The 57671-nt window shown below is 60.6% G+C and carries 47 protein-coding genes and 1 pseudogene (2 of these 48 cut by a window edge); 27 read left to right on the forward strand and 21 right to left on the reverse strand.

Annotated elements, in window-relative coordinates; genetic code table 11:
• The 5 genes from VJ464_27685 to VJ464_27705 form a co-directional block, all read left to right on the forward strand.
• Window positions 1–124: the 3' portion of a replicative DNA helicase gene (locus VJ464_27685; protein ID HKQ08935.1), read on the forward strand. Its footprint begins 3545 nt before the window's first position; only the last 124 of its 3669 coding nucleotides appear in the window; its start codon lies beyond the left edge, outside the window; the stop codon is at window positions 122–124.
• Between the two features lie 28 nt (window positions 125–152).
• A complete protein-coding gene (alr, locus tag VJ464_27690; protein HKQ08936.1) occupies window positions 153–1388 on the forward strand; it encodes an alanine racemase in 1236 nt (411 codons plus the stop codon).
• 237 nt (window positions 1389–1625) lie between these two features.
• Window positions 1626–2858, forward strand: a complete 1233-nt coding sequence (locus VJ464_27695; GenBank protein ID HKQ08937.1) for an aminotransferase class I/II-fold pyridoxal phosphate-dependent enzyme — start codon at window positions 1626–1628, stop codon at window positions 2856–2858.
• A gap of 88 nt (window positions 2859–2946) precedes the next feature.
• A complete protein-coding gene (gene fabF, locus VJ464_27700; protein ID HKQ08938.1) occupies window positions 2947–4191 on the forward strand; it encodes a beta-ketoacyl-ACP synthase II in 1245 nt (414 codons plus the stop codon).
• 75 nt (window positions 4192–4266) lie between these two features.
• On the forward strand, window positions 4267–4524 hold the full coding sequence (locus VJ464_27705) for an acyl carrier protein (GenBank protein HKQ08939.1): 258 nt from the start codon (window positions 4267–4269) through the stop codon (window positions 4522–4524).
• Here the strand turns inward: VJ464_27705 and VJ464_27710 are convergent.
• On the reverse strand, window positions 4521–4727 hold the full coding sequence (locus VJ464_27710; protein ID HKQ08940.1) for a hypothetical protein: 207 nt from the start codon (window positions 4725–4727) through the stop codon (window positions 4521–4523). The genes VJ464_27705 and VJ464_27710 overlap by 4 nt on opposite strands.
• Before the next feature lie 34 nt (window positions 4728–4761).
• On the opposite strand from VJ464_27710, the gene VJ464_27715 reads away from it, so the two are divergent.
• On the forward strand, window positions 4762–6990 hold the full coding sequence (locus VJ464_27715) for an O-antigen ligase family protein (protein ID HKQ08941.1): 2229 nt from the start codon (window positions 4762–4764) through the stop codon (window positions 6988–6990).
• 7 nt (window positions 6991–6997) lie between these two features.
• Here the strand turns inward: VJ464_27715 and VJ464_27720 are convergent, their stop codons facing one another.
• The 3 genes from VJ464_27720 to VJ464_27730 all read right to left on the reverse strand — a co-directional run bounded on the left by VJ464_27720 (window position 6998) and on the right by VJ464_27730 (window position 10302).
• The gene (locus VJ464_27720; protein HKQ08942.1) at window positions 6998–8914 is read right to left on the reverse strand and encodes a DUF11 domain-containing protein; all 1917 of its coding nucleotides are present in this window, start codon (window positions 8912–8914) and stop codon (window positions 6998–7000) included.
• 221 nt (window positions 8915–9135) lie between these two features.
• Entirely contained in the window at window positions 9136–9729 is a 594-nt protein-coding gene (locus tag VJ464_27725; protein ID HKQ08943.1) for a GTPase domain-containing protein, read from the reverse strand.
• Window positions 9730–9810: 81 nt separating this feature from the next.
• On the reverse strand, window positions 9811–10302 hold the full coding sequence (locus VJ464_27730) for a roadblock/LC7 domain-containing protein (protein HKQ08944.1): 492 nt from the start codon (window positions 10300–10302) through the stop codon (window positions 9811–9813).
• Window positions 10303–10587: 285 nt separating this feature from the next.
• Here VJ464_27730 and VJ464_27735 point away from each other — a divergent pair, with 285 nt between their 5' ends.
• The 5 genes from VJ464_27735 to VJ464_27755 are packed head-to-tail and all read left to right on the forward strand — an operon-like array spanning window position 10588 to window position 17075.
• Window positions 10588–11754 (forward strand): M20 family metallopeptidase, encoded by a 1167-nt coding sequence (locus VJ464_27735; protein ID HKQ08945.1) that lies wholly within the window; start codon window positions 10588–10590, stop codon window positions 11752–11754.
• An 11-nt stretch (window positions 11755–11765) separates the two neighbouring features.
• Complete coding sequence (locus VJ464_27740; GenBank protein HKQ08946.1) at window positions 11766–14204, forward strand: transglycosylase SLT domain-containing protein; 2439 nt, start codon at window positions 11766–11768, stop codon at window positions 14202–14204.
• A gap of 12 nt (window positions 14205–14216) precedes the next feature.
• A complete protein-coding gene (locus VJ464_27745; GenBank protein ID HKQ08947.1) occupies window positions 14217–15200 on the forward strand; it encodes an ion channel in 984 nt (327 codons plus the stop codon).
• Between the two features lie 56 nt (window positions 15201–15256).
• Window positions 15257–16339: a glycosyl hydrolase gene (locus VJ464_27750; protein ID HKQ08948.1), complete on the forward strand. Its 1083-nt coding sequence runs from the start codon at window positions 15257–15259 to the stop codon at window positions 16337–16339.
• Window positions 16340–16382: 43 nt separating this feature from the next.
• Window positions 16383–17075: a lipid-binding SYLF domain-containing protein gene (locus VJ464_27755; GenBank protein HKQ08949.1), complete on the forward strand. Its 693-nt coding sequence runs from the start codon at window positions 16383–16385 to the stop codon at window positions 17073–17075.
• A 113-nt stretch (window positions 17076–17188) separates the two neighbouring features.
• Here VJ464_27755 and VJ464_27760 read toward each other — a convergent pair whose 3' ends face one another.
• Window positions 17189–17929 (reverse strand): cupin domain-containing protein, encoded by a 741-nt coding sequence (locus tag VJ464_27760; GenBank protein HKQ08950.1) that lies wholly within the window; start codon window positions 17927–17929, stop codon window positions 17189–17191.
• An 80-nt stretch (window positions 17930–18009) separates the two neighbouring features.
• The gene (gene solA / locus VJ464_27765) at window positions 18010–19173 is read right to left on the reverse strand and encodes an N-methyl-L-tryptophan oxidase (protein HKQ08951.1); all 1164 of its coding nucleotides are present in this window, start codon (window positions 19171–19173) and stop codon (window positions 18010–18012) included.
• Window positions 19174–19252: 79 nt separating this feature from the next.
• Here solA and VJ464_27770 point away from each other — a divergent pair, with 79 nt between their 5' ends.
• Together VJ464_27770 and VJ464_27775 are read left to right on the forward strand one after the other, a co-directional pair.
• A complete protein-coding gene (locus VJ464_27770; protein HKQ08952.1) occupies window positions 19253–20542 on the forward strand; it encodes a sigma-70 family RNA polymerase sigma factor in 1290 nt (429 codons plus the stop codon).
• A gap of 15 nt (window positions 20543–20557) precedes the next feature.
• On the forward strand, window positions 20558–21355 hold the full coding sequence (locus tag VJ464_27775; GenBank protein HKQ08953.1) for an ankyrin repeat domain-containing protein: 798 nt from the start codon (window positions 20558–20560) through the stop codon (window positions 21353–21355).
• A gap of 22 nt (window positions 21356–21377) precedes the next feature.
• On the opposite strand, the gene VJ464_27780 is transcribed toward VJ464_27775, so the two are convergent.
• From VJ464_27780 to VJ464_27790, 3 genes are read right to left on the reverse strand one after another with little or no spacing between them, the layout of a single operon-like run.
• Window positions 21378–23585, reverse strand: a complete 2208-nt coding sequence (locus tag VJ464_27780) for a S9 family peptidase (protein HKQ08954.1) — start codon at window positions 23583–23585, stop codon at window positions 21378–21380.
• A gap of 27 nt (window positions 23586–23612) precedes the next feature.
• Window positions 23613–24479, reverse strand: a complete 867-nt coding sequence (locus VJ464_27785) for an SDR family oxidoreductase (protein HKQ08955.1) — start codon at window positions 24477–24479, stop codon at window positions 23613–23615.
• 7 nt (window positions 24480–24486) lie between these two features.
• Entirely contained in the window at window positions 24487–25638 is a 1152-nt protein-coding gene (locus VJ464_27790) for an aminotransferase class I/II-fold pyridoxal phosphate-dependent enzyme (protein HKQ08956.1), read from the reverse strand.
• A 218-nt stretch (window positions 25639–25856) separates the two neighbouring features.
• Between VJ464_27790 and VJ464_27795 the strand changes: the two genes are divergently transcribed.
• From VJ464_27795 to xrtK, 4 genes are all read left to right on the forward strand, one after another.
• Entirely contained in the window at window positions 25857–26720 is an 864-nt protein-coding gene (locus VJ464_27795; GenBank protein ID HKQ08957.1) for a dienelactone hydrolase family protein, read from the forward strand.
• 151 nt (window positions 26721–26871) lie between these two features.
• Window positions 26872–27459, forward strand: coding sequence for a Uma2 family endonuclease (locus VJ464_27800; GenBank protein HKQ08958.1), 588 nt, complete (start codon window positions 26872–26874; stop codon window positions 27457–27459).
• A 317-nt stretch (window positions 27460–27776) separates the two neighbouring features.
• Window positions 27777–29759: a VIT domain-containing protein gene (locus VJ464_27805; GenBank protein HKQ08959.1), complete on the forward strand. Its 1983-nt coding sequence runs from the start codon at window positions 27777–27779 to the stop codon at window positions 29757–29759.
• Window positions 29756–30493: an exosortase K gene (xrtK, locus tag VJ464_27810; protein ID HKQ08960.1), complete on the forward strand. Its 738-nt coding sequence runs from the start codon at window positions 29756–29758 to the stop codon at window positions 30491–30493. Before VJ464_27805 ends, xrtK begins: the two co-directional genes overlap by 4 nt.
• On the opposite strand, the gene VJ464_27815 is transcribed toward xrtK, so the two are convergent.
• The 5 genes from VJ464_27815 to rsmI all read right to left on the reverse strand — a co-directional run bounded on the left by VJ464_27815 (window position 30459) and on the right by rsmI (window position 35401).
• Complete coding sequence (locus VJ464_27815) at window positions 30459–32408, reverse strand: S9 family peptidase (GenBank protein HKQ08961.1); 1950 nt, start codon at window positions 32406–32408, stop codon at window positions 30459–30461. The two genes, xrtK and VJ464_27815, sit on opposite strands and share 35 nt — an antisense overlap.
• 39 nt (window positions 32409–32447) lie before the next feature.
• Window positions 32448–32768, reverse strand: a complete 321-nt coding sequence (locus VJ464_27820) for a Dabb family protein (protein HKQ08962.1) — start codon at window positions 32766–32768, stop codon at window positions 32448–32450.
• The gene (locus VJ464_27825) at window positions 32768–33310 is read right to left on the reverse strand and encodes a hypothetical protein (GenBank protein HKQ08963.1); all 543 of its coding nucleotides are present in this window, start codon (window positions 33308–33310) and stop codon (window positions 32768–32770) included. Before VJ464_27825 ends, VJ464_27820 begins: the two co-directional genes overlap by 1 nt.
• A 175-nt stretch (window positions 33311–33485) precedes the next feature.
• Window positions 33486–34520 (reverse strand): energy transducer TonB, encoded by a 1035-nt coding sequence (locus tag VJ464_27830; GenBank protein ID HKQ08964.1) that lies wholly within the window; start codon window positions 34518–34520, stop codon window positions 33486–33488.
• 5 nt (window positions 34521–34525) lie between these two features.
• Complete coding sequence (rsmI, locus tag VJ464_27835) at window positions 34526–35401, reverse strand: 16S rRNA (cytidine(1402)-2'-O)-methyltransferase (protein ID HKQ08965.1); 876 nt, start codon at window positions 35399–35401, stop codon at window positions 34526–34528.
• Between the two features lie 271 nt (window positions 35402–35672).
• Here rsmI and VJ464_27840 point away from each other — a divergent pair, with 271 nt between their 5' ends.
• The 3 genes from VJ464_27840 (at window position 35673) to VJ464_27850 (ending at window position 40326) form a co-directional block, all read left to right on the forward strand.
• On the forward strand, window positions 35673–37076 hold the full coding sequence (locus VJ464_27840; GenBank protein ID HKQ08966.1) for a hypothetical protein: 1404 nt from the start codon (window positions 35673–35675) through the stop codon (window positions 37074–37076).
• 89 nt (window positions 37077–37165) lie between these two features.
• Window positions 37166–39175: a protein kinase gene (locus tag VJ464_27845; protein ID HKQ08967.1), complete on the forward strand. Its 2010-nt coding sequence runs from the start codon at window positions 37166–37168 to the stop codon at window positions 39173–39175.
• Window positions 39176–39330: 155 nt separating this feature from the next.
• Entirely contained in the window at window positions 39331–40326 is a 996-nt protein-coding gene (locus tag VJ464_27850) for an ROK family protein (protein HKQ08968.1), read from the forward strand.
• Window positions 40327–40343: 17 nt separating this feature from the next.
• On the opposite strand, the gene VJ464_27855 is transcribed toward VJ464_27850, so the two are convergent.
• The 7 genes and pseudogenes from VJ464_27855 to cas6 form a co-directional block, all read right to left on the reverse strand.
• Window positions 40344–41474, reverse strand: a complete 1131-nt coding sequence (locus VJ464_27855) for a DNA methyltransferase (protein HKQ08969.1) — start codon at window positions 41472–41474, stop codon at window positions 40344–40346.
• Window positions 41475–41494: 20 nt separating this feature from the next.
• Window positions 41495–41947, reverse strand: a complete 453-nt coding sequence (locus VJ464_27860; GenBank protein HKQ08970.1) for a GNAT family N-acetyltransferase — start codon at window positions 41945–41947, stop codon at window positions 41495–41497.
• Window positions 41944–42705: a creatininase family protein gene (locus tag VJ464_27865; protein HKQ08971.1), complete on the reverse strand. Its 762-nt coding sequence runs from the start codon at window positions 42703–42705 to the stop codon at window positions 41944–41946. The genes VJ464_27860 and VJ464_27865 overlap by 4 nt, the downstream gene beginning before the upstream one ends.
• Before the next feature lie 13 nt (window positions 42706–42718).
• Window positions 42719–43162 (reverse strand): hypothetical protein, encoded by a 444-nt coding sequence (locus VJ464_27870; GenBank protein HKQ08972.1) that lies wholly within the window; start codon window positions 43160–43162, stop codon window positions 42719–42721.
• 30 nt (window positions 43163–43192) lie between these two features.
• Window positions 43193–44767, reverse strand: a complete 1575-nt coding sequence (locus VJ464_27875) for a benzoate-CoA ligase family protein (GenBank protein HKQ08973.1) — start codon at window positions 44765–44767, stop codon at window positions 43193–43195.
• A 474-nt stretch (window positions 44768–45241) separates the two neighbouring features.
• Window positions 45242–45880 (reverse strand): annotated as a pseudogene (locus tag VJ464_27880) (DUF6602 domain-containing protein).
• Between the two features lie 404 nt (window positions 45881–46284).
• On the reverse strand, window positions 46285–46710 hold the full coding sequence (cas6, locus tag VJ464_27885) for a CRISPR system precrRNA processing endoribonuclease RAMP protein Cas6 (GenBank protein ID HKQ08974.1): 426 nt from the start codon (window positions 46708–46710) through the stop codon (window positions 46285–46287).
• Window positions 46711–47077: 367 nt separating this feature from the next.
• Between cas6 and VJ464_27890 the strand changes: the two genes are divergently transcribed.
• From VJ464_27890 to VJ464_27920, 7 genes are all read left to right on the forward strand, one after another.
• Entirely contained in the window at window positions 47078–48493 is a 1416-nt protein-coding gene (locus VJ464_27890) for an SAVED domain-containing protein (GenBank protein ID HKQ08975.1), read from the forward strand.
• A 269-nt stretch (window positions 48494–48762) separates the two neighbouring features.
• Entirely contained in the window at window positions 48763–48960 is a 198-nt protein-coding gene (locus VJ464_27895; GenBank protein ID HKQ08976.1) for a hypothetical protein, read from the forward strand.
• 758 nt (window positions 48961–49718) lie between these two features.
• Window positions 49719–53045, forward strand: coding sequence for a CHAT domain-containing protein (locus tag VJ464_27900; protein ID HKQ08977.1), 3327 nt, complete (start codon window positions 49719–49721; stop codon window positions 53043–53045).
• A 719-nt stretch (window positions 53046–53764) separates the two neighbouring features.
• Window positions 53765–54748, forward strand: a complete 984-nt coding sequence (locus VJ464_27905) for a hypothetical protein (protein HKQ08978.1) — start codon at window positions 53765–53767, stop codon at window positions 54746–54748.
• 117 nt (window positions 54749–54865) lie between these two features.
• On the forward strand, window positions 54866–56329 hold the full coding sequence (locus VJ464_27910) for a hypothetical protein (GenBank protein ID HKQ08979.1): 1464 nt from the start codon (window positions 54866–54868) through the stop codon (window positions 56327–56329).
• A 12-nt stretch (window positions 56330–56341) separates the two neighbouring features.
• Window positions 56342–57073: a hypothetical protein gene (locus VJ464_27915; GenBank protein HKQ08980.1), complete on the forward strand. Its 732-nt coding sequence runs from the start codon at window positions 56342–56344 to the stop codon at window positions 57071–57073.
• A gap of 47 nt (window positions 57074–57120) precedes the next feature.
• Window positions 57121–57671 carry the 5' portion of a DUF2252 family protein gene (locus VJ464_27920; protein ID HKQ08981.1) on the forward strand. Its footprint extends 529 nt past the window's final position, so only the first 551 of its 1080 coding nucleotides appear in the window; it begins with the start codon at window positions 57121–57123; the stop codon falls past the right edge of the window.

A 57671-nucleotide genomic window follows, 5' to 3' on the forward strand; every position in this document is an offset into this window, starting at 1 on the left:
GTCGGACGAGAATCGCGGCGTCGCCGAGTTGATCGTCGGCAAGCAGCGCAACGGCCCCACGGGCACTGTGCAGATGGCCTTCTTAAAAGAGTTCACGCGCTTCGAAAACATGTGGAAGGAGTAGCCGGGCCACAACGCCGAGGGATGCCGAGATGAAGGATGAGCAAGGGGCAGGGGATACGCCGCCGGGCGAGTTGGTGTCGCGGGCCGCTGCCGATTCATCTTCCGACGCGCAGGCTTCAGCTTTTCTGCCGCCGGGCCGCCCGACCTGGGCCGAGATCAACCTCGATCACCTGGCGCACAATCTTGGTCTCGTCAAACAGGCGGTCGGCGCCGAGGTCGCCGTGATGCCGGCGGTCAAAGCCGACGCTTACGGTCACGGCGCGGCGGCGTGTGCCGTGGCGCTCGAAGGCGCCGGCGCAGACTGGTTCGGGGTCGCCTTGCCCGAAGAAGGGGCCGCGCTCAGAGAGGCGGGCGTGACGCGGCCCGTGCTCTGTCTCGGCGGTTTCTGGGAAGGGCAGGAGGCCGGGCTGCTGGCCGCGCAATTGACCCCGGTGCTGTATCGTCTCGACCTGCTCGAACGCCTCGACGCCGAGGCGCGGCGCGCCAGCCGCCCGGCGGCTTATCATTTGAAAGTGGATACCGGCATGGGACGGCTCGGCGTGCCGTATATGGAGCTGGCGCGCTTTCTCGAACGAGCCGATGGCTTCACACACTTGCGGCTTGATGGCGTGATGACGCACTTCGCTTCTGCCGACCAGCCGGATAAAGATGAGTTTACCCGGCTACAGATGGCGCGCTTTGAAAGTGCCCTGGCTGAAATCCATGCCCGTGGCCATCAGCCGGCGTGGATTCACGAAGCCAACAGCGCGGCGTCGCTGGCTTATCCGCGGGCGCGCGGCAACCTGGTGCGGCCCGGCGGCGTGCTTTACGGCTTGTGGCGCGATGTCGTGAATCCGCAAACGCCTCGGCTCGACTGGCGGGCGGTGCTGGCGCTGCGGACGCGCATCATTCATATGAAAAGGGTGGCGCGGGGCGCGCCGCTCGGTTATGGCGGCACCTTCACGACCCTGCGCGAGAGCCTTATCGCGACGCTCGCCATCGGTTACGAAGATGGATTGCCGCGTGCCCTCTCAAACCGCGGGCGCGTGCTGGTGCGTGGCCAGTTTGCCCCCATCGTGGGCCGCATCAGCATGGATTTGACTTTGATTGATGTCACAGACATCAACGGTGCCGCGCTCAACGACGAGGTGACGGTCATCGGGCAGCAAGGCACGCAGGAAATCTCTGCCGAGGAGGTCGCCAAGCAGGCTGGCACGATCTCTTATGAGATCACCTGCCGCCTGAGCGAGCGCGTGCCCAGGAAAATAGTAGGCAGGGGGCCGTAAGCAGGAAGCCGTCAAAAAGAAAGCCGGCCGGGCGAGGCGACTCGCATGGGCCGCCTGTGAAGGCTGGCAGATGGTTTTTACTGCCGCCCGCTTCCTGCCTCCTGCCTCCTGTTTACCGCTTGCCCTGCCGGCGTTTTCAGCTATAATTCTCGGCATTGCAGGGAAACAAGTTTTCGCTCGGGTTCCTCGTGATAAGGTGTGTAGTTCAAAGATTCCGTTAGGTAAGGGGTGTTCAGCATGCAGCAGCCATCGCGGATCGCCGCGAAAGATGTGTTCGAGAAAGCACTGTCGTATACAAAGGCAGACGAGTTCCGCCGCGTCGGACTCTATCCCTACTTCACGGAATTTTCGGGGGCGATTGATACGGGCGAAGCCGAAGTGATGATGGGCGACCGCCGCGTCTTGATGTTCGGCTCGAACAACTACCTGGGACTGACGACGCGACCCGAAGTGAAGGCCGCCGCCATCGAAGCCGTTCAACAGTACGGCACCGGCTGTTCGGGCTCGCGCATGCTCAACGGCACCATGGACCTGCACGTTCGCCTGGAAGCGACGCTGGCGCGCTTTATGAAGCGCGAATCGGCGCTGGCCTTCGGCACAGGCTTTCAGACCAACTTCGGCGCGCTGGCGACGATTGCCCAGAAAGGCGATGTGATTATCGCTGACCGCAACATTCACGCTTCGCTGCTCGACGGCTGCCTGGCATCGTTTGCGCGCACGATGCGCTATCGCCACAACGACATGCGCGATCTCGAAAAAGTGCTCGAAAGCCTGCCGCCGGACGAAGGCCGCCTGATTGTCGTTGACGGCGTCTTTTCGATGGAAGGCGACACCGCCAACCTGCCGGAGATTGTCCGGCTGGCGCAAACCTACGGCGCGCGGGTTTACGTTGACGAAGCGCATGGCATCGGCGTGCTCGGCGCTCACGGGCGCGGCGCGGTCGAGCATTACGGGGTCGAAAGCAACGTTGATGTGGTGATGGGGACGTTTTCGAAATCCTTCGCCTCAATCGGCGGCTTCATCGCCGCGCGCCGCGAGGTCATCGAATTCATCAAGCACCACAGCCGCGCTTTCGTCTATTCGGCGTCGCTGTCGCCGGCGAATGCGGCCGCCGTCTTGAAAGCCATCGAGATCATCGAGCGCGAGCCGGAGCTGCGCACACGGCTGCTGGCGACGAGCGCGAAACTGAAGCGCGAGCTGAGAGCAATGGGCTACAAGCTGCTCGAACCGCATGAGAGCTTTAACGGCATGACGCCGATCATCCCGGTCATCGTGGATGACGAGGTGTTGGTCTGCCGCTTCTTCTGGGAGCTGATGGGCGAAGGCATCTACACCAACCCTGTGCTGGCGCCGGCAGTGGCGCACAGTCTGGTGCGTATCAGTTGCATGGCGACGCACACGGAAGAGCACCTCGAACGCCTGCTCGAAGCCATGTATCGCATCGGCAAAAAGATGGAGATCATTCAGTGACAAGTAAACAGTGACAGGTGATAAGAGGGAAACCCCGCTTGTCTTTACTTGTCACTTGTCACTTGTCACTTGTCACTTGTCACTCTTTATGAGGCGAGTCGTCGTAACAGGCATCGGATTGATTACCCCGCTGGGCTGCGGGCGCGAGGTCGTTTGGTCGGCGCTCACTGCCGGGCGCAGCGGCATTGTGCGCATTGAAGAGTTCGACACCTCGGGACTGCGAACGAACATCGCCGGCGTCTGTCGCGACTTTCGCCCGCTCGACTTTTTCGACGACCGCGAGATGGCGCGTCTCGACCGCGTCTCGCAGATGGCGATTGCGGCCACCGGCATGGCGACGGGCGAAGCCGGGCTGACCAATGGCCAGCTCGACAGCTATGACGTCGGCGTGATGCTGGGGACAGGCTTCGGCGGGCAGAGCTCGATTGAAGAGTACTGCGGCGCTTTCTTCTCGAATGGCCGTGGCCGGCGCTCGGCCATTGCGATTCCGAAGTCGATGTACAACGCGTCGTCTTCAAACATCGCCATCCGCTTCAAGACGCGCGGCCCGAACCTGACGGTGACGACCGCCTGCTCGTCGGGCGCGAACGCCATCGGTCAGGCGTTTCACTTGATTCGCTACGGTCACGCCGACCGCATGATTGCCGGCGGCGCCGATGCTCCGGTGACCCCTGTGGTGATGGATGCGTGGAAAGACATGCGCGTGCTGTCAACCAAGAACGATCCGCCCGAGCGCGCCTGCAAGCCCTTCAGCGCCAACCGCGACGGCTTTGTGCTGTCGGAAGGCGCGGGCATCGTCGTGCTGGAAGCGCTGGAGCTGGCCGTCGCGCGCGGCGCTCGGATCTATGGCGAGATTCTCGGTTACGGCTCGACGGCCGACGCCGCGCACATCACCTTTCCTGATCCCGACGGCGAGGCGAACGCCATCCTGCGCGCCCTCAAAGATGCGAATGTTGCGCCGGCAGAGATCGATCACATCAACGCGCATGGCACCGCCACCAAGCTCAACGACCAGTCCGAAACCGAGGCCATCAAGCGCGTCTTCGGCGACCGCGCTCGCGAGATTCCCATAAACTCGATCAAATCGATGATCGGCCATTCGATGGGCGCGGCGGGCGCAATTGAGTTGATCGCCGCGACGCTGGCGATTGATAATCAGATTCTCCCCCCGACGATCAACTACGAGGAAGCCGATCCGCAATGCGACCTCGATTACATCACCGAAGGGGCGCGGCGGGTGAGCGGCAGCAATCCACTGCGCACGGCGATGTCGAATTCGTTCGGTTTCGGCGGCAACAACGCCGTGCTTGTCGTGCGCGCCTTTCAAGGGTAAACTGTACGCCTTGAAATTCAAATCCAGGCCCCAAACTCGACAATACGGAGACGGCTGTATCGAAGGGAAAGTGCTATGACCAGACAAGCGGTTGAGACAATCGAGGACGCGGTAAAAGACATCATCGTCGCGGAGCTGCGCGTGGATCGCGACCAGCTAGAGCCGGCGACACATCTGATGAAAGACCTCGGCGCCGACTCGCTCGACGCGCTCAACATCGCCCTGCGGCTGGAAGAAGCCTTTAAGATCAAGATACCCGATGACGCGATTCCGAAGTTCTTGACCGTCGGCGACATTATCAAAGGCGTCAATGAACATCGGGCGATGCATTAGCGCGGCAGCCCGCCGCGACCCGCCGGCCTGCCCATCGCGGCGCGCGACCGGGCGGCGTGGCGGCGACACCAGGCATTGATAACCGCAGGCGGCGCCAGCTTCGTTTTGCTGGCGCCGCCTTTTGCCGCCCGCTGATCGGAAAGCGCGCCACCTGATCTCACAATCGTCATGAAGTCATCGCGCCAGCCTGCTTCTGTAACCAAGGCCACAACGCCTGTCCGCGCGCTGGCGTTTGCGGTGAGCCTGGCACTGCTGGCGCTGGTGCCGCTGGTCTTCAGCACGGCGGTACACCGCACGTTCACGCTGCCGAAGGTGGTCGTGTTGCTCGTTGGCTCGGCGGCGCTCGTCGGCCTGATGGGATGGACGGAGTTTGCGCCCGGCGGCGCGCGATTGCGATTGCTGCGTTCGCCGCATGTCTTGCTCATCCTGCTCTACGTCGCGACGCTCGCGACCTCGACCGCTTTCGGCGTCGCGCCGCGCCTCGCGTTGTTCGGCAGCTTTGAGAATCAAATGGGCTTGCTGACGCGCGTGTGCTTTCTGATCTGCTGCCTGAGCTTGGTCATCATCATCGGCGAGTCGCGGGCGCGGCTGCAACAGACGCTCTGGGCCGTCACAATCACAGGGCTGGTCGTCGCCACCTACGGCTTCGCGCAGTTCTTCGGACGCGACCCGTTCATGTCGGCGAACCTCTATACCTTCGCGTCCGCCGCCGGGCGCGTCGTCCGCGTCATCAGCACACTGGGGCACGCCGATTACCTCGGAAATTTTCTGCTCTACACGACGCCCGTGAGCGCCGCTCTCGCGCTGGCGCGGCAAGGGCGCGCCCGCTTGCTGGCGCTGGTGGCGACGCTGCTTTCGACGCTTGTCATCGTCTTTAGCGGTACGCGCGGAGCCATCGTCGGACTTGCGGTCGGAGCGCTGGCGCTGGCGCTGGCCGCAGGCAGACGCCGGGAAGGGCCTGCGATCTGGCGCGACCGCCGCGCCGTGCGCCGTGCAACGGTCGCGGCGCTTATCGTCATCGGCGCGCTGGGGTTGATCGCCGTCAACCCTGCGTCGCGGCAGATCATTGTGCGCGCCCGCGCTGCCATCGCCGAAGGCGCGAGCGGTGCGGGCCGCACGCTTTTGTGGCGCGACACGCTGGCGATGCTCCCGGCTTATGGCCTTACAGGCTGCGGCCCCGAAGGGTTTCGATTGGCTTTCCTGCCATACAAGTCGCTGGAGCTTGCCCAGCTCGCGCCGCAAACGAATAACGAAAGCCCGCACGACGCCTATCTCGACGTGGCGGTTTCGAACGGCGTGGCGGGCGCGATCTTTTATGTTGCCGTGCTAATCTCTGCTTTCTGGCGGCTGGCCATCGCCGCGCGCCGCGCCGCCGACAGGGAGATGAAAATTACATGCGCCGGCTTGATAGCGGCGCTCGCCGCCGTCGCCGCGCACAACATTTTCATCTTTGACCAGATTCCGACGGGGCTTTATTTTTTCGCCTTCGCGGGGCTGGCGCAGGCGGCCTTCAACGTCGTGATGGGTGTGCGTCGCGACGACAGCCGCTCTGCTGATGGCGGCGTAAGACCGGCGACGCGTCTACTGCATCGCGGGATCGCGGGGGCCGGTGTCACCATCTTCGTTATCGTGTCGTGGTACGCGCTCGTGCTGGTGCGCGCAGACGTAGAGATGCGCCGCTCGTTTGCTGCCGCGCTCGGCGGCGATTTCGATGGCGCGCTCGCGGCGGGCCGGGCCGCGGCTAACAGCGCAGAGGCGACCGGGGCATATCAGTTCGAGCTGGCGCGCTCGCTGGCGTTGTTTGCCGACGTGGCGCAGGCGCGGCTGAATGTAACCAACATCTCACAAGCCGAAGCGGCGCGCCTGACAGCGGCGCGCGAGGCGGCCATCCGCGAAGCGACGGCGGCGGCGCGCGCGTCGTTGTCACACACGTTGACGCCCGATGCCAGCCACCTGCTGCTTGCCTACCTTGCCTGGCTTTCAAAAGACGCCGCAGGGCTACGCGAAGAGGCCGGCGAAGCGATCCGACGCGACCCGTACTTTGCTAATGGTCACTGGTTGATGGGCGAGGCTTTGCTGATGGCCGGTGACGCGGCGCAGGCTATGCGCGAAGCCGAAACGGCGTTGACGATCAATCCTTACTCTGGCGAAGCGCGCGACCTGTTCAAGCGGGCGCGCGGCGACGAGCAAGAGACAATCGAAGGGCTGCTCGCACAGGCGCAGCGCTTCGTCAATCGCGGCAGGCTGCGCAAGGCGCGACGGCGCTTGCTGCATGCCTTGCGAGAGTCAGCCGGCAACTGCGCCGACTGTCATCGCGCCTTGGCGCTGGTCTACGAAGCCGACCAACAGCCGCAACAGGCCATCGTCGAATGGCAGGCCGTCGCCGCTCAGACTGCTGACGCGGCGGTGATCCGGCAAGCCCAATCGCACATCGAAGCGCTCAAGCAACAGGCCGCGGCTCGTTGATCCCCTCTCAAGGACAATTACAAGTATTATTTCTAACGTCGCGGTCAGTGATCGTGCAGCGGGTCACGCCAGGCGGCGTCTGCAATGCCGCCGAGCCTTTGAAGACACTCAGGTCAACCGTCGCCTGCACGCGCCGGTCTGTCGTGTTGTGCTGTAAGGTGATGGTCGAGCCTCTGATGGTTAATGTCCCCTTGCCGGCGAAGGCTGTGCCGTTACAGCAAAAGCGATAATCTCCTGTGTGCGAGTTAATCAACAGCACGGTCGAGGGGGTTGAGTCGTCCTGCAAGCAGATGTCGAAGGCGCTGGTGACCTGAACGCTGGCCGTCGCGACATTGTTTGTCGGGTTCGTATCGATCCCCTGGAACGCAACCGTCGCCGTGTTGGTCAGCGTCGGGGACGCGCTCGGCGTGATGTGCAAAGTCAACGCGAATTCGAGCGACGTAGGAATCCCTGTCCCCGGCACTGACGGCAGCGTCGGCGTCGTACAGGTCACCGTCCCCGTGCCGCCCACCGGCGGCGTGGTGCAGGTCGGCGGCGTGAAGCCCGTGCCGTAGCTGGTCAGCAACGTCAGCGATTGGAAGGTCGTACCCGGCGGCAGCGGGTCCGTAAACACGACGTTGTTAGCCGGCGCTGGCCCATTGTTGCTGACCGTGATGTCGTAGGTGATGTCGCTGTTGGCTGCGACCGGGCCTGCCGGGCCGACCTTTGTGACTCCCACATCGGTCTGCGTGCCGACGAAGCGGAGATCGTTGCCGTAGACCTGGTATGAATAGTTGGCGCACGGCTGGTTCAACGTGGTGTTGTAAACGACAATCGAGAATTGCGAGTTCGGACAGACGGTGAACTCCCAATTGATCGTCTGATAGCCACTGACTCCGCCGAGGTAGTTGGCACAAATGTTGTTCGGGTCGAACTGCGGGCTGTAAGCGGCCATGAAGATTCCCAACAATCCGCAACTGGTGGTGAAGCTGACATAAACCTTTTGACTGGCCGGCGAGTCATTCATAAAGAAGTATTCGTCATAGTGGCGCGTCCCGACCGGCCCGAAGGTGATGCAGTTGGGCGAGCCGATCACAGGGATGCCGCCGACAGTGTTTTCAAGGTGGCGCGGCCCGGTAAAGGTCGGCTCGGTGAGATCAATTGAGTCGGTGATTGAGGCGACCAGCGGGGTCCCCCCTTCTGGAAGTGCCGCCGTCAGGCGGGGCATTAAAGACCCATGTGGATGAGCCAGGGCCCGCAACTGCCGCTTTAACTGTTTGGGCGTCTGATCGGCCCGCGTAAACGGCCCGCCGTCAGTGTTAAAAGAGGCTGACGACAGCGAGTTCGTGAAAGGGTCATTGAAGGCGATGGCGCTCGTGCCGCCGACCGCCAGCTGATAGCTGCCGCACGTCACGCCGGGTTCGAGTCCATAGACAAGGATCGAAAACGTGCTGTTGCCGCAGACGGTGAATTCCCAGTTTGTACTCCCGGAGACGCCAGCCCCGGCCAGGTAGTTGTTGCAGATGTTTGTCGGGTCGAACTGCGGGCTATAGGCCGTCTCGTAGGTGTTACCCCCACAGCCCGAAATGAAAGCGACGCTAACACGCTGTGAGGTCGGCGAGGTGTTGGTGAAGAAATACTGGTCGTAGTGCCGCGCGCCGACCGCGCTGAACGTCTGGCAGATACGGTCGCCGGGAATGCCTGAGCGGAAATGGCGCGGGCCGGTGAAGGTCGGGTCGGTCGTGCTGATCGAGCCACTGATATTGGCGATGATGCTGGTGCCTTGCATCGGCATCACGTTGGCTGGAGCGCCGCCTGTCGCCGCACTCGACGCGCCGCCCGGCGGCAGCCAGACGATCAGGAACAATCCGAAAAGGAAGGCGCCGAGCAGCAGGTCGAACAACAGACGCAACCAGCGCGGCGAAGCTTTCGCTGATTTGGCCATGAGGGCTTTCTCCTTCCGCGGCATTGCCGATCAATGAGCAAAGGAAACAGGTTTATCGTCTGTGAACGGGTCGCGTCCAGTGAAAGTAACGAAGGATTGAGCGGTTCGGTGATTGGTTTTATGAACCTTGCACCGGGCGCGGCAACATCATATTGTCGGCCACGGTGCGCGTCAAGCAAAATTTGTCGGGGGCCTGCCGCGTGCCGGCACGCCCCGCTTCTTTACCCGCCGCTGCTCTTGCGCAGTTCCATCAACACCTGCTTGGCGACCGCCTTGAGCGTGTCGAAGACGCCGACGCCGCGGCTGGCGACGCCCTCGAAGACCGGCTCGTCGCGGCGCAGCAACTCGGCCTTCAGCTCTTCGACCGCGACGACGTTCGGCAGGTCGCGCTTGTTCAGTTGCAGCACGTATGGCAGCTTGGTCAACTCGTAGCCATGCTGTTTGAGGTTCAATTCGAGGTTGAAGAGCGACTCGACGTTGGCGTCCATGCGCTCGCGCTGCGAGTCGGCGACAAAGACGACGCCGTCAACGCCTTTAAGGATCAGCTTGCGGCTGGCGTCATAGAAAACCTGGCCGGGCACGGTGTAAAGGTGAAAGCGTGTCTTGAAGCCGCGCACGGTGCCAAGGTCGAGCGGCAGGAAGTCGAAGAAGAGCGTGCGGTCGGTTTCCGTCGCCAGGCTGATGAGCTTGCCCTTGGCTTGCTGGGCGGTCGAATCATAGATGAATTGCAGGTTGGTGGTCTTGCCGCCGAGGCCCGGCCCGTAATAAACAATCTTGCAATTGATCTCGCGCGAGGCGTAGTTGATGAACGTCAAGGCTTGTATCCCTTATAGCAGTGCCGGTCAGCGGGGTGCGGCTACCGGAGCGCTCATTACTTGAGGGGCAAGGCGCGCGGTCTAACTGAACAGGGCGTCGATGTCTTCCTCGGTAATCTCGGCAAACGGCGAATCGAGCGCAAAGCCCATCTCGCGCTCGCGGTCAACCTTGCGGTCAATGGCGTCAAAGATCATGTTCATCTCGGCGGTCACCCGTTTGACCCGCAAGCGCACCAGTCCGAGGCTGCTGCGCTCGTCGAAGATGACGACCAGGATGACGCGGTTGGCGACGATGGAAATATGAATGTTGTCGCGCTCGCCTTCGTGCGATAGAACCGGAAAGCCCTGCTCGCCGATCAGGTGTGCCAGGCCATCGGTCGCCGCCACGTTGCCGGCAGTGAGACTGGCAAGGCTGGTGGTGTCGAGGTTGAGCATCTCCCCGTGCGCGGCAATCTGCTGACCATTTTTATCAACCAGGAAGACGAACTTGGCGTTGGCGTCGGCGCACAGGCGCGTGATGGCGCCCTTGAGCTGCGCATATTCCTCTTCGTACATTACGACCGGAGCCGCCATTCCTTCTCCTTAAGCGAAAGACCGAAGCAAGCGAGAGCGTTGCCAGGATCAGCGCGACTGTCTTGCGCTTGGTTTTCAAAGCGAACGTTTGCGAGCGTGATGACAAAACGTTCGGCAGGGGATCGGGCGTCAGCAGGGGCATGCGTCGGGTGAGCCTGTTATAGCATGCACGGGTAATGGGTTCAAGAGTTTTCCGCGCTCTGCTTAAACGCGCATCGCGCTTCGCTTCCGTGACCGCGCCCGCCGGTCTATACTCAACAAAGGCGACAAGAAACAGGAGACATTATGGAGTCGAAATTTGCCAGCCACATTAACCGCGACGAGATCGTCGAGATCGTCTGCGAGCTGGTTCGGCAGGACACCGTCAACCCGCCGGGTAACGAGCACCTCTGCAAAGAGATCGTCACGCGCTCGCTTGAACAGCTCGGCATGGAGGTCGCCTACTACGAGAAAGAGCCGGGGCGCACCAACATCGTCGGGCGCAAAGGCCGCGGGACGAAATCCATCGGCTTCGTCTCGCACATGGACGTGGTGCCGCCGGGCGAGCTGGAGCAGTGGGAGACGCCGCCCTTCGAGCCGACGATTAAAGACGGGCGCATTTACGGGCGCGGCACGCTCGACGATAAAGGATCGTTCGCCTGCGCCTATGCCGCCTGCAAAGCCTTTCTGACCGAGCACGCAGACTTTGACGGCACGATCTACCTGATCGCCGCCGCCGATGAAGAGCTGGGCAGCGAGCTCGGCATCATCTATCTGGTCGAAGAGTGCGGCATCAAGTTCGACGTTGCCATTATCCCCGACGGCGGGCGCATGGACTTATCGATTTATGGCGAGAAGGGCATCCTCTGGGTCGAGGTCGAAAGCCGCGGCATCCAGGCGCACGGCTCGACGCCGGAGCTGGGCCGCAACGCCATCATCCCGCTCGCCGAGGCGCTTGCCGAAGTCAAGTCGCTCGACCTCGGCGCGAACTACGACCGCGCCTTCGACGGCTGGACCATGAACGTCGGTACGATTCAGGGCGGCTCTTCGACCAACACGGTGCCGGCAGTGGCGCGCGCGACGATTGACTTCCGCCTGCCTGGCGGCATCAGCAAGCAGGCGGTGCTGGCGAAGCTTGAAGAGAAACTCGCCGCCGCCCGCCGCCGCTCGCCCGACGCCGAGCTGAGCATCAAGGTGCTGCACGAAACCGAGCCGCACCTGTCGGACAAGAACTCGATCATCGTGCGCAGCTTCGACACGGCGGCGCGGCGCTTGAACCTGCCGATGAAGTACGAAACCTTTGGCGGCAATACCGTCGCCAAGAACCTCTTCTTCGCCGGCATCACTTCGGTGGTGCATTATCCGGGCGACGACAAGCTGGCGCATGTGCCGAACGAGTTCGTCATCATTGACGAGCTGGTGCTGGGCTCTGTGCTGTACGCCGAAACGCTCGAAGCTTACTTCTTCGGTTGAATTCCAGGGGTATGATGTTCCGATTGCCGTTTGTTGTTTTCGTCCTTCTCCTTATCCTTGCGACCGCCGTCGGCGCGCAGAGCTTGCAGGCGCGCGCCGACCAGATTCGCGCCGCGATGGACGTGCGAGACTTTGAGCGCGCCGAACAACTGGTCCGCGACCTGCGCGCCACAACGCCCGCGGCCTTTGCCGCGAACAACTATGATTACTTGCTGGCGCGGCTTGCCGAGCGGCGCGGCGCGCGGGCCGAAGCCACGACCTTGTATCTCGGTCTGCTCAATCGTAACTCGGTTGTGGCCGAGTATGCGCTCTGGCACCTGGCGGCGTTAGCGCGAGCCGCAAACGATCTCGCGCTTGAGCGGCAATACCTGACGCGCTTGCTTGCGGCTCACCCGGCGAGCGCGCTCGTGACCACGGCGCGCAGCCGTTTGATCGATAGCCACCTCGAAAGCGGCAACGCCCGCGACGCCATCGCCATGCTGCGGCCTGCGGCTTCACCTTCGGGTGGACACGGCCGCAGCGCGATGGCGCGGCTCGGGCAGGCGTATGCGAAGCTCGGCGACGCGGCAACGGCGCGCGCGACTTTCAATCAACTGGTCGGCGCGTCACGCGACGATTCGGCGCTGGCCGCGTCGCTCGGGCTTGACGGGCTCGACCGCGCCGCTGATCTCAAGCCCAACGAGTTCGAGGCGCTGCGCCGCGCCCGCATTTATCTCTTCAATCGCCACTGGTCGGAGGCGCGCGCCCACTTGCTCGACATCATCGAGCGTTTCCCCGACAGCCTCAACCGCGCCGAGGCGGTTTATCAAACCGGCTACACCTTTTATCGCGAAGACAAATTTGACGACGCCATAAAATGGTTCGAGCGCGCTCACACAGAGTTCGCCGCCAAGAAGGAAGGTGAGCAAGGTTACTATTGGGTGGGAACGGCATTGCAGAAGGCGCTACGCTATGAAGAGGCGGCGCGGCGCTACATGGAATTCATCACCGCCTACCCGGCCAGCGACCTGATCGAAGGCGCTTACCGCAACGTCGTCGACTGCCTGCGCTTTGCCGGCAAAGACGACGACGCCATCCTCTGGTCGAAGCGCATCGAAGAGCGCTTTGCCAATCAGCCGCTCGCCACCGTCGGCTTGTTCAATCGCGCCAAGATCGAACTGACGCGCGGCAATTTCGAGGCGGCCATCGCGCTCTTCACGCAAGTGGCGGCGCGGCCCATCACGCCGAAACTGGTCAGCGCGCCGATTCGCGGCGAAGCGTCGTTTATGCGCCTGGTCGCTACGGAGCTGGCCGGGCGCTTGGAGGAAGCGGCGCGCGCTTACCTGGCCATACCCGAAGATCGCGACAATTACTTCGGCCACCGCGCCAGTCTCCGCTTGCAAGCCCTGGCCGCTACCGACGAAGGGAGGCGAATCATCGAGCCGCTGGCGCGCGGTTATCGCGATCAGGCGCGCGCCGCCTTGCGGGCGTCGCGCTACACGGAAGCGAAAGACGCAGCGACACAGGCGCTGCGACTGACCGGCGATGAAACGGCGCGGCGTGATCTGCTCGGCATCCTGCGCGCCTGTTACAGCCAGCTGCCGGCTTACAACATCGGCGCGCGCTTTCGCTTGATTCAGGCGGCGCGGCCTGCGCTTGCGGCGGCGTCAACGAATGCGGATGCGACCCATGCGCGGCTCGCGGCAGAGCTGACTTTTCTCGGCTTATATGACGAAGGCGCGACCGAGCTAAGGCTCGGCGGCTTCAGCCCCGCGCGTGCCGCAAGCGAGAACGATTCGGCGGACGAAGGCTCGCCGCGCACGGCTCAGGGCGCCGCGCCGGCAGGTGATACAGGTTACAGTCTCGCCGTCTACAGCAACCGCGGCGATCAGGCATGGCTCGCCATTGCTTTTGCCGAGCCGGTCGCCGGCACGATCCCGCAAGATTACCGCGTCGAGCTGCTGCCGCGCGACTTCGCCGAGTTGCTCTACCCTGCGCCTTATCGTGATGCGCTCAACCGCTACGGCGAGGCGAATCACATTGACCCGCGGCTGGTCCTGTCGCTGGCGCGGCAAGAGAGCCGCTTCAACCCGCGCGTCAAAAGCCCCGCGGCGGCGCGCGGTCTCGTGCAGTTCATTCAGGAGACGGCGTTGAAGCTCGCTGGCGAAGAAGGCATCAAGGGCTTCGAGCTGGACGACGTTTATGATCCGGACGTCGCCGTGCGCCTGGCCTCGCGCTATGTCGGTGACCTGTTGCGGATGTTCCCCGACAACCCTTACGCGGTGGCCGCGTCATACAACACCGGCGAGGCGAACGTCGAGCGCTGGATCTTTCGCTCGCGCGCCAGCGACGTGGATCGCTTCACGGTCGAGATCGCCATCCCCGAAACCAAGGATTACGTCGCCAGGGTGATGAGCAATTATTGGGCTTACCTTCAGCTCTACGACCAGTCGCTCAACGCGCGACGGTGACGCCAGGCAAAGATGAGCAAGCCGATCCAGCCCATCATCAATCATGAGGAAGTCAACCGCGACCTCGGCTTCGGCGCGGTCGTCGCGCGCGAGAGCCGCGAGCGCTTGTTGAACCCGGACGGCAGCTTCAACGTCGCGCGGCGCGGCTTGAGCTTTTGGGCGGCGCTCAATCCCTATCACACGCTGCTGACCATGTCGTGGCCGCGCTTCCTCGGCGTCGTGACGCTCATCTACATCGCGACGAACATCGTCTTCGCCATCGCCTTCATGCTCTGCGGCCCCAGCGCCATTAGCAATCCGCCGGAGGTCGGGCTCAGCAATCAATTCCTGCGCGCCTTCTTCTTCAGCGTTGATACGCTGGCGACCATCGGCTATGGCAACATCAGCCCGACGGGCGTCGCCGCGCATACGATTGTGACCATCGAGGCGCTGGTCGGCATCCTCGGCACGGCGCTGATCACCGGGCTGGTCTTCGCGCGCTTCTCGCGCCCGAAGGCGCAAATTATCTTCAGCCGCGCAGCGGTCATCGCGCCTTATCGCGAAATCACCGCCTTCATGTTCCGCATGGTCAATGCGCGCTCGAATCAGATCGTCGAGCTGAATTGCAAAGTCTTGTTTGCGCGCTTCGAAGAAGAAAACGGCCAGAGCATTCGCCGCTTCTACCCGCTGGAGCTTGAACGCGACCGCGTCGTCTTCTTCCCGCTGAGCTGGACGGTGGTACACCCGATAGATGAGAGCAGCCCGCTTTACGGGCTGACCGACGACGAACTGCGGCGCAGCAGCGCGGAGTTCTTGATTCTGCTCACCGGCATGGACGAGACCTTTTCGCAGATGGTTCACACGCGCTCGTCTTACGCCGCTCATGATCTCATCTGGAATGCGCGCTTCGCCAACGTCTTCAACCGTCGCGTCGGCCAGGAGATGCTGACCATTGATGTGCGCCGGCTGCATGACATCGAGTCGCTCGACGTGGCAGAGGCGGCGCGCGAGGCGTAAACGCGCTGGCGCGCGCAGCAGAGATCGATGATTTTCTGATCGAAAGGCGAATGCGCATGAAACCTCTCAACACGGCACCGACAGCCTTGCTTCTCTTGTTGCTGTGCATCCCGGCCGCCGCGCAATGGCGCACGCAAGCTGGCAATACGACGGCGGACCTGCGCGGCTTGAGCGTCGTCAACTCCCAGGTCGTCTGGGCGAGCGGCTCACAGGGAACCTTCACGCGCACGACAGACGGCGGCGCGACCTGGCAGGCGGGCAAGGTGCCGGGCGCCGAGCAGCTCGACTTCCGCGACGTCGAAGCCTTTGACGCCAACACCGCTTACCTGTTGAGCGCCGGCAAAGACCAGCTCTCGCGCATCTATAAAACTTCGGACGGCGGCGCGCACTGGGCCTTGCAGTTCACCAATCATTTGCCCGAAGCCTTCTTTGACGCCATAGCTTTCTGGGATCGCGACCACGGCATCGCCTTGAGCGACCCGGTCAATGGCCGCTTTGTGATGGTTGCTACAGATAACGGCGGCAGGACATGGAATGACGTGCCGGCGACCAACCTGCCGCCGGCAATAAACGGCGAAGGCGGGTTTGCCGCGAGCGGCACCTGTCTGATCGCCCAGGGCCAGGCGAACGCATGGTTTGTCACCGGCGGCGCGGTGGCGCGCGTCTTTCGTTCCGCTGACCGCGGGCGCAGTTGGACGGTGACGAGCGCGCCCCTTAGCAGCGGCGTCGAATCGGCGGGCATCTTTTCAATCGCCTTCAACGACGCCACGCATGGCGTGATCGTCGGCGGCGATTACCGCAAGCCGACGGAGGCCGGCGACAACATCGCCTTGAGTGATGATGGCGGGCGCACCTGGAAACTGAGCCGTGGGTCGCGACCCGCCGGCTATCGTTCGGGCGCGGCTTACGTTGCGCCGTTAACCGTGATCGCGGTCGGCACTTCGGGCAGCGATTACTCGACCGATGGCGGCGCGAGCTGGACACGGCTGGACGGCGAGAATTACAACAGCGTCGCGGCCCGCGCGGGCGTGGTCTGGGCGGTTGGGCCGCGCGGTCGCATCGCCAGGCTCGATGGCCTGCCCGGCGGGCGACGCTTGAGCGCCGCGAGGGCGACTGACAAGATCACGCCGGTAATGTAAAATTTGCTTCACCTGTGGACTATCAACCGTGGAGGAATAATCGATGAAATCTCTGCTCACAGCTCTGCTGTTGCTCGTGCTCATCTCCCCTCTGGCGTTGGCTGCTGGTAAGCGCTCGGATGAAGTGCAGCGCTTGGAGCGCGCCGCCCAGGTCTTCAAAGAAGTCATGGGGACGCCGGATAAGGCCATCCCCGACGACCTGCTCGACCGCGCCGAATGTGTCGCCGTCATCCCCGGCCTTAAGAAAGGCGCTCTCGGTTTCGGCGGCAAGTATGGCAAAGGCGTCGTCATGTGCCGCAAGTCGAATCGTCACTGGACCGCGCCGTCGTTCATCACCGTCGAAGGCGGCAGCGTCGGCTTCCAGATCGGCTTCTCACAAACTGATGTCGTCCTGCTGGTCATGAACCGCAAAGGCATCGATAAGCTGATCGGCGACAAGTTCACGCTCGGCGCCGATGCTTCGGTGGCCGCAGGGCCGGTGGGCCGCACCGCCAATGCGCAAACCGACGTGCAGATGCACGCAGAGATTCTCGGCTACTCGCGCGCCAAGGGATTGTTTGCCGGCGTCAGCCTCGAAGGCGCAACCCTGCGGCAGGATGCCGACAACATCCGCGACTTCTATGGCGAAGCCATTGATCCGCGCAAGATCCTCCTCGACGGCACGGTGGCCATGCCCGCAGAGGGCCGCCCGCTAGCCGCCGCTCTGGCGCACGAATCGCCGCGCAAGCAGAAGTGAGGAAGCGACGCGGGGACACGGTGACGCGGGGACGGGGAGACGCGGAGACGCGGCGAGGGAAAAATAGATGATAGTTATCGATCTTTCTTTCCCCGCGTCTCCGCGTCTTTCTTTTATGCTTCATCATCGTAGCGCGTCGCCGGACTTCCCGAAGGATGAAAGACGCCGAGCAAGCGGACGTTTGTGGTGCCGGTGTTTTCAAGCGCGTGGCTGACGCCGCGCGGCAGGTAGATGCTCGAACCGGCTCGGAAGCTTGCGTCACCTGATTGCGTCCACACCCGCCCCTCGCCTTCAAGAATGTAAATCGCTTCTTCATAGGTGTGGTGATGCAACGGCGCGCGGCCTGGCGGGATGACGCCAATGAATTGCGTGACGCGGCTGGCGCCGGTTTCCTGATTGAAGAGCAGCTTGAACGTGCGGTCGCCGGTCGGAATCGATTTTTGATCCGCTTCGCGCAGGGTGCGCAACGGTTTAGTGTCGAGCGGCAGGGCGCTAACCGCCTCGACTGTTTGCGAATCGTCTTCGGGACAGCGCACGCTGATGATGACAAGCCCGCCGCGGCTGTCTATCTGGCAGGTGCTTGCGGGCGGCAGATAAACCGCCGTGCCCGGCGCGAGCGGGTAACGATGCCCGTCAATCAAACAAGCGCCCTCGCCGCTCGCGACATAAAGGACTTCTTCGGCAATCGGGTTGCGCCAGGCCGCCGATAGCCCTTCGCCATAAACGCTCACCGCCTGCGCGATGTCGCGCGCCCCCATCGCCCTGGACACGGGAATGCGATAGCGCCGCACGCCTTCTGTGTGTGTGTAGCCTTCGTCACTAATGACCGCAGCGCCACCATGCAAGCCTTCCATCTCGCCTCCTCTGGAAATGTGGCGCAATCTGTTAGATTGCGCGAAGCCCTGCGCAATCTAACAGATTGCGCCACCCCACTTCATTGCGCGAAGCGCGCCAGGCGGAATCGCCTGATGTCGTAATGGGTCCGACCGTTCAGCAACAAGTCGGCGGTGATACGGCCAATCACCGGGCCGAACTTAAAGCCGTGGCCCGAAAAGCCGGTCGCCAGCAACAGGCTTTCAATCTCTGTATGCCAATCAACGATGAAGTCTTCGTCCGGCGTGTTGTTATAAATACAGACGCGGGTTTCGCGCACCTCGGCGTCGGCAAGCCCTGGAATGAACTCGGCGAAGAACTCGCGACAGCGCGCGATAAACGCTTCGCCTACGACGGGCTCTTCGTCCATCTCTACGGCCTGGCCACGGTGATGATTGCCGATCTTTATGGCGTTGGCGTGATGGATCGGGAAGCCGTAAAAGCCGCTGCCGAAATCGATGAAGATCGGCAAGCGCCCGACGGCGAACGCTTCGTGATCGCGGCGCGGCTCGAAGTAGACGATCTCCTGGCGCGTCGTCACGAGGTGCGGGGCGAGCGCCGGCAACAATCGGCGCGTCCACGGCCCTGAAGCGACCAGAGCGCGCCTGCATTCCAGCGCCTCGCCCGTCTCTGTAAGGATTCTTACTTTCGCGCCGGCTGCCGATTCAATATCGGTGACACGAGCGGATTCGATGACCGTGACGCCGCGCCGCTGCGCCAGCGCGATCAGAGTGGTAACGGCGCGCTCGGCATGGGTGATTGCGCCGCTTGGGTCTAGCACGGCGTGGGCGAAAGCCGCGGGGTTGAATTGTGGGAAGCGCGCCGCGGTTTCGGCGCTCGTCATCATCTCGGCTTCAAGCCCCAGCGTCCGTAGCGCCGCCGCGGTTTCGCTTTCCAGCCGCGATTCGGCCTTGCCCATCAGCAGCAGGCCGGTCGGCGTCAGCAGATGCGCGCCCATCTCCTGTTCAATGGCCTGCCAGCCGGCGAGCGATTCGACCGCGAGCCCCGCATACAAGGTATCGGGGTAAGCGAAGCGGAAGACTTTGGAATGATCTGTCGAGGCGGCGCGCGGGTTGGGCAGCCGCGCTTGATCGATGAGGGCGACGCGCGCGCCACGGCCCGCGACTTCGCAAGCGGCAGCCGCGCCCATCACTCCCGCGCCGATGATGACAACGTCGAAGCCTTGCATAATGCGGCAGGATTTTATCACACGGCATGCCGTCATACATCGTCGCACCGATGCGACGCCAGAGCCCGTGCCTGTGGTAACCTTTTGCGGCGCGTTTGGGACTTTACTTTAGGCGATGGGCGAGAACAGCTTGACGACCGATTCGCACAGCGTTGCCGCGCTCGTCGAGCAGAGCCGGGCGGGTGACGCGGACGCTTTTACCGTGCTGGTGCGGCGCTTTCAAGACATGGCCGTCGGCTATGGCTATGCCCTGTTACATGACTTTCAACTCGCCGAAGACGCGGCGCAGGAAGCCTTCTTCGAAGCCTATCGCTCGCTCGACCAACTGCGCGAGCCGGCGGCGTTCGCGGGCTGGTTCCGGCGCATCGTCTTCAAGCAGTGCGACCGCATCATTCGCCACAAGCCGCCGCCGCCCGCGCCGCTTGAAGCATTCGGGATGCGAGCGACTGGCCCCTCGCAAGCCGAGGTACTGGAGCAGCGAGAGATGAATGAGCGCGTGCTCCGCGCTGTCGAGCAATTGACCGAACACGAGCGCGCGACACTGCTGCTCTTTTACATCAGCGGCTATTCACACAAAGAGGTCGGCGCCTTTCTCGGCGTGCCGGTGACGACGGTGAAGAAACGATTGCACGACGGGCGCCACCACCTGCGCGAGCGTTTGCTTGAGGTCTTTGAAGAGAACCTGCGCGAGCGCCGACCGTCGCGCGATGAATCGTTCGCGGCCCGTGTTATGGTGTTGTTGAAAGCCGCGCGCGCCGGCGACACGGCGGCGGTGAAGGCGCTGCTCGAAAGCGACCCGCGTTTGCTTACGGCGCGCGACCCGCTCGGCAACACGGCGCTCATCCTCGCGGTGAACTCAGGCCATTACGAAGTCGCTGAGTTGCTGCGCGCCGCCGGCTGCGAGCCGGACGTTTATGAGGCCGCCGCGATTGGCCACGCGGCGCGCGTCGCCGAGTTGATCGAGCGCGACGCGCGCGCGCTTGATTCGTACTCGCCCGAAGGCTTCACGCCGCTGATGCTGGCAGCCCACTTCGGCCACACAGAAGCGGTCGAGTTGCTCCTGGCGCGCGGTGCGAACGTCAACGCTGTCGCCCGGCACGAGATGCGCGTGACGGCGCTGCATGCCGCCTTATTCGGACGCCAGGTCAAAGCGGCGCGCCGACTCATCGAAGCCGGCGCCGACGTGAACGCGAAGCGTGCCGGCGCGGGCTGGCCGCGCGCCGGGTGGACGGCGCTGCATTACGCCGCCGGCTCCGGCTCTGTCGAGTTGATAGAACTACTCATCGCGCGCGGCGCTCAGTTGAGCGCGCGGGACGCTCAGGGACGCACGCCGCTCGACGTGGCGGCAGAGGAAAAACAACAGGCCGCCGAAATCATCTTGCGCAGGTTTGGGCCGCCTGAATGAAGCAGGGAGGAGACGATGAACGACAGATCGAAAGGCGGGGCCGGGTCGGAAACCAAACGCACAGGCAAGCAATTGATAACTGTGCTGCGGCTGGTCTGCTGCGCGGCGCTGGTTTTTTCAACGACGCCGGCGGCGCAAAAGGACAACAAGATGAGTGACGAATTCTTGACCGCTGTGACGAACGGCGACGCGGCGCGCGTCAAAGAGATGCTCAAAACGGACGCCGCACTTGCCCGCGTCACGGATAAGAACGGCACGTCAGCCGTGCTGCTGGCGACCTATCACGGCAAACGCGAAGTCGCCGAGGCGCTGCTCGCAACCGGCATCGAGTTGAACGTCTTTGAAGCGGCGGCGACAGGCCGGACCGACAGGGTTCGCGCCCTGCTCGAAAAAGCCCCGCGCTTAGTGAACACGTACGCGCCGGACGGATTTTACCCGCTCGGGCTCGCGGTCTTCTTCGGCCACGCGGAGACGACTCGGCTGCTCATCGAGAGCGGCGCGGATGTCAACCAGATAGCGCACAACGCGATGAAAGTGCGTCCGCTGCATTCGGCGGCGGCGGCGCGTCAGCCTGAGTTATCCAAGTTACTAATCGCCCGCGGGGCGGACGTGAACGCGGCACAGCAGGCGGGCTTTACGGCGCTGCACGAAGCCGCCGCCACCGGCCAGATGGAACTCGCGCGCTTGCTCCTGGCGCACGGCGCGCAGATCGACGCCCGCAGCGACGCCGGCAAGACGGCGCTCACCTACGCGATTGAAAACGGCCAGACGGAGATGGCTAAATTCCTCGAATCCGCCGGCGCAACGCGGTAGTAAAAGCGTCGCCGCGTCGCGCTTATGGCTTGCGGTCGGGCTTGCCCTGCGGATTGCGCGGCGCTTTCTCGTCGTCGTGCTTTTTGTCCATCATGCCGGGACGGTCGCCGAGGGCTTCGGGCTCGCTCACCAGCCGCCTGCCGGTCTTCGCCTCGAACACCTGATTGCGCAAGAACTGCTCGGTCGTCCACGGCGGGCCGCCGCCGCCGAGGTACTTCTGGAACCATTCGAGGTGCGCCGTGTAGTAGAGCGCCATCTCGTACCAGCTCGGCCAGTGGCCGGCGTTGGCGTAGATGATCAGGCGCGACGGCACTCCCATCTTTTGCAGCGCCGTGAACATCTCAAGCGACTGCGTGTACGGCACGCGGTAATCGCGCTCGCCGCTGATCACCAGGCACGGCGTCTTGAAGTTCTGCACATAATTCGACGGCGACCACTTCTCATACAAATCCGAATTCCACGGCTGGCCCTTCAAATCCCACTCCGGGAACCAGAGCTCTTCGGTCGCGCCGAACATCGCTTTCAGGTCGAAGAGACCCATCATCGTCGCAATCGCTTTGTAACGATCCGTGTGGCCTTCGACCCAGTTCATGAAGTAGCCGCCATACGACCAGCCCATTGCGCCCATGCGGTTGGCATCAACGTACGGCAGCTTCTGTAGCGCGTCCGTGACTTTCATCACATCTTCATAAACCTTGCCGCCCCAGTCGCCGGAAATCTCAGCCGTGTAATCCTGGCCATAGCCGGTCGAGCCGTGCGGGTTCGGGAAGGCGACGACATAGCCCGCGCCGGGATAGACCTGCCAGTCACCGCGAAAGGCGTCCGACCATTGCGACTGCGGCCCGCCATGCACGTTGATGATCAGCGGATACTTTTTCGACGGGTCGAAGTTGTGCGGCTTGACGACGAAGACGTGAACCTTTTGGCCGTCGGCGCCTTCGACCCACATCTGCTCTGCCGGGCGAATGTCGACTTCGCTGGCGAGCGCCTCGTTGATGTTGGTGAGTCGCACGGGCGTCGTCGCCGCGCCGTTGCTGATGTTCGCGCCATAGATTTCGACCGGCGAGCCGACGGCGCTGCGCGCGTAGACCAGGCGGCCGCCATTAATGTCTGAGGCGAGAATCGTCGCGTCCGTGAGCACCGGCTTGATGGCGCGCGAGTTGATGTCGAGCCGCTGAATCGGCTGATTACCTTTGAGCGGGCCGGAGAAATAGATCGTCCGCGAATCCTCCGCCCACTGATAATCTTCGATCCAGTCGCGGTAATCTTCGGTCAGCACGGTTGACTGACCGCTCTTGCGATCATAAAGCGCCAGGCGGAAGAGGTCGGATTCATAAGCCGGCTGTCGCTGCATGCGATAAGCGATGTAGCGGCCATCGGGCGAATACTTGGGGCTGCCATCGAAAGCCGGGTTCGACGCCGTGATGTTGCGCGGCGGTGCCGACCGGTCTTTTAGCGAGATCAGCCAGAGATCGTTGTTGGTCGAAGATGCAGGAGTCTTATCGTGGTTTGAAACGTAAACGAATTCCGCGCCGTCCGGCGAGAAGTCGTACTGCAAGGGGCCGCCGAGCTGAAAGGTCGGCGAATCGTAATCGCCCGGCGTCAGGTCGCGCACGCCGCCCGATGCGACGTCCGCCAGAAAGACGTGGGTGCGCATCCCGTCTTTCCAATCCGTCCAGTGGCGATAAAGCAGCGAATCGGCCATGTGCGCCTTTAGCGGGCCGTTCGACCAGGCTTCGGCGATGCGCTTGTTGCAGGCGTCGTCGCCATTGCATTCGGGATAGACATCGGTTGAGAAGGCGAGCCATTTGCCGTCAGGCGACCACAGCGGGTCGGCCACCCCGGTCGAGATGTTGGTGACGCGACGCGCTTCGCCGCCTGTAGCCGCCATTACATAAAGATTCGGGCTGCCGTCGCGGTCGCTGATGAAGGCGATCCAGCGACCATCGGGCGAATAGACGGGCGAGCTGGAGCTCTTGTCGCCCTGCGTGATCTGCCGGGCATTGCGCCCATCGGCATCCATCAGCCAGATTTGCGTCAGCCGTTTGGCGCGCGCCAAATCCGAGGTCGAAACCGTGTAGAGAATCGTCCGGCCATCCGGCGACAGATGCACGTCCGGGATCGCTTTGACGCGGTAGAGGTCTTCGATGCTGAAGGCGCGCTTTTGCGCCTGCGCCGCGCCCAGCGGCAGAACCAGTAAGAGTGCCAGTAAGATCAGTTGTCGTTTCATGAGAATCGCTCCTTGTCGTGCTGCGGATCAATGATTGACCGCGTCAGCTTTCAAACCGGTGAGCCGTGCGCTTTCGGCCCACAATCGTTGCGCCACGTCGTCGTCCCGCGCTTCGGCTGACGGCAGGACTTCGGCGCAGCGGACGAAATACTTGCCGGTGGTGGCTTCGACCGCCGGCGAGCTGGCCAGATAAACGGAAGTCTGCGCGCCTTTTTCGGGACTCATCGTAACGAGCTTGATGATCGCTTCGAGGGGTTTCGGCAGGGCGCGAAAGATGCCGGTGGCGACCGCGCCCGGGTGCAGAGAGTTGACCGTCACGCCCGTGCCCTTGAGCCGCCGCGCCAGCTCGCGCGTGAACAGGATGTTTGCCAGCTTCGAGTGACAATAAGCCCGGACGCCGCTGTACTGCTGCTCGCCTTGCAGGTTGTCAAAGTTGATGTGACCGCTGGCGTGCGCGCCCGACGCGACGTTGACGACGCGCGACGGCGCGCTCCGCTTCAGCAAGTCGAGCAGCAGGTTGGTCAGCAGAAAGTAGCCGAGGTGATTTGTGGCAAACGTCGTTTCCAATCCGTCAACGGTCGTCGCGCGCTTACGCAGATAGACGCCGGCGTTGTTGACCAGCACGTCCAAGCGCGGGTGCGTCGCTCTGAACTCATGGGCAAAGCGATGAATGTCAGCTTGCGATGACAGGTCGCAAAGCATCAGCTCGATGCGGTCATTGCCGGTCGCCTGTTTAATCCCCGCCATCGCGGCTTCGCCACGCGCGCGGTCGCGGCAGACCATCACGACTTGCGCGCCCTGCCGCGCCAGCTCAAGCGCCGTGATACGGCCTATGCCGCTGTTGGCGCCGGTGACGATGCAAACTTTGCCCTGCATATTCGCGGTGTCGCTCATAGGGTGATCAATCTCCCAGCGCCTGCTCGAAATCGGCGATCAAGTCTTCGGGCGCTTCGATGCCGACCGAAACGCGGATCAGGCTGTCGGAGATGCCGAGCCGCGCCCGGTCCGCCGGCGCCATTCCCGAATGCGAAGTGGTTGCGGGCCGCGTGATCAACGTCTCGACGCCGCCGAGACTGGGCGCGACGATGGGCAGATGGACGCGCCTGGTGACGCGGTCGGCGGCCTCGATGCCGCCCTCGACTTCAAAGCTCAGCACCCCGCCGAAACCGGCGAACAGCTCGCGCGCCCGACCGTGTTGCGGGTGGCTCTCAAGCCCCGCGTAGTTGACGTGCGTGACCCGCGGGTGCTTCTCCAAAAACTGCGCCAGCCGCAAGGCGCTGTCGTTTTGATAGCGCACTCGTAAGGCCAGCGTCTTCATGCCGCGATGCAGCAGGAAGGCGGCGTGCGGGTCCATCGAGCCGCCCAGGTGGTTGAGCTTGTGCGTGATCTTTTCGATTAAGTCGCGGCTGCCGACGACCGCGCCGGCGACGATGTCCGAATGGCCATTCAGGTATTTGGTGCCGCTGTGCAGCGAGAGATCAAAGCCAACCTCTGCCGGGCGAAAGTTGATCGGGCTGGCGAAGGTGTTATCAATGATCGTCACCAGGCCGTGGGCTTTGGCAAAACGCACGACCGCCTTCAGATCGGCGACCTGCAAGGTCGGGTTCGTCATGGCTTCGACGTAGATGGCGCGGGTGTTGGGCCGCAGCCGGGCTTCCCACGAATCCGGGTCGTCACCGATGAAGTCATAGCTGAGGCCGAAGCGCGCGAAGTCTTTGGTCAGCAGGTCGTGCGTGCCGCCGTAGAGACAATCCTGCGCCAGCAGATGATCGCCTGCCCCAAGCACTGTAAGCAACGTTGTCGAAATCGCCGCCATGCCGCTTGCCGTGACCAGTGCGGCTTCGGCGTTTTCGAGCGCCGCCAGTTTCTCGTGCAGCACCTGGTGGTTCGGGGTGTTGTTCAGGCGAATGTATTTGATGTCGTGATAACTGGTCTCGCCGGCGTACTCGAACATTGCCGATTGAAAGATCGGCATGGCCACCGCGCCGTGGATGCGCGGCGAGACTTCGCCGGCGTGAATGATCTTGGTTTCGATGCGGTCGTATTCCGCCATGACTTCTCCTCCAGATGAATCTGCGCAGGCCGCTGTTGAAGACAGTAAGCCGCGACGGGCGTGAAATCAACCCCGATGATAGAATGGATGCGCGATGCCAGGCAATCAGTGGCCTCGATGGCTTTCGGCGGCGCCAGGCCCCGGCCATCGAGTGTTGCGTGGCAGCGATGACTTTGATGCTCAAAGATGCCGGATTCTTTTGAAGGGGGCAGATCAGAATGAGAAAGGCTTTCGTTGTTGTCGTGGGGGTGTTGCTGGCGGCGGGCGCGGCCTACGCGCAGGACTCGCACGCCGCCCACGCCGAGCACATGACGGTTTCGATGATGGCGCAGGACTGGGCCAAGCAGAAGCTCGACAAGTCGCCGCGCCATCAGGAATGGGTGCAGGTCAAGCAGGGCAGCCGCACCGTCAACGCGTTCATCGTCTTTCCCGAAGTGAAGAAGAAAGCGACGGCGGTGGTCGTCATTCATGAAATCTTTGGCCTATCGGACTGGGTGCGCGGCGTCGCCGATCAACTGGCCGAAGCCGGTTACATCGCTATTGCCCCCGACTTGCTGTCGGGCATGGGGCCGCAGGGCGGCGGGTCGAGCGAATTTGCCGACCGCGGCGCTGTCACCCAGGCGGTCCAGAAGCTGCCTGCGGATCAGGTGACGGCGGACTTGCAGGCGGTGGCCGATTTCGTCGCCAAGCTGCCGGCGGCCAATGGCAAGGTCGCGGTAGGGGGCTTCTGCTGGGGCGGCAGCCAGACCTTCCGCTTTGCCACCAACCGGCCCAGCCTTGTCGCGGCGTTCGTCTTCTACGGCACAGGCCCGGACAATGCCGAAGCCATCGCCCGGATCAAAGCGCCGGTCTATGGCTTCTATGGCGGCAACGATGCGCGAGTGACGGCGACGGTGGCCAAGAGCACGGACCTGATGAAAGCGGCAGGCAAGAAGTACGAGCCGGTGACCTATGAAGGCGCAGGCCACGGCTTCATGCGCTCGGGCGAAGACCCGACCGCAACCGATGCCAACAAGGAGGCGAACAAGAAAGCGCACGACGAAGCCTGGACGCGCTGGAAAGCCATCCTCAAGAAGCTCTGAGCCGTGACTGATACGGGCGAACTTGCCGGCGAATGCCACCACGTCGAAATCGGTTGGGCTCCACTCGCCGGTAAGTTTGCTCGTCACCGCGTGTCAAGCATGGTTTTGAAGTTTGTTTGACAAGCTCGCGACTGGTCATACGATAATCCTGATGATGGCCGCATACCCGAAAGATTTTCCGCGCCACCACTACACGCTGGAGGAATACTTTGCCCTCGAACATGCCAGCGACGCGCGCTACGAATACTGGGATGGCGACATCCTCTGCATGAGTGGCGGCACCGCGCGCCATTACACAATCAGCGACAATCTTTTCCTCAAATTGACAAGCTTAGTGCAAGGCCAGAATTGCCGAGCATTCAGTGGCGCTGTGCCGATTCAAACGCCGTCGTTACCGCCTTACCGTTACCCTGATGCCAGCGTCGTCTACGGCAAGCCGGTCTTTGTCAACATCAGCGGCATTGACGCGCTGACCAATCCCATTCTCGTCATCGAAGTCCTCTCGCCCGGCACCGAGCAGTTTGATAAAACGGCGAAACGGGACGCCTACCAAAAGCTTGCGAGTCTCAAGGAATATCTGATCGTTGCCCAGGACGCACCGCACATCACTCGATACCATCGTCAGGGCCGCCGCTGGCTGCGCCAGGACTTCAGCGACCTGAAGGCATCGCTTGACCTCACCTCGATCAACAATCAGATGCTGATTGCCGACATCTATGCAGGCATCACGTTCGATTAACCTGTCGGGCGCGGCAGCTTGAGCTAGCGTCGCCGCTCATCCTCTTTCAAACCCTCTGATCGCTCACCGCAGCAAGGCGGGCAACCTCTTCGCCGCGTCTACATCTAACGCGCTCGGTGAGAAGCCAACCACCGTCACGTTGAAGTGATTCGGCGCAGCCATTGCGATGGCGGTTTCCTACAGTGCGGCTGCGTCAAAGATCGAGGCAACGCCCTCGGTCTGAGATTGTCCGTAGGCTCAGCCTATAAGCCAAAGAGGGCCGGCCCTCGACAAACCGGCGGGCAACGCGGTTTGCCTGTGTGAGCGGAGGTGTGTTTATGCAACCCAAGGTCAGGAATTTCTGTTTGCTGCTGATTGCGCTCGCCGTCTTTACGGTTCCCGGTTCCGCGCAGAACCCGAAAGATCAAACACTGTCGCCGTACTTCTTCGTGCAGGGAGACCCTGGCGTTGATCGCCTGCCGCTCAAAGACACGCACGTCGAGATAGACGTTTCCGGCATCATCGCCGACGTCACGGTACGGCAAACCTATCGCAACGAAGGCGCGCGGCCCATCAATGCGCGCTACGTTTTCCCTGCCTCGACGCGCGCCGCCGTCTACGCCATGCGCATGCAGATCGGCGATCAAGTGATCGTCGCCAAGATCAAAGAGCGCGACAAAGCCAAACAGGAATTCGAGGTGGCCAAACAGCAAGGCAAAAGCGCCTCGCTGCTCGAAGAAGATCGGCCCAATGTCTTTTCGATGAGCCTCGCCAACATCATGCCCGGCGATCAGGTCGAGATCGAGCTGCGCTATACCGAGCTGCTGGTGCCGACCGACGGCGTCTATGAAGTGGTCTTCCCGACGGTCGTCGGGCCGCGCTACTCGGCGCAGCCTGAATCGAGCGCGTCACCTGAAGACCGCTTTGTGAAATCCCCATACCTCAGGCAAGGCGTCACGCCGACGAGCGGGTTTCACCTGTCGGCGAGAATTTCAGCCGGCGTTCCCATACGCGACTTGAGCTGTGCGTCGCACACCGTTGTTCCGCAATGGCAGAGCCCGAGCATTGCCCGGCTGACGTTGGACGACTCTGACCCGGCGCAGGGGAATCGTGACTTCATCCTGCGCTACCGGCTGGCCGGCGAGCAGATCGCCTCGGGCCTTATCCTCTATCAAGGCAAGGACGAGAACTTCTTCCTTTACATGGCGCAGCCGCCGGCGCGCGTCGCCAGCGCCGACATTCCTGTGCGCGAGTACATTTTCGTGGTTGACGTATCGGGCTCGATGAACGGCTTCCCGCTCGATACGGCCAAGGTCCTGCTGCGCGAGCTGATCGGGCAGTTGCGGCCCACGGACCTCTTCAATGTCGTGTTGTTCGCCGGCGACGCCGCCGTGCTTTCCGAGCGCTCGCTGCCGGCAGACCCTGAGAACATCTCGAAAGCGATTGGCTTGATCGAACAGCAACGCGGCGGCGGCGGCACCGAGCTACTCGCGGCCATTCAACAAGCCATGACGGTCCCACGGCAGGCGGACGTTTCGCGCAGCGTCGTGCTGGTGACCGATGGTTATGTTTCGGGCGAGAAGGGCGTCTTCGATTACGTGCGCGATCACCTCGCTCAGTGCAACGTCTTCGCCTTCGGCATCGGCTCGTCGGTGAACCGCTATCTCATCGAAGGCGTCGCCAAAGCCGGCCTCGGCGAAGCCTTCGTCGTCACTCAGGCGGAAGAAGCCGGGGCGCAAGCGAACAAGTTCCGCGACTATATTCAGAGCCCCGTCTTAACCGACATTCAATTCAGCGCCAGCGGCTTTGATATCTATGATGTGCAGCCGTCACACGTCCCTGACCTGTTCGCGCAGCGCCCGGTCATCCTCTTCGGCAAGTGGCGCGGGCCAGTCGGCGGAACGTTTGAGTTACGCGGCAAGACAGGGCAGGGAGAATACTCGACTCGCGTAGAGATCGCGGCAACGCAGCCGGATGACGCCAACCGCGCCTTGCGTTACCTGTGGGCGCGGTCGCGAATCGCTGAGCTGTCTGATTACGGCTCCGGCGAGCTAGACGCAGAGCGGATCAGCGCCGTCACCGCCCTCGGCTTGCGGTACAACCTGTTGACGCCTTACACCTCGTTCATCGCGGTTCGCGAAGTCGTCAGGAATACGCAAGGGTCGGCTGAAGACGTAGATCAACCGCTGCCGCTGCCGCAAGGCGTGAGCGATCTAGCAGTCAGCGGCACACAGAGCGGCGATGAGCCGGAGTTGATCTGGCTGATGGCGGCGACCATGCTGATCGCCCTGTTGATGATCGTCAGGCGGCGGCTTGTATGAAACTGAAATTGACATGGAGCCAGGTCGCGCAGTGGGCCATCGTGCTGCTCTGCGTCCTGGCGCTCAAGCTCTATTACGCGCAGGCGAGCGCCGATCAGTTGCGGTGGGTGCTGGCTCCGACGACGCTGCTGGTCGAGACCGTCAGCGGCACGTCGTTCGAGTTCGAGCCGCATGCGGGCTATCTCAGCGAGGATCGCCGCTTCCTGATCGCGCCTGCCTGCGCCGGGATTAATTTCTTGATCGCGGCCTTCTTGATGCTCGCGGTGCGCAGGCTTTGGCGAGACCGGGCGCAGGGCAGCGGCTGGGCGTTTATCCCTGCGGCGGCGCTGATTGCCTATGTGACGACATTGATCGCCAACGCCGCGCGCATCAGTATCGCCTTGCGGCTGGCGCGGCGACAGCCAGTCGCCGGCCTGAGCCCCGAAGCGCTGCACCGCGCCGAAGGCATCGTCGTCTACTTCGGTTTTCTATTGCTGGTGTTTGTGATTGGCGAAAAGATGAATGCGGAAAAGAGTCGCGGCCTGTGGCGGCAGTCTCTATTCCCGCTGGCGGTCTATTACGCAACCGCCTTAGGCATGCCGCTAGCGAATGGCGCATACCGCCAGGGCGCTGACTTCTGGGAGCATGCGGTCTTCGTCTTGCTGATTCCCTTGCTGCTGATCCTGCCCTTCGCCCTGGCTCGCCGGCTGCGGATGGGCGTTATGCAACGGGGAAGTTTTCAAGGCGGTCAATAAAGTCGCGGTCAATCTCGACGTCCGCATCAAAGCCGAAGACCCGCGAATAAAAGTAAAGCTCGCCCTCAAGGGTGCGCTTGATGTTGGCCGCTTGCCGAAAGCCGTGCGCCTCGCCGGCGAAGGCGACATAGGCCACCGGCAAGCCTTTGGCTTTCGCCGCTTCATACAACATCTCGGATTGATTCGGCGGCACCACTTTGTCTTCGAGCCCTTGAAAAAGGATGATCGGGCAGGAGAGGCGGTCGGTGTGGTGAATCGGCGAGCGCGCTTTGTAAAGCTCCAGACTCTCCGGGTAGGGGCCGATCATGCTGTGGTTGTAGCGCGACTCGAACTTGTGGCAATCCTGTTCGAGCAACTCAAGGTCACTGATGCCGTAATAGCTGGCGCCGGCTTTGAAGAAATCATGGAACGTCAGCGCCGCCAGCGTCGTGTAGCCGCCGGCGCTGCCGCCGCGAATGATCAGGCGCTCGCGGTCGGCCTTGCCTTGCTCGACCAGAAAGCGCGCGCCGTTGATGCAGTCTTCGACGTCCGTGATTCCCCAGTTGCCATTCAACCGCTCGCGGTAAGCGCGACCGTAGCCGGTGCTGCCGCCATAGTTCACGTCCAGCACCCCAAATCCGCGGCTCGTCCAGTATTGAATGCTGAGCTTGAGCGTCGTCGTCGCCGCGCTGGTCGGCCCGCCATGACTGATGACAATCAGCGGCGGCTTCTCGCCCGCGGGCGCTTCGTAATCTCGATTACGCGGCGCGTAGAAGAAGGCGAAGGCCGTCAGCCCGCCCGCGGTTGGGAATTCGACGGTTTCAGGGAGCGATAGATAATCCGCATCCACCTCAATCGTGCCGGAGCGGCGCAGCTCGGTACTCGCTCGCGTCGTCAGATCAAGCTCGACAACCGCCATGGTCGCGGCAGGCGAGCCGCCGCAGAAGACGACGCGGTCGCCGCTGACGCGCAGGCTGTTGATCTCTGTGTACGGCGCCGCCATCGGCTCAAGCCGCCGCGTGTTGGTGTCGAGCAAGCCGAGCCGCCAGTTGCCCTGCTCGTTGAAAGCGCAGACGATCTGCTCGGCAGAAGCAAAGCCGTAGGTCGCCATGCGGAAACCCCATTGCGGCATGCCGAACTCGGCGGGCATCTCGCAGAGCGTTTCCGCGCGCCCATCGTCATAACGATAAAGGTTCCACCAGCCTGTGGGGTCAGAGACGAAATGCAAGCGACCGTCGGGCGACCATTCGGGTTGAAAGACCGACTCGCGCACGCCGCCGGCAACCCGCCGCCGCTCGCCAAGCGAGCCGTCATTGTTGATTTCAGCAAGCCATAGCTCTGTGCCGTCCCACGGCAAGTTCGGGTGATTCCACGCCAGCCACACCAGCCATCGGCCATCCGGGCTGAGGCGCGGCGACGAGTAAAAATCATTGCCTTCGACCAAGACCGTGCCGGCGTCGTCGCCGTCAAGGTTGATGCTGACGAGGGTATTGAGGCAATCGTGATCTGACTGGCGGTGGTCTTCGCGCACACAGATCATGCGGTTGTGCCTGGCATCGATCACGCCGTCGGCATAGCGCATCTTCTCTGTCGTGGTGATGGGCTGCGGCTCGGCACCGCGGGCTTGCCGGTAGAGGCGCTGGTCACTGAAGTTTGAAAAGTAGACGATGCCGTTCAGCACCGCGTAAGCGCCGCCGCCGTATTCGTGAACCGTGGTGCGGGCGTTGAACGCCGGCGGTGTGATGTCCTCGGTGGTGCCGTCGGGCGCGCGCCGCACGATGCAGTTGCGCCCGCGCTCTGCGGCCCGGCCTTCGATCCAGTAGATGTCGCTGCCGTCGAGCGCCACTTCGCTCAGGTTGATGGTGCCGGCGACGATCAAGTCGGCGGTGATCGGCGATTTCCACGAGCCGTAAGGAGCAATGATTTTTTCTGCCATACGATCTACCCTATCTCCCTTGTCGCGGTCTCATCACTTTCAACTCATCACTTCCTTCCCGTCACCTGTCACATCAAAGATCAGCACGCGTGTCCAGTAGCGCGAGCATTCTTGCCGGAAGCGGTCGTGCGTTTCGTGTACCTGATAAACGTCGTGCCCCTGCTGGTCGTCAAATAGCAGGACCATGCCATAGCTGTAACTGCGCTCTATGATCGGACGGTCGGTGTCCGCGGGCACGCCGATGTGCGCCTGGCGCACGCTGTCGATAGCGGCAATCGCTCGCAACTGGCTAAGGAAATCTTCAAGCTCTTCGGCGGATAGTCCTTCTTTCAACCAGAAGTAAACCGAATGAACCAGCATCAGCAATCCTCCCTTGGCTTTTTATCTTTGACGTTGTCGCTGGCGGCGACATCAGCGACGGTCATGCCGTTTGTGCCGAAGCTGGTGTCGAGTTGACCGTCCTCGTTCAGCCGCACCAGCGCCACCTGCTGGCTGCCATTGCTCAACAGCACGTCACCGCCGACGATCAGCTTACCGTCGGGCGTGCGCGCCAGAGCCTTCCCATAACTGAACAGGCCGCTGATGGCGATCCGCGCTCTGCCGAGATCGCCGAAGCTTTCGTCTCTCGACCCGTCAGCGAGGCAGCGGGCGACGACGAACTCTGAGATGTTCGAGCCGCTGCGTCCGGCGACGACGATTTTGCCATCCGGCTGAACGAGCACCCCGGCGGCTTCGTCGTCCAAGCCCTGCACGTCGAGCGTCACGACGCCGCCCGCGCCGAACGTGCCATCAAGACGCCCGGCGAGGCGCTGCGCCGCAGTCGGGGTCGCCGGGACAAGCGCGAGCGCGCCAAGCATGAAGATCAGGAACAGAGAGGCCCGCCTGTGAAAGGTTTTCATCATGACTCCTTCTTGGTAACCGAGGCGCCAGCGCGTCAACCTCAGGGGTAGAACCATTCAACGCGAGGCCGCGATCACCACTCAGCCAGCGCGAAAGGCTGGCAGGAAGATCGGGATGAAGCGCCATCAAGCGTAGCACAGCCGGCGCTCACGGGCCACCGGCTGTGCCGCTATCGTCTCAGGGCCGCGCCAGCGGGAAGGGAAAGCGGCGGCGCGGGAACGGCAGGGTGGTCTTCTTCTTCTGCTCCTGCTTCTGGGCCGGTTCGGGCTCAAGCTGCGGCGGCGACGCGAAGCTGATCTCTTCGCGGAAGGTGGCATAGACCGGCTGGCCGTTCAGCAGCGCCGGCGAAAACTTGTATTGCCGGAAGGCTTGCATGGCGCGGTCATCAATCAACGAGTCAATCGAGCGGATGACTCGCACATTGGTGACCTTGCCTTCGGGGGTGATGACGCAGGCGAGCAGCACCGAGCCGTGAACCGCTTGCCCGCTCTCGAATTTTGGCGCGACGCGCTCGACCGCCACCGGCGGCGTGAAGCGGTCGCCCTCTTTCATCTCGACCGGGCGGCCAAATTCATCTACCGGGTGCGACAACTGCTCAGGCCGGTTGCGCAAATTCGTCAGCGGGACGATCTGTGGCGTCACCGACACCAGCAGAGCGCGCTCAATGGGTGCGCTCTGCTGCGCGCCACCGGCGCCGATATAATACTTCACGCCGAACATACCCTTGCCGCCGCGCAGCAGCACCGTCTCGTAGCTGTCTAGCTCGATGTTCTTGACGTCGAGCAATGGGCGGTTGGCGTAGCGCACACGGACGTCGAGCTTCATTGAGCCGCGAATCACTTCGCTCGGCGTAATCGTCAGCGTCATGTACTCTGGGCCGAGCAGCACGGCGTCGTTGAAGGTCTCGGCGGTGCGCAGCCCTACGGTGCGCGCGTGGCGCACGGCCAGCTCATCGAGCTTGTGCTTGTCCTTGAGGTAGCCCAGTTCTTCGTCGGCGCTCGAATAGCTGCTGTTGAGCCGGGTGATCTCTTCAAGCGCCGGCGAGCGCTGCGGGTCGTACTGGAAAACCGCGAAGGTTAGATTAACGCCGTACTCGCCGCGCCCAGCAGCGCGGTTGGTTTGATTGCTGGCCGCGCCGCCCGATTGCGCGAGCGCCGAGGGCGACAGCACGATGATTGCGATGAAGGTGAAAACAAACCTGCGAACATCCATAAATTCTATTTTACATCTCCGGGTATGACTTCTTGCGCGGCGCGCTCGGCCAGCAGCCGGCGATAAGCTTCGCTCTTGCCCAGGCCGCGGGCGCGCGCCACGCGCTTGAGCGCCGCCTTTTGCTCCAAGCCTTCGTCGCGCATCAGCGCCGCGACTTCTTCGACAATCGAGCCGGCGGCCTCTTGATTGACGGTCGCCGCCGCGCCTTCGATTAGAGGGCCGACGAGCAGCACGAGTTCGCCGCGCACCTCTCGTGATTGCATCACGTCGATCATTTCATCGAGCGGGCCGCGCAAAAACTCTTCGTGCAGCTTGGTTAGCTCGCGCGCCACCACACAATGACGATTGCCGAGCACGGCGCGCGCGTCGGCGAGCGTTGCGTTGATGCGGTGCGGCGCTTCGTAAAAAACGAGCGTCGCCTTGATCTCGGCCAGTGCGGCGAGCCGCGCTCGGCGTGGCGATGATTTGGCTGGGAGAAAGCCTGCGAAGTAAAACTCGTCGGTCTGAAGCCCTGAGGCCGCCAGCGCCGCAACGAGTGCCGACGCGCCTGGCACTGGCACCACTTGAACGCCGGCGGCGAGAGCTTCTTGCACGATACGGTAGCCGGGGTCTGAAACCAGCGGCGTGCCGGCGTCGGAAACCAGCGCGATGCGCTGGCCGGCGGCGAGGCGCGCCACCAGCTCGGCGGCGCGCTGACGCTCGTTGTGCTCGTGATAGCTGATGGTGGGCGTCGCGATCTGAAAATGCGCCAGCAGCTTGCGCGTGTGGCGCGTGTCTTCGCAGGCGATCAGATCGACTTCGCCGAGCAGCCGCAAGGCGCGCAGGGTGATGTCTTCGAGATTGCCTATCGGCGTGGCGATGACGTAGAGCGCACCAGACATCAGATGTATTAGGCGGCGCGGCGGCGGCGGCTGTCAACATGCCGCAGGCAATCGACCAGGGCCTATTCATTCTCGAATAACCATTGGGGATGAACCGCCAAGACGCCAAGACCGCCAAGAAAAGTTCGGCGTTCTCTTGGCGGTCTTGGCGTCTTGGCGGTTTAAGTCCGGAGAATGAATAGACCCTAGGCAAGCGACAACCGATCTAGGCCGCTTGTTAAGCGCTGTGATAGAATGCGCCGCATTGGCATCAGGGTCATTCTGAATCATCATGGTTGAATCACATTCGAGCGAAAACCTCGCGCAAAGCCGCGAGGCCGTGTCTGCGTCTGCGTCGCGGCAGGCGCTGGGCTGGAAGCTCGCCCTGTTGTTGCTCATCGCGCTCGGCGTCCGCCTGGCGCTGGTGCCTGTGCGCCTGAATCGCCCCGACCGGCGCGACTATATCGGCTCGGCGCAAAAGATCGTGCGCTTCGGGCTGCCGAGTTTCTATGATCCCACGGAAGGCGACCGCGCCAACCGCGAAGCTCCTGTCCCTTACCCGCCGATCCCCGTCTATTTCTACGCCGTCGCCGGCTATGTCTATCAGACCTTCGATCCGGGCTTCGCCGAGATACGCCGATGGCGCGACGTCCCGGTTGACTCGCTCGCGCTCAACTACCTGATCGAGATTCCGATCTTCGTGTTCGATCTGCTGCTTGCCGCTCTGCTTTTCTGGTTCGTGCGGCGGCGGCACGGCGACCGGCAAGCCTGGCTGTGCGCCGGGCTGTACGCCTTCAACCCGGCGGTGCTGCTCGATGGGGCGATGTGGGCACAGCCCGACGCCATTCACTGTTTCTTTCTGGCGCTGGCCGTCGTCTTTCTGCTGGAGCGCCGGCCCGCGCTCTGTCTGCCGGCGCTCGCCCTGACCTTGCTGGCCAAGCCGCAGCCAGCGGTCATCGTGCCGGTGATCCTGCTCATCGCCCTGCTAAATGCGACGATGCGACAGCGGCTGCAATCAATGCTTGCGGCAACGGCGGCGACGGTGATCGTGTTGCTGCCCTTTCTGCTGACGAGCCCTCATGCCATCGTCAGTATGATCCGCATCGCCACTCACGCGCACCCCTTTGTTTCGCTCAACGCGCATAACCTGTGGTGGCTGGTGACGACATTGCAAGGGCTGAACCCCAGGTGGCTGTCTGACCACGCGCCGCTCTTTTATGGTCTGAGCTACTTTGCCGCAGGCTTGCTGATCTTCGCCGGCTTCTACGTGGTGGTTGTCGCGAAAACGCTGCGCACGCCACTCGCGCGATTGACCGCCGAGCCCTTCGCTTACATCGGCCTGATCTTCTTCGTCTTCGCCGTCCGCATGCATGAGAATCATCTGGTCCAGGCGCTGCCGCTGCTGCTGCTGACCGGCCTGACGCTGCGCCATCAGAAAGTCGTCTTCGCTCTGTTGACGCTGGCGGTCTTTGCCAACCTGCTGCTGCACACCCACGAGATCACCGCCGACGCCACTTCGCCGTTGCTGCAATCGTTGCGCATGACGAACGCCGCGCTGCATCTGGCGACGCTGGTTTACTGGAGCCGTCACGCGCTCAAAGGGGGAATAACCGAGCTGCGCGGCGCGCTCCACGCCGGCATTTCGCTTTACCGCCGCGAGCGCGGCGATCCTTCGCTGTCCAGGCCGTCTGGCTGAGCCGATCCCGGTTTCACCTTGACAACGTCTGGCAAAAGCATAACCTTGCAGATCAGGCGGATCATCTCTCTCTCATCAGAGCTGCACCGATGGCAACGACGATTTCACACTACCGGCTCGAAGAAGAACTCGGCGCGGGCGGCATGGGCCGAGTGCATAAAGCCTATGACACGACGCTCGACCGCACCGTCGTCTTGAAACTGCTGGCCCCCGACCTGATTGCCGAAGACGAATCGCGCCGCCGCTTTCTACGCGAAGCGCGGCTGGCGTCGGCGCTCGATCACCCGAACATCTGCACGATCTTCGAGATCGCCGAAGTCGATAATCAGTACTTCATCGCCATGCAGTACGTGCAGGGCAAGACGCTCAAGCGCGTCATCAATGGCCGCCCGCTCAACCTCGACAGTCTCTTCTCAATCGCCCTGCAAGTCGCTGACGCGCTCGCCGCCGCACACGCCAAAGGCATCGTCCACCGCGACATCAAATCATCGAACATCATCGTCACGCCGCGCGGCCAGGCCAAGGTACTCGATTTCGGCTTGGCCAAGCTGCTCTCGGACAAAGAGCGCGCCGCGCAGAGCGAGACGGAAGAGTTGACGCGCGTCGGCTCACCGCTCGGCACGCCGAATTACATGTCGCCGGAACAGGCGCGCGGCGAGCGTGCCGACCACCGCAGCGACATCTACTCGTTCGGCGTCGTGCTATACGAGATGGCGACCGGTCGCCTGCCGTTCAAGGGACAGACCAATGTTGACCTGATGCACGCGGTGATTCATGACCCGTTCAAGCCGGCCAAAGTGGTTAACGATAAGCTGCCGCCTGATCTATCAAGCATCATCGATCTGGCGCTGGCAAAAAAGCCGGGCGAGCGTTACCAGACCATGCAGCAGATGCTCGAAGACTTGCAGCGGTTGAGCATCGCCGTGCGCCTGGGCGCGTCGAGCGTTCCCGACGGCATCGTCACGCCCTTTGTGACGCCGAAGAAGCAGGGCGGGCGCGGCTCGATCAGCGCCTTCGTCAATCGCCTGTTCGGACGCAACCTGCCGGTCGACTCGCACCCGAGCCATGTTTCGCTGCCGTCGCCGCGCGAGGCCGTCAGCCAGGACTTTTCACTGATGAGCGGGCCGCGCCGGCAACTGGCGGTGCTGCCCTTCCGCAATCTGAGCGGTGATGCGCAGGCCGATTTCTATGGCATGTCGCTGGCCGACAGCCTGATTACGGAGCTGGCAAAAGTGAAGACGGTCACGGTGATCCCATCGAGCCGTGTGGCCAAGTATCAGAACACGGCGGTTGACCCGGCGCAGGTGCGCGCCGAGCTGGGCGCCGACGCCGTGCTGATGGGCAACTTTCTGAAAGCCGGCGAGCGGCTGCGGGTGACGGCGCAACTGGTGGACGCGGCGAACGGCGGCATCCTCTGGAGCGAGAAGATCGATGCGGATTCGACCGACGCGCTGGCGATTCAGGATCGCATCTCGCACCGCATCATCGCCGGGGTGTCGGGCGGGCAGACGCCGGTTGACCCGACACAGTTGCTGAAGGACGATAACGAAGCCATCCGCGTTGACGCCGTCCGTACCTTGAAGTTTTCGCATGACCCGCGGGCGCTCGCGGCGCTGATCGAGGCGCTGCGCGACCAGAGCTTGCAGGTGAAAGCCGAAGCCGTGCAGGCGATTGTTGCCCTCGGCGAGCAGGCCGCCGGGCCGGTGATCCGCCTGCTCAACGACGCCATTGACGAGAACGATCACCTGACGGCGCGCTTCGCGGCCAAGGTGCTGGGCCTGATTGGCGACCGCACGATCTCGCCGGTGCTGGTCGCGCTGTTGCACAGCGACGACAAGTTCGTCGCCTGCGAAGCGGCGCTGGCGCTGGGCCGGTTGGGCGAGACCCGCGCCGTCGGCGACCTGATCCCCTTGCTTGAAGAGACGAATGGCAATGTGCGATTCGCCACCGCCGAAGCGCTCGGGCAGATTTGCGACGCGGCGGCTTACGATGCCTTGCAGAAGCGCTTGAACGACGAGGACGAAGGGGTGCGCGCCAAAGCCCGCTGGGCCTTGAGCCGCTTGAAAAAGGCCGGCGCCCACGCGGCAGCCACCACCTGAAATTTTGGATTTTAGATTTTGGATTTTGGATTAGGGGAAAGTGGACTTGGGGTGAACGTGTCGCATTCTGCCAATCCAAAATCCAAAATCTAAAATCGCCGGCGCGAAGCGCCAAGCCATGAAAATCTAAGGCGTTGGCAGGAACGATCAAAGCGATGAGCACAGGAGATTCAAACCGTTACTACCTCGGCCTCGACGTCGGGCGCACGATTCGCGGCGCGATCATCGGCGCCGACGGCGCGATCATCGAGCAGGCGCGCATCGTTTCGGAAGTCAGCAACCCGCGCGTCTTCATCGATCAGTTGATCGAGGTCATCAATCAACTGCGCGCCGCCGAAGGGGCGGCGAACCAGGCCGCCGCCGCCGGCATCGGCTGGGCCGGGCTCATCAATCGCAGCACGCAGCGCGTCGAAGCCAACCCCAACCTCGTTGATGTTTCGTCATTCGACATCCACCACGAGCTGGAAGCGGCGACGGGGCTGCCGATCATCATCGATAACGACGCCAACATGGCGGCTTACGGCGAGTGGCGGCGGGGCGCGGCGCGCGGCTGCCGGGATGTGTTTTTCATTACCATGGGCACGGGCATCGGCGCAGGGCTGATTCTCGACGGCCAGATCCAGCGCGGCAGCCGCGGCTTTGCCGGCGAGTTCGGCCATTTCAAAGTCGTGCTCGACGGCATCGAGTGCGGCTGCGGCAGCACGGGCTGTCTTGAAACGCTGGCGTCCGGGCCGAACATCGTGCGCCGCGTGCGCGAGCAGTTATTCAGCGACCCGACTTATTCGCTGTCGAGCCTGGCGCGCGATATGGAAGGAATGCTCACGGGCGAGCGCGTCGTGCGCGCGGCGATGGAGCAAGACGCGCTGGCGCTCGGCGTCCTGCGCGAAACGGGCCGCATCCTCGGCGCCGCCATCGCCAGCGTCATCAACTTGCTGAATGTCGAAGTCGTTGTTCTGGGCGGCGGCGTGATGGCGGCGGGCGAGTTGATCCTTGCGCCAATCCGCGAAGAGGTGCAGCGCAGCGTCGTGCAGCCATGCACGACGGGCTTGCGGATCGTCGCGGCAGAACTGGGCCAGGACGCCGGCATCATCGGCGCGGCGCTGCTGGCGCGGGATACGTTTGCTGAACGCGCCGGTCGCGCCGGCGGTTGAGCAATCGATTCAGCCCCTCACTTCTTCTGAAAGAGCAACACGTATTCGTGCTTGAAAACATAGAAGCCGCCGGCCAGCGCCCGATAGCGCCATAGCTGCCTCTGGTCGCGCTTGGCCCGCGTGGCGTCAAAGTTTTTGACGACGATGCTCTTCAAACGGTAGGCGCGCTTCAGCACTTCTTCCATGCAGCGAAAGCCAAGCGGCTGCCACTCGCCGCGCTCGTACTTGTCGCCGATGATCACCGCCAGATAGCGCCCGTCTTCGAGCAGCGGCGTGGCGTTGTCAATCACCTCGCCGAACATCCGCAAGAACGCCTCGGTCGTTTGCGCCGCCGATAAATCGTCAGCCCGATCCGAGAAGGCGATGATGTCGTGATACGGCGGGTGCAGGATGACCATCTGCACGCGCTCGACGCCGATACGGTCGAACGCGCGGCGCAGTTTTACACGCCGCGCGTCACCGCTGAGGACTTCGGTGCGGACGTGGTGCGGATTACTTTCATCGCGGATGCGCCGCCTGGTCTGGCGAGCGACATCTGTATTCAGCTCAATGCCGATGCCGTTGCGCCCCAGGCGACGGCACTCGATCAGCGTCGTGCCGCTGCCGAGAAAACAGTCCAGCACCCAGTCGTTCTGCTTCGTGTAGCGCAGCATCAATTGACGCGGAATCTGCGGGATGAAATTGCCCCAGTAGGCGCTCGTGTGCGCCCCCGCCGTGTCGCGCCGGGGCTCGACCCAGAGGCTGTCAGTGAGCACCTCGTCATACTCTTTCCAGCGCCGTAGGTTGATGTCGTTGATGGCCGTCGTCTGCCGATCTTCGACGCCGCGCGCCAGCCGCTTCAAGTAATAGCGCGCCCGCTCCAGGGTGCGCGCCGCCACCACCTGCTCAAGCTCTGCGCTCAGAACGTCGCGCCGCAAGCGCACGCCGTCGCCGTTGGCGTTGAACAACTCGTCGTGCCGGTTGTTGTCCTCGATGGCCTGGCGGATCGCCGCCGCTTTCTGCTTGAGCGCCGTGATGCGCCGCGCCGCGGCGGCTTCGCCGAGCCGCGCGATCAAGTGTGCGGGGTTCAGGTTAATCGTCGTGTGATTGGCCGCGGAGCCATTCACGTCTGCTGCAACGGGTGAGGGTCGCTTGCGATTCTTGGTCATCCGTCATCGCTCGTCGGGAATCAAGATAGCGGGGGCTTCGCATAAACGTTCGGGTTGTGGCGTTCCATCCAGCGTTCAGGGGCTTTGACGCTGGTGAACCCGACTTTGCCGTAGAGCGTGTGCGCGTCGCGTGTCGCCAGCATCCAGCGCCGCAAGCCTTGCAAGTCCGGGTGCGCGACGATCACTTCGACGAGCCACTTCGCCAGGCCCTGGCCCCGATACGCTTCGATGATAAACACATCGGCGAGATAAGCAAAGGTCGCGTAATCGGTGACGACGCGCGCAAAGCCGACCTGCCGATCCCGGTGATAGACGCCGAAAGGCAGCGAATGTTCGAGCGATCTTTTGACCACTTCCGCGGGCACACCTGCCGCCCAGTACGAAGTCGTCAGGAAGTCGTGAATCATCTTGAGGTCGAGCCGCGATGCAGTGGTGCTGATCGTGAACTCGCCGCGCCCGCATTCGTAGCTCACGGGTTGGCCTCCTCCAGGGCTTCGGTCACGGCGGTAACCAGCATCCCTGCGAGCGCGGCGTAAGACGCTTCGCCTTCTTCAGGTGTGGCCTCGGCGGGGCTGCCGAAGTAAGCTTCGCCGCCGCCCGCTTCGTTGAACGTCCGCGCGCCGTCGCGAATCTTTTCGGCGATTGAAATCGGCACGCGCTCAAGCTGGCGGCGCACCGCTTCGCGCACCAGCTCGGCCCGCGCCGCCAGCACCAGCGACGTTTCGTACGAGCCGGCGTGACAGTCGCCGCGCCGAAACTCTTCGGTGAGATGGGCGGCCCAGCGGCGGCGGCGCTTGTCGGGAAAGGCGACGTCGCGCCCGGTCTCGCGCTTCACCTGGGCGATAGCTTCATGGATCGAAGCGACGTGGTCGGGCTCAAGGTGCGAGTTGGCGACGGCCACGAGCCGCGCGCCCTGTTTGTAGAGCGACACACAGATGTCGCGAATGAGCGCCGTCGCGGTCTCGTGTCGAATCGAAATCGTGCCGGCGAAATCGGCGCTGAAATCAGTGACGCTGTAAGCGATGGGCGGCAAGACGAAGGCCGAGATGCCCCGCGCTTGCAGTCGAGCGGCGGCGCGGCGCGACATCTCTTCCGAGATAATCACGTCGGTCGCCAGCGGCAGGTGCGGCCCGTGCGCTTCGGTCGAGCCGACAGGCAAGATCATCACCGCGCCCGCGCCGAGCGCTGCTTGAGCTTCTTTCCAGGTCAGGTGGTGAAACGCGCTTTGCATATCGCCGCCGCCCTCAATAAGGGCGAGAGTCTTCGCCGATGCCGTCAACGAACAGGTCAACATGGCCGCACTTGCGGCAGATGTAAACGTCCAGGAATTCATGCGCGCCATTCTTGTACATCTCGCCCAGCTCGCCCAACACGCTCATCTCCTTGTCGTCGTTCAGGCGGCGCGTGCCGGCGTATTCCAGCTCGCTCTTGCAGCGCGAGCAGAGCAGCGTGCCCGGCGGTTGCGCCGCCGCTTCGGGCTTCTCCGGCTCTTTCGCCGGCTTAATGACCTTGCCCTTTCGCGACAGGTGATAACCGCGTTTGACCAGCTCGGCGCGGGCGATGGCCAGCGCGTCGCCGCGGTACTGCTGCGGGTGAATGTTGATCATGTCAACAAGCTCGTCATCCGACAGCGCGGTGAACTGCTCGGCAAGGCGTTCCGGGTCTTTTGGCTCACCGATTCGCATCACAGGTCACTCAACCGGTCGAACATCATCGGCTCATTGCTTCAAGGCGCGGCGATCCATCTTGCCGCGCTCGTTTTTCGGCAGGTCATCGCGGAATTCAATCCAGCGCGGGTACTTATAGACTGCCAGCCGCGCCTTCACATAATCCTTCAGCTCGCGCTCCATCTCAAGGCCAGCAGCGCACCCTTCGGCAAGCACGACGAAGGCTTTCGGCTTGATCAGCCCTTGCTCGTCGGCTGCGCCGATGACGGCGCATTCGCGTATCGCTTCGTGTTCAAGCAGGCAGTTTTCAATCTCGGTCGGCGACACGAAGATGCCGCCGACTTTCAGCATCTCGTCCGTGCGCCCGCGGTACCAAAAATAGCCGCGCTCATCGACGGCGAACTGATCGCCGGTCGTGCACCAGTCGCCGGCGAAGGTCGCTTTCGATTTCTCGTGCGCCTGCCAGTAACAGAGCGCCGCCGAATCGCCTTTGATCCTAAGCGTCCCCATCTCGCCCGCCGCGACATCGCGCCCGTCGGCGTCAACGATGCGCGCTTCGTACCCCGGCACCAGGCGGCCGAGGCTGCCCGGCACGACTTCGCCGGGGTAGTTGGTGATGTAGATATGAAACATCTCCGCCGAGCCGATGCCGTCGAGAATCTCGACTCCGAAGGCGTCCATCCAGCGGTGGTAAAGCTCAGGCGGTAAGGCTTCGCCCGCCGACAGACAGCAGCGCAGGCTCGACAGGTCATAGCGGTCGCGCGCCCCTTCGACTTGCAGCATGGCATTAATCATCGTCGGCACGCTGGTCAGGACGGTCGGGCGGAATTTCTCGATCATCTCGAACATGGTCTCGGCGGTCGAGCGCTCGGCAAACAGCGCCGTCGCGCCGCCAACGGCAAACGGGAAGAGCAGGTTGGTGCCGGTCGCATAGCCGAAGAAGAGCTTCGGCACAGACAACGTGATGTCCCGGTCGGTGATCTTCAGCACCTGCTTGGCGTAGCACTCGGTGTTGTACGGCAGGTCGTGTTGCATGTGGACGGCGGCTTTCGCCTGTCCCGTCGAGCCTGAAGTAAACAGCCAGATGGCCAGGTCGTCGCGCGAGGTCGGCGCGGTCGCAAGCTCAGCCGCCGCCGCCGCCGTCGCCCGCTCGTAAGAGATGATAGACGAGCGCCCGGTGATGCCTTCGAGGCTGCCCGACTGTTGCGTGCCGACAACAATGGTGTGACGCAGATGGCGCGAATGCGAAGCGGCGGGCGCAAAGCGCTCCATGACAGAAACGTGGACGACGGCGACCTTGGCGCGTGTGTAATCGAGGTAATATTCGTAGTCCGAGGCCGGCAGGATGGTATTGACCATAGTGATGATCGCGCCGATCTTAGCAATGGCGAACCATGTGGCGACGAATTCGATGGAATCGGGCAGGACAATGAGCACGCGGTCTTCCATCTCAACACCGAGACTGAGCAACAGATTACCTACCTGGTTCGCCATGCGCTGCACGTCGGCGTAGGTGTACCGCTGATCCTCGCAGTAAACGGCGACCTTATCGCCTCGACCTTCCTTGATGCGGTCGTCAAGATAGTAGGTCGCCATATTGAACTGTTCTGGAAAAGTGATGGTCATCGCCCGGCGCTCCGTCATCTGTGCTTATCGGGGGCAGTATACCACAACGGGCCCAATCGCCCGGCAGCGGCCCAGCCAGCCGCATCCAGAGAATTAATCCGGTTAACCAGCTACTAGACGAGTCTAGGATTCACAGAATCGGTGGGATGTTATTAAGGGAGATTAAAGGCGAGTCTCAATCCGCTATCCATCGCGTCTTCCGTTCAAAAGCCAGCCATCCTGATCTATTGTTTGTAACTGGACGGACCATCGGCTTGATTACTATGACCGGCTACGAACAATAAGTCTTGGCTCTTGAACTACAAAAAATCCATATGTATGCAGTTGTCAATGATCGAGTCCAGCCTGATGACTGTGACAGTCTCGGCTGGTGATAAGCCGGCACTACTGTACGGGGGCTCCGATGGTTTTGACAATCACCATCGGTTCGAGCTTTCTCTTGCGCCTGAGCTGCGGCAAGCCTAGCTCGCTGCCTCAGCTTGCCAGCCATCGAGCGTAAGCGCGGATGTCAATCATTGGCACCGTGGCGCTGCTCTGGAGACGCGCGATTAATTCTAATAGGAATGCTGTGGCAGGTTTGCCTCCAACTATGATGGTGTAGCAGTCATTCGCGTCGCAGGTAAATGTGCCATGTGCAGCAACGCAGCCGATGTCAAGGTGGCCCTCTGGCCCACTACTGAGCGCATCCGTCAGGGGCTTACCCAGAGCAGGGTTCCATTCACTCTCAAAGGTTAGCAGACCTCCGAAGATGTGAGGCAATGGCCTTGCAGGGTACGTGCCGCCGGCATAGGGGATCGGAAGGCTGGTACGGTGAAGACGACGGACGCTGGCCACCTTTTCCTGGGCATATTCGACATGGCGAGCGTTAATAGATTGCTTGGCCTCAAACACTGCGTAGACGCTTTCGGAAGGGATGATGAGCTGGCCTTCATAATGAAAGATAAAGGGCGAATACTGTCGATCAAATACCACAACATCGATTTGCTGGCTGAAGGCCCCATTGCTGTCCACGACGTGCGCCATTTCAGATTGATAGCGTTCGGGCAAATAGGTTTGGAGTAACTCGAGCCAGACATGCTCGGTAGCGTTACCCTTAGTGCCCCTCTGTGCAAAGCGGGTTCTGCATTCGAATGCTGCTGGGAGAGATTAGTCTCTACATCCGCCCATTTACTCGTAGCTATTTCATGGGCCAGCTTCAAGAGCCTCTCAGCTGCTGAAGAGGGGTGATTTAAATTCAATACCAGTGCTCGCAAGTCGTCCTTGATCGCCGTCCAATGTCCAGGAAGGTCATCAATCACCAGGGCACTGAATGCCTCAAATCCCTGGTGGCTTTCCGAGTTCCCCTTGTCAGCATTGACGGATAGCGGTCGGCCAGTGCGCTCCCGAAAGCGGCCAATGTCGTACAGAAGCGCGGCTAAAATGATCGTCCGGTCATACTCTGACATCTTCTCTCACATCTATTAAGCCGCGATAGGATACTGCCCCTGCCATACAGGGACTCTGACTCGCTTAAATCCTCAGGCCACAAGTTTGTATCTGCCTAACCCAAAGCTTGTGCCAGTTCCGATGTGTAATATCTCGCCAGCGATAATGAGCGGGATAAACTCCTGGATTTCTTCGCCAGCGTATTCGATGGTGCCAACAAAGCCACCCATGTTCATCTTGACCTTTTGTCGGCTCGAATATCTTTCCCAATCTCGCCAGTGTAGACCCGACGCGCTTGTCCGAACGTTCGATGCTTGTTCAATCAAGGCTCGATAATTCACGTCCAGCCGCCCACTTCCATGGACCGCTGCTAATAAGGAAATCCTTCGCAACAGGTTGCGAACCAACAGTTCAAAAGTCAGCGCCTGCTGCAAATCACCGTCTACACGGATTCGAGCCGGCGTCTGGAAATTTAATCGGATTTCATTCAGGTATAGTGACCCCGCCGGGCAGAAAATTTCATGGAGCTAAAGAAAACCTCTTGAAATGAGATGGGTCTAAAAAACCATGACCTGTAGTCGATATACATATTGCTTTTATTGTTCGCCGAGATTAAAGTGGGAACACTTCGAAAGGCAAAGTGACAATATTTGCTTTGCCGGACCACAAAATAAGACGCACCTCTTAGCGGATTGAAGTCGATACAGGGTCCAAGGCCCTGTGAATAATCAGCCGCGTTTGGCGATGACCACCGTCTATGCGAAAACGCTTCCCGAACGTTGATCGGGAGACTGCGCCGCCGGTCAGATTCGGGGCGTCTTCAGCCAGCGCAAGGTCTGTTATCCAGAAAGCCAATCGCGATAGGGCCATCTGGGAGATCACAGGATGAGCAAGAAAATTAAAATCCTCTTTCTCGCCGCCGAACCGACCGATCTGTTTCGCCTGCAACTGGGAAAGGAATGCGAGCGGATCAAGCGCGAAATCGAGCTGGAAGTAAACCGCGACCGCTTCGAGGTCGTCGAACACTGGGCGGTCACAACAAGCGAGTTGATCAGGGCGCTGCGCAAACACCAGCCAGACATCGTTCACTTCAGCGGTCATGGCGGCAAGAGTGGGATCATCCTTGAAGATGGTTCTGGCGATAGCCATTCGGTTCCCAAAGAAGGACTGGCGGAACTGTTCGAGATGTTCAGAAATAATGTCCGCCTGGTTTTTCTAAATGCCTGCTACAGCGAAGCCCAGGTGCAGGCTTTTACGCAGACCATTGATTTCACGATTGGTATGCGAAAGCCTGTGGGAGATTCCGCAGCCATCAGCTTTGCGGCGGCTTTCTATGGAGGATTAAGTTTCGGCTACTCAGTAGAACAGGCGTATAGAATGGCCAATATCTTGCTTAAGCTCGACCGGTTGCCGGACCAGAACAATCCAAGACTATTCACCCGCAGAGGCGTTGATGGCTCAAGGTCGTTTCTCGATCATATACCTGTTCCGCAATTGACTAAAAAATGGCGCGGGGCCAAAGGACTCCGCAGTAGTAAGGGGAAGAGAACGGACGAGCCACAGGTAGGTTTATGGATTCATGGATGGGTTAAACGACTGTATGATTGCCTTCCCACAGTCGAGCTTGACTGGACGGAATACTTCCGTCGCGATACCAGGAAAGTTCCGAGCCAGCAAGCCTGGAACCTTTCTTTATTTAAAGATCTTCAAAAAGCCAAGAAAGAGCTTGATAAGCATAGTCAGGGAGCCTTTATAGATTTTCGGGGCAAGTTACCGCTAACGGCGCTGCTCGCAGTTGGGGCTACGTTTCCTGAGGTCGGAGGCTACAGCCTTCGCGCCGAACAGCCCACCCGTGGTAAGACGGTTCTGTGGAGGTCCGATGCTGGTTCATCGAAGCGCGGGTTTAAAATCTTAGTGGCCAAACAGAGAAAAGGCAGCCGCAAGCAGGATATTCTCATCGCTTTATCAATTACCGGCAGCGCTAGAGATGAAGTTGTTGCACTCTATAATCAGTATCCTGAAACTTTCTCGACATTGATTTACGCTGAACCGAATGATGGGACGGGGGATGGGAGCTTGCGCTCGGATAAGGATGCTATGGCTTTAGCCATCCATGCCAAGGAACTGATCCGAGAGTGCAAGCGCGATTACCAGGCCTCGCAAGTGCACCTGGTAGTCCATGGCCCGGGTGCGTACTGTCTGTTTCTTGGTCAGCGGCTCAATGCCTTAGGGACCCTAATCACGTATGAGAGGGCGCTGAACGGAAGCTACAGGCGATCAGTTACTCTGCATACGGGGTAGGGACCAGTCCCAATCGAATGGCGTTGTAATTCTCTCATAAAGCGCATAGGCACTTTCCTGCTATCTAATCCCATATACTGAAAACTCACTCGACGTATGAAATTATTTCTTCCGAATCGTCACTTATATGTTGTGTGTAGCTTCGCGCGAGGCGCTCTAGATTAGTCTAATGAGTCACCGCTCGTCTGCCCGCTCTCGGCGTGAGCTGTTGCGAGTTAAAGAGTCAGACTGGGTAGCGGATGACGTAACGAATGAGAGGAGCGAAACAAATGGCAGAACGCAAGACGACAAAAGAATCGACAAGAGATGGCACGCTTCAATCTTTGAGGACCGCCAAGGCCGGCAGCAAGAAGAAGCCCGCCAAAGACCTTGAAAGGAGTGGTTCTCTTCAATCATTGAGGGGGGCGTCTTCCAAGAAGGGAACAGGCACATCAAAAAAAGCTGTCCGCAGTAGTAGGACTCGCTGAAGCGTCCGGGCTCGTGGTTGGAGTATCGACCAGCAATCTGTCTCCCTTTGCGCATCTCGGCTTAGATATGTCTGGGGCTGGCTCTAAGGGGCGATTGATTGATGCGCTAGTCGTGTCTCTGGCCTACCTTACGAAACAAGCAATCCTCTCTGGCAGGGGTAGCGACTACGCGTCGTTAATCCCCGCCTGGGAGATAGGTTCGACGCGGCCCACGGGCTCCCCTGTCAGAGAGGATTGCTTGCACAATCACTCGCCCTTCAGGTTGCATTCACACCTGACGATCAATGCCAGGACCAGACTGGCGGGTACACCCTTCACCCCGGGTTTACCATCGAAAGTAAAATCTCATCATTAGAAACAGGTATCTGTAATATCCACCCCGCCAATCAGGTTGAACTGTCTGAAGTTTTCGTGGTAAATAACACCCGCACCGTCAGGTTGTCAGAGAACTTAGGGCAGTGGATGTTCCTGTATTGATTGTTTGTTCGACGTACCGCTAAGTATTGACACTGTATCCTCTTGTTAGCTGACGATGAATAAAAGACTGACATAAGGCGATACCAATGTTCCAACCAGGGAATTGTCGATTCTCGTTGACCAACTTTCCCCGGCATACCGTATACAGGTTGATCTTGCTGATAGTTCTGCTAGCAAACGTGTGCCCCCGCTCGTTTGCGCATCGCTACAACCGGGAAGCGGGAACGAGCCTTGGGACGGCGCTTAAGCCCGTAACCACTAATCAAGAGCCCATTCACTTATTGCCAGGAAAAACGATTAGGCAGGAGGTCGGCGCAGGTAAACGCACATCTTTCCAGATCATACTCTCTGCTGCCCAATTTGTGCGTGTGATCTTTGAAGGGGAGTGGGCTGTCTTCTCGGTGAGCCTGTCGGCTCCATCACATCACAGGATCTATGAGTTCAATACTCGCCGATTCAGACCGACTCCCCTTACATTCATTACAGACTTCTCAGGCACATATACCCTAGACATTGAATCACGCGAAGAAGAAGGAGAAGCGGCACATTGTCAACTGACGATTGAGTCGGTGCGAAGGCCGGCCGCGGGGGATGGTTATCTGATCGCCGCTGAGCGAGCAACCGCAGAGGCTGAAAGGCTGCGGGAAGAATGGCAACTTAAATCGCTGACGCAGTGCATCGCGAAGTATAAGCAGGCACAGACTTACTGGCGCCGGCTCGATAATCGAGCCGAGGAAGCCAGTGCGCTCAAAAGCATCGGCGATGTCTACGCGACACTCGGCCAAAATCCGGCTGCCCTGACCTCCTTTAATCTGGCACTTCCATTGAGTAAGGTCGCCGGTGATCGGCAGCTGGAGATTGATATTCTCAATGCATTGTCGGAAGTCCAGGCTGATCTAGGAAACTGGCAAGCCGCACTGGATAACGCTAGACAGGCACTCACCCTCAGCAACGAAGTCGGCTTCATTCGGGGGAAAGCCCGAGCCTTAAATGCTATTGGCCTGGTCTATCACCTGTTGAGCGATTTTCAGCAGGCGCTCAACACTTTCGATCAGGCCATGAACCTCTGGCGAATATCCCAAGACCGCCGCGGTCAAGCGCAAACGCTAACGAACATCGCCTATTCATATGGTGATCCCGGCGACCTGCAAAAATCCCTCTCATTGTTCAATGAGGCATTGCTCCTTTGGCGCAAATCAAAAGACCTGCGGGGGGAAGCTCAGACGCTGACGACAATTGCTTTGCTAAATAGCTCGCTTGGTGAAATGCAGAAGGCATTTGATACCCATACGCAGGCGATTCGTCTCTTCCGAATGATGGGGGATCTCGCGGGCGAGGCCGTTACCCTCAATGGGATGGCATATATTTATGAAACCCTGGGAGATCGCCAGAGGGCAGTAGAGCTTTTCGGCAGGGCCTTGAAACTCTTTCAAGTGGCTGGCAGGCGCTCTAGCGAAGCGATTACCTTAGGCTTGATTGGTGAAGTCTATTATTCACTCGGAGATAATCAAAAGGCCCTTGAGTATCACACGAAGAAGCTCAATGCAACTCGCTCTCTCGGTGATCAGAGAGCAGAGGCTTACACACTGAGAGACATGGGGATTGTCTTTGACTCGCTCGGGAACAAAGACAAGGCGCTCGATTACTTGAGCCGTGCGCTCTCACTGAGCAAGGCGGTTTCTGACCTGCGTGCACAAGCCTCAACGCTTAATGGTCTCGGATCCATTAGTGAGAGGTCTGGACAAAGGGAGAAGGCGCTCGTGTTTTATCAGCAAGCCCTCCACCTCAGCCGGGCCTCAGAAGATCGCGCACAAGAGGCACAAACACTTCACAACATCGCTCGGGCTTACCGCGATCTTGGCAACCTTGCAGAGGCATATGAGCAGGCCAAGGCCCTGTTAGATATAGTTGAAACGCAACGCGTCAAAGTCGCCAGCCGGGAACTACAGGCATCCTACTTTGCCTCCGCGCATCAGCACTACGAGCTATATATCGGAATCTTAATGCGTATGCACCGGCAGAATCCTGGCTCAGGCTATGACACTGTAGCCTTCGGAGCGAGTGAAAGGTCTCGCGGGCGAGTCTTGCTTGATCTATTGAACGAGGCCCAGGCAGACATTCGACAGGGTGTCGATCCGGTGCTGTTGCTGCACGAGCGCGAGCTCCAACAATTGCTCAATACCAAAGCAGAGCGACAGATGCGCCTGCTCAGTCGCTCGCATACAGAGGAGGAGGCAACAGCAATTAAAAAAGAGCTTGTAGACATTACAAGTCGGTATGAAGATGTACTAGCTCAGATCAGGGCGACCAGTCCGAAATATGCCAATCTAACGCAACCCCATACGATGACCCTTTCCGAGATCCAACAAATACTAGATGCAGATACCATGGTTCTGGAATATTCGCTCGGGGAAGAACAGAGCTACCTTTGGGCTGTGACATCGAAATGGGCTAAGGTGTTTGAGCTGCCCCCTCGTAAGAAAATAGAGGCCGCAGCAATTCGACTGTACAGATCCTTAACCGGAGACGCCCAAAGCCAAAGTAGCAAGTTTCCACAGCAACGAAGTAGGGCCTTAGAAAACGAAGCTTCTCAATACGGTGAGGCGGCAACGGACCTCACAAGCATGTTACTCGATCCTGTCGCGCCTTACCTTGCAGCCAAGCGATTAGTTATCGTAGCGGATGGGGCACTACAATACGTGCCCTTTGCTGCGCTTTGCGATCCTAACAACCCCAAAGAAACCAGGCAAGAACAGCCTCTTGTGGTGAATCACGAAATCGTCAACCTGCCATCAGTCTCAATACTTTCAGCTCTGAGGTCAGAGACCAATGGACGCAGCCCTGCGCCGAAAGCGCTTGCAGTCTTCGCAGACCCGATATTTGAGCGTAACGACCCACGGGTCATAATGAACGAAGGCCGTCGAAGGAATAATGTTAATAACAAGCCTGGCCACATTGAAGTGAGCCGAGGCCAGTACCAACCGAGGTCTGATGAACTACTAGATGAGGCTAAAGAAAGACTGCGGTTTGAGCGATTACCTTTTGCGGCAAGTGAAGCAATGACCATTGCCAGTCTTATACCTGAGCAACAGCGTAAGCTAGCTCTCGGTTTTGATGCAACCCTCTTTGCAGCAAAGAGCCCGGACCTACAGCAATATCGTATATTGCATTTTGCGACTCATGGACTGATCTATGGAGAGCACCCGCACCTGTATGGCGTCGTGCTCTCTCTGGTGGATAAGCAGGGAAATCCACAGGATGGGTTTCTTCGGCTTAACGAGATTTACAATCTAAAGCTCACCGCCGACTTAGTTGTCTTAAGCGCGTGCCAGACTGCCTTGGGAAAGGACATTCAAGGAGAGGGGATCGTGGGGCTGGCGCGCGGGTTTATGTATGCCGGGGTTGCGCGCGTAGTCGCCAGCTTGTGGAAGGTAGACGACAGAGCCTCGGCGGAGTTAATGAAGTATTTTTATGAAGAGCTGTTTGGTCGGAACCAATTACGCCCCGTCGCGGCTTTGCGAGCCGCCCAGGTGCGGATGTTGCAGCAACCGCGCTGGAAGTCTCCTTACTACTGGGCTGCCTTCATACTCCAAGGTGAATGGAAGTAGTAGGCTGAATCATCCGAAAGATGACCTCTAGAGATGATCGATAAGAACTCTCAAGCCTTTGAAGCCTTACTGCTCCGTCTCGAGCCAAGCCTTCCTGACCCAGAAAAGAGGTATAAACAGTTGCGCTCAAAAATGGTAAAGTTCTTCGGGTGGAAACGTTGTGAGGAACCGGAGTCCCTTGCTGACGAAACCATCGGAAGGACGGCCAGGAATCTTGGTGCGGGAGAAGCGATTCACGCGGATAATCCTTACTCCTACATCTATGCGATTGCCAGGAATGTATTCAGGGAATATCTTCGAGATAAGAAGAAGCGAGAGATGATTAGCAATAATTTACCTGATCACACTCAAACATATTGTGAGGATTCGCAAGATTGTAGGAAGGAATGTTTGCACGGGTTGTCCCGGGATAAACGCAGTTTACTTCAGCATTATTATGCAGGCGAAGAAACCAGAGATAGATTAGCTCAGTCCCTAAACATGAGTCTCAATGCCCTGAGATTACAAATACATCGGCTCAAACAGGAATTAAGGGCATGTGAGGAGCAATGTCTTCAGAATTACAAAAGGAGGTAGAAATTTATCCTTCTATTTTTTCACTTATATGTAAAGGGCAAGATGGTGAGCGATCAGACTACCCTGGCCTGGGGTCGTAATCTGTTCCTGCTGCATTCGGAAGGGTTGTTGGCGATTTTAATACTGTATTAAGGGTTACTACCGTGAAGCAGAAGACGCTGCAAGAAGACTTGATGATCCGCTATCTGCTGGGGGATTTGACGGAAGAGGAGCAAGCCCAAATTGAGGGGCGGTTCCTGGCTGATAATCAGTATTTTGAACAACTGTGCTCGGTTGAAGATGCTTTGATTGATGAGTATGCACAAGGCACCCTGGCCGAACATGAGCGTGAAAAGATCGAAAGTCTATTATTATCCTCTAAGCGCCAAGCTCACGAGATTGAATTTGTCCGCGACATGATCAAGTTCGTTTCCGAGCATCCTATTGACGAGCCAGGCAAGCAAGGTTCGGCCCATTTCAAGCCTGCCAGTAAAGTGCGCTCTTTGATGACCTTTCTGCACCTGAGAAGTAGGCGTCTCTCTTTCGCCGGAATGATATTCTTGATTGGAATAGTTGTATCTTTAGTCTTATGGAATTTTTCACTTCAAAAGAGAATCAGACACATGGGCTCTCTGCAAGCGGTGCTAGAACAAAACCAAGAGGAATTACGGCAGCAAGTTATTGTAGAAAAAGACAGCCGTGAGGCAATGATTAAAGAGTTGGAAAGCGAACGCCGTGAGCGAGAGCAACTTAAAGAAAAAGTCATCACCTTGCAGGAATCTGGACCATTGATCTCAAGGAATAATACTACCATTCTTGATGTCCAAGCTGCCGCCTTCACCAGAGGTCAAGGGCAGTTGAGGGTGGTACATATCAACCCGAACGTTTCTCGATTCCAAATCAGAATACATACGGATAAACCGGGCGGTTACCAGACCTACACCGCATTGATCAAAACATTTGAAGGGACCCAAGTCTGGAGTAAGGATCAAATCAGACCGAATCAAATAAATTCAAGGACATTGGTTCTAACCCTCCCAGCCGCAATTCTAAACAACGACGATTACATACTTACACTGGAAGGAAGAACTGAAGCTGGTACAACAGTAGGAATTGGAGATTATCCTTTCCGAGTCAAGAGATGGTAATGTGCGGCGGCCTTCGACATAAGGAATAAATGGTTTTTGAGTGAAATCCCATTGTAATAGCCGTTACGGTCTGAGAGTCATCGCGCCGCCTAACCTTCCTTTCCGGCCTAGTTCGAAATGGACATTGTTCTCTATCCACGCGTCGCGCCGGGTGATCGGGTCAGAGTCTGGGTCGGCGTCTTTCAGGCGATGAGCGCGCCGGCCCTCGCCTGGTTTATTAATGATTCGCCGGCTGCCCCCGTCGCTTTACGGGAGTTGGCCAGCGTCCGCCCGGATGACATGCTGCCCGCGGGCGCCGACCCGCGGAATACCCCCAGAGCCTTCACCGGCGTTTATGAATTCTCCGGGCTTACGCCTGATACCTTCTACAGGGTCTCCGTCCAGGCAGACGGCGACGGCAGAACATTGGAAGTTCGGACGCTGCCGGCGGCGGTCACGCCGCAACTCGACCGGACGTTTAACGTGCTGCTGACCTCCTGCTTTCATCAGGCGGAAGACCGTGGCGGCCTGGCCAGTCAAATCGTTTCGCAACTGCCGGCCACCTCCAGGCCACACATGACGCTGCTCGCCGGCGATCAGGTCTACCTTGACCTGCCGACTTTGAGAGACTTCCCGGATGACACCGCCTGGCTTGCAGAGAAGTTCGAAGAAGACTACACAGCCAACTGGCGCGGGCCGCTCGGCTACACCGGTGTCCTGGCGGCGGCGCCGAGCCTGTCTATCCCCGACGATCATGAGTACTGGAACAACTACCCGCACGTCAGCCCCATCGTTCAGAACAGCTTCCATCAGGCGGGTCGCGAGCGCTGGCGCGCGGCGGCACGACGGGTCTATGAAGGATTCCAGCTGGCTTACCCGGCGAAACTCGGCGAGCCGATTGTCGTCGAAGTCGCGCCCCTGTCTTTCTTCCTGGCCGACACGCGCAGCAATAAAGATTTCGACCGCCAGTTCACCATGACGGATGAGGCGCACCAGCAACTCGACGACTGGGTGTCGCAGGTGATCGCCAAACAGCAGTTCGGAGTATTCCTGTCCGGACAATCTCTTTTCCGCCAGGCTGCCGGGATGCTGACCGGCACCGTCGTCGATTATGAGCTGCCGAACTATGGGGACTATGGGCGCATCATGACGAGCTTGCAACGGCTCGCCGATGCCGGACGTCCGGCGCTCTGCCTGACGGGCGACGTTCACTGGGGCCGTGTGGTGACCGCCACCGATATTCAAACAGGCAGGACCGCCTTCGCCGAGGTCATCTCTTCGCCGGCGTCACTGGTAACCGACATCGGGCAGGATACGTTGAAGAAAGCGGGGGCGTTCATCGGCGGCATCTTCGGCTCGAAAACTCCATGGCCGCGGCACGCCGACCCGCAGGACCCGCCAGAATTTCTGGCCTCGGATGCTTTGCAGGGGCGGTTCCTTTGCTCGAAACTTCATGGCCAGCGCGGCAATCATGTCGTCCTGTTAATGTTTCGCCAACAGGGCGGCGGCCTGGAGTTGCGCGTCAAGTACTGGCCCCTGAGTCTGAATAGTCAGATCGGCGCGCCCATCGAAGTGAGCCCGATCAACTTGCTCAGCGCCTAAGAGGGATACACTATGATTAACATCATCAGCTCTAATGCGACTTCGGCCAGCGACGCCTTGAAAAAGGTAGACAGGAGTGATGGCGAGGACAATCTCGAATGGCTCGCGCGGAACATGCCTGCCGGCGGTGAGCAGACGACGCTCGTCCTGGTCGGCGGCACGAGTCCGACCGCTTTCCGCCTGCGGGTCGCGCAGTCACACGTTCGCCATGACTTAGTGCCGAGCTATTGGTCGCATGTGATGCTGCTCGGCAAAGCAGCCAAGAACATGGCGTCGACAACGGTGACGGAAATCTCATTAGAGCCGCCGCAGGGATTCGCTTACCCGCCGCCTACTAACGGCCTGCAAAAAGGCAAGCTCGGCCATTACCGGGACGCGGCGCAATTCCCGAACATCGCCATCCTCAACGTCCCGCGTCCGCAGCGGGCCGTGGCCGAAGCGCTCGAGCGCTTCCAGAAGCAGCGGGGGGTCCTGGACGCCGTCGGTCTGATCGTCCGCTGGCTTGAGTACGTGTGGGGTGTGGCCCGCAGCAGCAACCCTCTCTTGGACGGCATCGGCATCCCTGCGGCGGCGATGCTTGAGGTGGCGGTCGGGGCCACGGGCTACGATCTGACGCCGGGGCTCGAGAGCCGTTCGAGCTGCCCGGAAGCCATCTGGCAGGCGGCAAAATGGTGGCATGAGTATTATAAGGATCAAAATCGCTCGCCGCTCACGGGAGCCTACCACGTCGGACATTCACTGTAATACGGCCCGGGCGATTTCAGTTCGCCGCATGAGTCCTACAGAAGCTTATGAATATTAAAGAGGCCACTCAGAGTTATGAAACCTGGGCTGCGCAATACGCCGCCCTCATCCGAGAGGACCTGGATTACAAGCATCAGCAGATGTGCGCCTCGCCTTTCGCCTTTCTCCGGGCGACGTTTTACCGCTGGGCGCAGGCGCTTCCTGAGGCAGGCCCGGAGCTGATGGCGGCGCCCGAGGTGCTGGCCGTTGGGGATCTGCACATCGAGAACTTCGGCACCTGGCGTGACGCCGAGGGACGGCTGATCTGGGGCGTGAACGACTTTGATGAGGCGTCGGCCCTGCCTTACACGAATGACCTGCTGCGGCTGGCTGTCAGCGCGAGTCTCGCCATCAGCGCCAGTAACCTGGACATCGATCACAAGGATGCTTGCGCGGCGATTCTCGAAGGCTACCGCGAGGGCTTAGACAAAGGCGGCAGACCCTTCGTGCTGGCGGAGCGACACAAGGCGCTGCGGGAACTGGCGTTTGGTCAACAGCGCGATCCTGCCCAGTACTGGCAGAAGCTTGAGGGCCTGCCGGCAGTCAGCGAATCGCCCCC

The organism is Blastocatellia bacterium, assembly GCA_035275065.1.
Lineage (GTDB): Bacteria > Acidobacteriota > Blastocatellia > UBA7656 > UBA7656 > DATENM01.

Excerpts from the sequence above, each read along its gene's own strand:
- alr (HKQ08936.1), top strand. The coding sequence starts at position 153 with ATGAAGGATGAGCAAGGGGCAGGGGATACGCCGCCGGGCGAGTTGGTG.
- VJ464_27695 (HKQ08937.1), top strand. The coding sequence starts at position 1,626 with ATGCAGCAGCCATCGCGGATCGCCGCGAAAGATGTGTTCGAGAAAGCA.
- fabF (HKQ08938.1), top strand. The coding sequence starts at position 2,947 with ATGAGGCGAGTCGTCGTAACAGGCATCGGATTGATTACCCCGCTGGGC.
- VJ464_27705 (HKQ08939.1), top strand. The coding sequence starts at position 4,267 with ATGACCAGACAAGCGGTTGAGACAATCGAGGACGCGGTAAAAGACATC.
- VJ464_27720 (HKQ08942.1), bottom strand. The coding sequence starts at position 8,914 with ATGGCCAAATCAGCGAAAGCTTCGCCGCGCTGGTTGCGTCTGTTGTTC.
- VJ464_27730 (HKQ08944.1), bottom strand. The coding sequence starts at position 10,302 with ATGGCGGCTCCGGTCGTAATGTACGAAGAGGAATATGCGCAGCTCAAG.
- VJ464_27735 (HKQ08945.1), top strand. The coding sequence starts at position 10,588 with ATGGAGTCGAAATTTGCCAGCCACATTAACCGCGACGAGATCGTCGAG.
- VJ464_27740 (HKQ08946.1), top strand. The coding sequence starts at position 11,766 with ATGATGTTCCGATTGCCGTTTGTTGTTTTCGTCCTTCTCCTTATCCTT.
- VJ464_27745 (HKQ08947.1), top strand. The coding sequence starts at position 14,217 with ATGAGCAAGCCGATCCAGCCCATCATCAATCATGAGGAAGTCAACCGC.
- VJ464_27750 (HKQ08948.1), top strand. The coding sequence starts at position 15,257 with ATGAAACCTCTCAACACGGCACCGACAGCCTTGCTTCTCTTGTTGCTG.
- VJ464_27755 (HKQ08949.1), top strand. The coding sequence starts at position 16,383 with ATGAAATCTCTGCTCACAGCTCTGCTGTTGCTCGTGCTCATCTCCCCT.
- VJ464_27760 (HKQ08950.1), bottom strand. The coding sequence starts at position 17,929 with ATGGAAGGCTTGCATGGTGGCGCTGCGGTCATTAGTGACGAAGGCTAC.
- solA (HKQ08951.1), bottom strand. The coding sequence starts at position 19,173 with ATGACGGCATGCCGTGTGATAAAATCCTGCCGCATTATGCAAGGCTTC.
- VJ464_27770 (HKQ08952.1), top strand. The coding sequence starts at position 19,253 with ATGGGCGAGAACAGCTTGACGACCGATTCGCACAGCGTTGCCGCGCTC.
- VJ464_27775 (HKQ08953.1), top strand. The coding sequence starts at position 20,558 with ATGAACGACAGATCGAAAGGCGGGGCCGGGTCGGAAACCAAACGCACA.
- VJ464_27780 (HKQ08954.1), bottom strand. The coding sequence starts at position 23,585 with ATGAAACGACAACTGATCTTACTGGCACTCTTACTGGTTCTGCCGCTG.
- VJ464_27785 (HKQ08955.1), bottom strand. The coding sequence starts at position 24,479 with ATGAGCGACACCGCGAATATGCAGGGCAAAGTTTGCATCGTCACCGGC.
- VJ464_27790 (HKQ08956.1), bottom strand. The coding sequence starts at position 25,638 with ATGGCGGAATACGACCGCATCGAAACCAAGATCATTCACGCCGGCGAA.
- VJ464_27795 (HKQ08957.1), top strand. The coding sequence starts at position 25,857 with ATGAGAAAGGCTTTCGTTGTTGTCGTGGGGGTGTTGCTGGCGGCGGGC.
- VJ464_27800 (HKQ08958.1), top strand. The coding sequence starts at position 26,872 with ATGATGGCCGCATACCCGAAAGATTTTCCGCGCCACCACTACACGCTG.
- VJ464_27805 (HKQ08959.1), top strand. The coding sequence starts at position 27,777 with ATGCAACCCAAGGTCAGGAATTTCTGTTTGCTGCTGATTGCGCTCGCC.
- xrtK (HKQ08960.1), top strand. The coding sequence starts at position 29,756 with ATGAAACTGAAATTGACATGGAGCCAGGTCGCGCAGTGGGCCATCGTG.
- VJ464_27815 (HKQ08961.1), bottom strand. The coding sequence starts at position 32,408 with ATGGCAGAAAAAATCATTGCTCCTTACGGCTCGTGGAAATCGCCGATC.
- VJ464_27820 (HKQ08962.1), bottom strand. The coding sequence starts at position 32,768 with ATGCTGGTTCATTCGGTTTACTTCTGGTTGAAAGAAGGACTATCCGCC.
- VJ464_27825 (HKQ08963.1), bottom strand. The coding sequence starts at position 33,310 with ATGATGAAAACCTTTCACAGGCGGGCCTCTCTGTTCCTGATCTTCATG.
- VJ464_27830 (HKQ08964.1), bottom strand. The coding sequence starts at position 34,520 with ATGGATGTTCGCAGGTTTGTTTTCACCTTCATCGCAATCATCGTGCTG.
- rsmI (HKQ08965.1), bottom strand. The coding sequence starts at position 35,401 with ATGTCTGGTGCGCTCTACGTCATCGCCACGCCGATAGGCAATCTCGAA.
- VJ464_27840 (HKQ08966.1), top strand. The coding sequence starts at position 35,673 with ATGGTTGAATCACATTCGAGCGAAAACCTCGCGCAAAGCCGCGAGGCC.
- VJ464_27845 (HKQ08967.1), top strand. The coding sequence starts at position 37,166 with ATGGCAACGACGATTTCACACTACCGGCTCGAAGAAGAACTCGGCGCG.
- VJ464_27850 (HKQ08968.1), top strand. The coding sequence starts at position 39,331 with ATGAGCACAGGAGATTCAAACCGTTACTACCTCGGCCTCGACGTCGGG.
- VJ464_27855 (HKQ08969.1), bottom strand. The coding sequence starts at position 41,474 with ATGACCAAGAATCGCAAGCGACCCTCACCCGTTGCAGCAGACGTGAAT.
- VJ464_27865 (HKQ08971.1), bottom strand. The coding sequence starts at position 42,705 with ATGCAAAGCGCGTTTCACCACCTGACCTGGAAAGAAGCTCAAGCAGCG.
- VJ464_27875 (HKQ08973.1), bottom strand. The coding sequence starts at position 44,767 with ATGACCATCACTTTTCCAGAACAGTTCAATATGGCGACCTACTATCTT.
- VJ464_27890 (HKQ08975.1), top strand. The coding sequence starts at position 47,078 with ATGAGCAAGAAAATTAAAATCCTCTTTCTCGCCGCCGAACCGACCGAT.
- VJ464_27895 (HKQ08976.1), top strand. The coding sequence starts at position 48,763 with ATGGCAGAACGCAAGACGACAAAAGAATCGACAAGAGATGGCACGCTT.
- VJ464_27910 (HKQ08979.1), top strand. The coding sequence starts at position 54,866 with ATGGACATTGTTCTCTATCCACGCGTCGCGCCGGGTGATCGGGTCAGA.
- VJ464_27915 (HKQ08980.1), top strand. The coding sequence starts at position 56,342 with ATGATTAACATCATCAGCTCTAATGCGACTTCGGCCAGCGACGCCTTG.